General features: G+C 71.7%; 52 protein-coding genes, 2 pseudogenes and 1 riboswitch (2 of these 55 cut by a window edge). Of the genes and pseudogenes, 42 read left to right on the plus strand and 12 right to left on the minus strand.

Annotated elements, in window-relative coordinates; translation table 11 throughout:
• The 6 genes from ACZ5SK_RS23035 to ACZ5SK_RS23060 all read left to right on the plus strand — a co-directional run.
• On the plus strand, positions 1 to 91 hold the 3' portion of the coding sequence (locus ACZ5SK_RS23035; protein WP_468156041.1) for a class II 3-deoxy-7-phosphoheptulonate synthase. It extends 1,271 nt beyond the left edge of the window; only the last 91 of its 1,362 coding nucleotides appear in the window; its start codon lies off the left edge, out of view; it ends in the stop codon at positions 89 to 91.
• Between the two features lies 1 nt (position 92).
• Positions 93 to 473, plus strand: coding sequence for a chorismate mutase (gene aroH, locus ACZ5SK_RS23040; protein ID WP_334575231.1), 381 nt, complete (start codon positions 93 to 95; stop codon positions 471 to 473).
• Positions 473 to 1,666, plus strand: a complete 1,194-nt coding sequence (locus tag ACZ5SK_RS23045) for a prephenate dehydrogenase (protein ID WP_334581080.1) — start codon at positions 473 to 475, stop codon at positions 1,664 to 1,666. The genes aroH and ACZ5SK_RS23045 overlap by 1 nt, the downstream gene beginning before the upstream one ends.
• 94 nt (positions 1,667 to 1,760) lie before the next feature.
• A complete protein-coding gene (gene aroA / locus ACZ5SK_RS23050; protein ID WP_334581079.1) occupies positions 1,761 to 3,014 on the plus strand; it encodes a 3-phosphoshikimate 1-carboxyvinyltransferase in 1,254 nt (417 codons plus the stop codon).
• A 5-nt stretch (positions 3,015 to 3,019) separates the two neighbouring features.
• A complete protein-coding gene (gene aroC / locus ACZ5SK_RS23055; protein ID WP_334575229.1) occupies positions 3,020 to 4,207 on the plus strand; it encodes a chorismate synthase in 1,188 nt (395 codons plus the stop codon).
• Complete coding sequence (locus ACZ5SK_RS23060; RefSeq protein WP_334575228.1) at positions 4,204 to 4,776, plus strand: shikimate kinase; 573 nt, start codon at positions 4,204 to 4,206, stop codon at positions 4,774 to 4,776. Before aroC ends, ACZ5SK_RS23060 begins: the two co-directional genes overlap by 4 nt.
• 24 nt (positions 4,777 to 4,800) lie before the next feature.
• Here the strand turns inward: ACZ5SK_RS23060 and ACZ5SK_RS23065 are convergent, their stop codons facing one another.
• Both ACZ5SK_RS23065 and ACZ5SK_RS23070 read right to left on the minus strand, forming a co-directional pair.
• Positions 4,801 to 7,203 carry a Tex family protein gene (locus ACZ5SK_RS23065; RefSeq protein WP_334575227.1) on the minus strand — a complete coding sequence of 801 codons (2,403 nt, stop codon included), beginning with the start codon at positions 7,201 to 7,203 and terminating at the stop codon, positions 4,801 to 4,803.
• A gap of 201 nt (positions 7,204 to 7,404) precedes the next feature.
• The gene (locus ACZ5SK_RS23070) at positions 7,405 to 8,154 is read right to left on the minus strand and encodes an enoyl-CoA hydratase/isomerase family protein (protein ID WP_334575225.1); all 750 of its coding nucleotides are present in this window, start codon (positions 8,152 to 8,154) and stop codon (positions 7,405 to 7,407) included.
• Between the two features lie 236 nt (positions 8,155 to 8,390).
• On the opposite strand from ACZ5SK_RS23070, the gene ACZ5SK_RS23075 reads away from it, so the two are divergent.
• The gene (locus tag ACZ5SK_RS23075; RefSeq protein WP_334581078.1) at positions 8,391 to 8,909 is read left to right on the plus strand and encodes an ATP-binding protein; all 519 of its coding nucleotides are present in this window, start codon (positions 8,391 to 8,393) and stop codon (positions 8,907 to 8,909) included.
• A gap of 3 nt (positions 8,910 to 8,912) precedes the next feature.
• Here ACZ5SK_RS23075 and idi read toward each other — a convergent pair whose 3' ends face one another.
• The 3 genes and pseudogenes from idi to galE form a co-directional block, all read right to left on the minus strand.
• Complete coding sequence (gene idi / locus ACZ5SK_RS23080) at positions 8,913 to 9,506, minus strand: isopentenyl-diphosphate Delta-isomerase (RefSeq protein ID WP_319332263.1); 594 nt, start codon at positions 9,504 to 9,506, stop codon at positions 8,913 to 8,915.
• Between the two features lie 201 nt (positions 9,507 to 9,707).
• A complete protein-coding gene (locus ACZ5SK_RS23085) occupies positions 9,708 to 10,649 on the minus strand; it encodes a cation diffusion facilitator family transporter (RefSeq protein WP_361702012.1) in 942 nt (313 codons plus the stop codon).
• 160 nt (positions 10,650 to 10,809) lie between these two features.
• Positions 10,810 to 11,779 (minus strand): annotated as a pseudogene (galE, locus tag ACZ5SK_RS23090) (UDP-glucose 4-epimerase GalE).
• A 333-nt stretch (positions 11,780 to 12,112) separates the two neighbouring features.
• On the opposite strand from galE, the gene ACZ5SK_RS23095 reads away from it, so the two are divergent.
• The 20 genes from ACZ5SK_RS23095 (at position 12,113) to ACZ5SK_RS23190 (ending at position 33,212) form a co-directional block, all read left to right on the plus strand.
• Positions 12,113 to 13,915, plus strand: coding sequence for a DUF5941 domain-containing protein (locus tag ACZ5SK_RS23095; RefSeq protein WP_334575221.1), 1,803 nt, complete (start codon positions 12,113 to 12,115; stop codon positions 13,913 to 13,915).
• Positions 13,912 to 14,664, plus strand: coding sequence for a phosphocholine cytidylyltransferase family protein (locus ACZ5SK_RS23100; RefSeq protein ID WP_334575219.1), 753 nt, complete (start codon positions 13,912 to 13,914; stop codon positions 14,662 to 14,664). The genes ACZ5SK_RS23095 and ACZ5SK_RS23100 overlap by 4 nt, the downstream gene beginning before the upstream one ends.
• Positions 14,652 to 15,713 (plus strand): iron-containing alcohol dehydrogenase family protein, encoded by a 1,062-nt coding sequence (locus tag ACZ5SK_RS23105; RefSeq protein ID WP_334575218.1) that lies wholly within the window; start codon positions 14,652 to 14,654, stop codon positions 15,711 to 15,713. Before ACZ5SK_RS23100 ends, ACZ5SK_RS23105 begins: the two co-directional genes overlap by 13 nt.
• Positions 15,691 to 16,470 (plus strand): CDP-alcohol phosphatidyltransferase family protein, encoded by a 780-nt coding sequence (locus tag ACZ5SK_RS23110; RefSeq protein ID WP_079658262.1) that lies wholly within the window; start codon positions 15,691 to 15,693, stop codon positions 16,468 to 16,470. Before ACZ5SK_RS23105 ends, ACZ5SK_RS23110 begins: the two co-directional genes overlap by 23 nt.
• Positions 16,471 to 16,505: 35 nt before the next feature.
• Entirely contained in the window at positions 16,506 to 17,351 is an 846-nt protein-coding gene (locus ACZ5SK_RS23115) for a glycosyltransferase family 2 protein (RefSeq protein ID WP_334581077.1), read from the plus strand.
• Between the two features lie 96 nt (positions 17,352 to 17,447).
• Positions 17,448 to 18,377 carry an ABC transporter permease gene (locus tag ACZ5SK_RS23120; protein ID WP_334575217.1) on the plus strand — a complete coding sequence of 310 codons (930 nt, stop codon included), beginning with the start codon at positions 17,448 to 17,450 and terminating at the stop codon, positions 18,375 to 18,377.
• Positions 18,370 to 19,158, plus strand: coding sequence for an ABC transporter ATP-binding protein (locus ACZ5SK_RS23125; protein WP_334575215.1), 789 nt, complete (start codon positions 18,370 to 18,372; stop codon positions 19,156 to 19,158). Before ACZ5SK_RS23120 ends, ACZ5SK_RS23125 begins: the two co-directional genes overlap by 8 nt.
• Before the next feature lie 358 nt (positions 19,159 to 19,516).
• On the plus strand, positions 19,517 to 20,428 hold the full coding sequence (gene hpnC / locus ACZ5SK_RS23130) for a squalene synthase HpnC (RefSeq protein ID WP_334575214.1): 912 nt from the start codon (positions 19,517 to 19,519) through the stop codon (positions 20,426 to 20,428).
• Positions 20,425 to 21,375, plus strand: coding sequence for a presqualene diphosphate synthase HpnD (gene hpnD / locus ACZ5SK_RS23135; protein ID WP_361702017.1), 951 nt, complete (start codon positions 20,425 to 20,427; stop codon positions 21,373 to 21,375). Before hpnC ends, hpnD begins: the two co-directional genes overlap by 4 nt.
• Positions 21,375 to 21,527, plus strand: coding sequence for a DUF6380 family protein (locus ACZ5SK_RS23140; RefSeq protein WP_361702019.1), 153 nt, complete (start codon positions 21,375 to 21,377; stop codon positions 21,525 to 21,527). The genes hpnD and ACZ5SK_RS23140 overlap by 1 nt, the downstream gene beginning before the upstream one ends.
• On the plus strand, positions 21,524 to 22,945 hold the full coding sequence (gene hpnE, locus ACZ5SK_RS23145; protein ID WP_361702021.1) for a hydroxysqualene dehydroxylase HpnE: 1,422 nt from the start codon (positions 21,524 to 21,526) through the stop codon (positions 22,943 to 22,945). The genes ACZ5SK_RS23140 and hpnE overlap by 4 nt, the downstream gene beginning before the upstream one ends.
• Before the next feature lie 74 nt (positions 22,946 to 23,019).
• Positions 23,020 to 24,084 (plus strand): polyprenyl synthetase family protein, encoded by a 1,065-nt coding sequence (locus ACZ5SK_RS23150; RefSeq protein WP_334581076.1) that lies wholly within the window; start codon positions 23,020 to 23,022, stop codon positions 24,082 to 24,084.
• 119 nt (positions 24,085 to 24,203) lie between these two features.
• Positions 24,204 to 26,225 (plus strand): squalene--hopene cyclase, encoded by a 2,022-nt coding sequence (gene shc / locus ACZ5SK_RS23155; protein WP_361702023.1) that lies wholly within the window; start codon positions 24,204 to 24,206, stop codon positions 26,223 to 26,225.
• Complete coding sequence (locus ACZ5SK_RS23160; protein ID WP_334575209.1) at positions 26,226 to 26,867, plus strand: phosphorylase family protein; 642 nt, start codon at positions 26,226 to 26,228, stop codon at positions 26,865 to 26,867.
• Positions 26,868 to 26,872: 5 nt separating this feature from the next.
• Positions 26,873 to 27,895 carry an adenosyl-hopene transferase HpnH gene (gene hpnH / locus ACZ5SK_RS23165; protein WP_334575207.1) on the plus strand — a complete coding sequence of 341 codons (1,023 nt, stop codon included), beginning with the start codon at positions 26,873 to 26,875 and terminating at the stop codon, positions 27,893 to 27,895.
• 5 nt (positions 27,896 to 27,900) lie between these two features.
• Positions 27,901 to 29,055, plus strand: a complete 1,155-nt coding sequence (gene ispG / locus ACZ5SK_RS23170; protein WP_361702026.1) for a flavodoxin-dependent (E)-4-hydroxy-3-methylbut-2-enyl-diphosphate synthase — start codon at positions 27,901 to 27,903, stop codon at positions 29,053 to 29,055.
• A gap of 26 nt (positions 29,056 to 29,081) precedes the next feature.
• Positions 29,082 to 31,004: a 1-deoxy-D-xylulose-5-phosphate synthase gene (dxs, locus tag ACZ5SK_RS23175; protein WP_334575205.1), complete on the plus strand. Its 1,923-nt coding sequence runs from the start codon at positions 29,082 to 29,084 to the stop codon at positions 31,002 to 31,004.
• Positions 31,001 to 32,386 (plus strand): aspartate aminotransferase family protein, encoded by a 1,386-nt coding sequence (locus ACZ5SK_RS23180; RefSeq protein ID WP_334575203.1) that lies wholly within the window; start codon positions 31,001 to 31,003, stop codon positions 32,384 to 32,386. The genes dxs and ACZ5SK_RS23180 overlap by 4 nt, the downstream gene beginning before the upstream one ends.
• Positions 32,387 to 32,460: 74 nt before the next feature.
• Positions 32,461 to 33,093, plus strand: coding sequence for a helix-turn-helix domain-containing protein (locus ACZ5SK_RS23185; RefSeq protein WP_361702030.1), 633 nt, complete (start codon positions 32,461 to 32,463; stop codon positions 33,091 to 33,093).
• Positions 33,090 to 33,212 carry a DUF6126 family protein gene (locus ACZ5SK_RS23190; protein WP_079658247.1) on the plus strand — a complete coding sequence of 41 codons (123 nt, stop codon included), beginning with the start codon at positions 33,090 to 33,092 and terminating at the stop codon, positions 33,210 to 33,212. Before ACZ5SK_RS23185 ends, ACZ5SK_RS23190 begins: the two co-directional genes overlap by 4 nt.
• A 30-nt stretch (positions 33,213 to 33,242) precedes the next feature.
• On the opposite strand, the gene ACZ5SK_RS23195 is transcribed toward ACZ5SK_RS23190, so the two are convergent.
• Positions 33,243 to 34,040: a tyrosine-protein phosphatase gene (locus tag ACZ5SK_RS23195; protein ID WP_334575201.1), complete on the minus strand. Its 798-nt coding sequence runs from the start codon at positions 34,038 to 34,040 to the stop codon at positions 33,243 to 33,245.
• 234 nt (positions 34,041 to 34,274) lie between these two features.
• On the opposite strand from ACZ5SK_RS23195, the gene ACZ5SK_RS23200 reads away from it, so the two are divergent.
• The 7 genes from ACZ5SK_RS23200 (at position 34,275) to ACZ5SK_RS23230 (ending at position 41,878) form a co-directional block, all read left to right on the plus strand.
• Entirely contained in the window at positions 34,275 to 36,350 is a 2,076-nt protein-coding gene (locus ACZ5SK_RS23200; RefSeq protein ID WP_457494034.1) for an alpha-galactosidase, read from the plus strand.
• 304 nt (positions 36,351 to 36,654) lie between these two features.
• Positions 36,655 to 36,812: riboswitch (cyclic di-AMP (ydaO/yuaA leader) on the plus strand.
• 4 nt (positions 36,813 to 36,816) lie between these two features.
• Positions 36,817 to 37,713, plus strand: a complete 897-nt coding sequence (locus ACZ5SK_RS23205; protein WP_457494035.1) for a M23 family metallopeptidase — start codon at positions 36,817 to 36,819, stop codon at positions 37,711 to 37,713.
• A 267-nt stretch (positions 37,714 to 37,980) separates the two neighbouring features.
• Positions 37,981 to 39,057 carry a GDSL-type esterase/lipase family protein gene (locus tag ACZ5SK_RS23210; RefSeq protein ID WP_334575197.1) on the plus strand — a complete coding sequence of 359 codons (1,077 nt, stop codon included), beginning with the start codon at positions 37,981 to 37,983 and terminating at the stop codon, positions 39,055 to 39,057.
• Positions 39,054 to 39,242 (plus strand): hypothetical protein, encoded by a 189-nt coding sequence (locus tag ACZ5SK_RS23215; protein WP_334575195.1) that lies wholly within the window; start codon positions 39,054 to 39,056, stop codon positions 39,240 to 39,242. Before ACZ5SK_RS23210 ends, ACZ5SK_RS23215 begins: the two co-directional genes overlap by 4 nt.
• Before the next feature lie 14 nt (positions 39,243 to 39,256).
• Entirely contained in the window at positions 39,257 to 39,964 is a 708-nt protein-coding gene (locus ACZ5SK_RS23220; RefSeq protein ID WP_334575194.1) for a DUF6250 domain-containing protein, read from the plus strand.
• 126 nt (positions 39,965 to 40,090) lie between these two features.
• On the plus strand, positions 40,091 to 40,876 hold the full coding sequence (locus ACZ5SK_RS23225; RefSeq protein WP_457494036.1) for an SGNH/GDSL hydrolase family protein: 786 nt from the start codon (positions 40,091 to 40,093) through the stop codon (positions 40,874 to 40,876).
• Positions 40,877 to 41,110: 234 nt separating this feature from the next.
• Positions 41,111 to 41,878 carry an SIMPL domain-containing protein gene (locus tag ACZ5SK_RS23230; protein WP_468576553.1) on the plus strand — a complete coding sequence of 256 codons (768 nt, stop codon included), beginning with the start codon at positions 41,111 to 41,113 and terminating at the stop codon, positions 41,876 to 41,878.
• A gap of 318 nt (positions 41,879 to 42,196) precedes the next feature.
• Here ACZ5SK_RS23230 and ACZ5SK_RS23235 read toward each other — a convergent pair whose 3' ends face one another.
• Entirely contained in the window at positions 42,197 to 42,817 is a 621-nt protein-coding gene (locus ACZ5SK_RS23235; protein ID WP_361702035.1) for a TetR/AcrR family transcriptional regulator, read from the minus strand.
• A gap of 9 nt (positions 42,818 to 42,826) precedes the next feature.
• A complete protein-coding gene (locus ACZ5SK_RS23240; protein WP_361702037.1) occupies positions 42,827 to 44,050 on the minus strand; it encodes a Glu/Leu/Phe/Val dehydrogenase dimerization domain-containing protein in 1,224 nt (407 codons plus the stop codon).
• Between the two features lie 185 nt (positions 44,051 to 44,235).
• Here ACZ5SK_RS23240 and ACZ5SK_RS23245 point away from each other — a divergent pair, with 185 nt between their 5' ends.
• On the plus strand, positions 44,236 to 45,465 hold the full coding sequence (locus ACZ5SK_RS23245) for an MBL fold metallo-hydrolase (RefSeq protein ID WP_334575187.1): 1,230 nt from the start codon (positions 44,236 to 44,238) through the stop codon (positions 45,463 to 45,465).
• Between the two features lie 121 nt (positions 45,466 to 45,586).
• Here the strand turns inward: ACZ5SK_RS23245 and ACZ5SK_RS23250 are convergent, their stop codons facing one another.
• Positions 45,587 to 46,546 (minus strand): alpha/beta hydrolase, encoded by a 960-nt coding sequence (locus ACZ5SK_RS23250; protein WP_334575186.1) that lies wholly within the window; start codon positions 46,544 to 46,546, stop codon positions 45,587 to 45,589.
• Between the two features lie 507 nt (positions 46,547 to 47,053).
• Between ACZ5SK_RS23250 and ACZ5SK_RS23255 the strand changes: the two are divergent.
• A pseudogene (locus ACZ5SK_RS23255) lies at positions 47,054 to 47,462 on the plus strand (ATP-binding cassette domain-containing protein); the annotation flags it as partial.
• Positions 47,463 to 47,698: 236 nt separating this feature from the next.
• Here ACZ5SK_RS23255 and ACZ5SK_RS23260 read toward each other — a convergent pair.
• Positions 47,699 to 48,367: a TetR/AcrR family transcriptional regulator gene (locus ACZ5SK_RS23260; RefSeq protein WP_334575185.1), complete on the minus strand. Its 669-nt coding sequence runs from the start codon at positions 48,365 to 48,367 to the stop codon at positions 47,699 to 47,701.
• Between the two features lie 1,096 nt (positions 48,368 to 49,463).
• Between ACZ5SK_RS23260 and ACZ5SK_RS23265 the strand changes: the two genes are divergently transcribed.
• Positions 49,464 to 51,437 (plus strand): AfsR/SARP family transcriptional regulator, encoded by a 1,974-nt coding sequence (locus ACZ5SK_RS23265; protein WP_457494038.1) that lies wholly within the window; start codon positions 49,464 to 49,466, stop codon positions 51,435 to 51,437.
• Between the two features lie 58 nt (positions 51,438 to 51,495).
• Here ACZ5SK_RS23265 and ACZ5SK_RS23270 read toward each other — a convergent pair whose 3' ends face one another.
• Positions 51,496 to 51,660 (minus strand): hypothetical protein, encoded by a 165-nt coding sequence (locus tag ACZ5SK_RS23270; protein ID WP_334575182.1) that lies wholly within the window; start codon positions 51,658 to 51,660, stop codon positions 51,496 to 51,498.
• A 243-nt stretch (positions 51,661 to 51,903) separates the two neighbouring features.
• Positions 51,904 to 52,101 carry a helix-turn-helix domain-containing protein gene (locus ACZ5SK_RS23275; protein WP_334575181.1) on the minus strand — a complete coding sequence of 66 codons (198 nt, stop codon included), beginning with the start codon at positions 52,099 to 52,101 and terminating at the stop codon, positions 51,904 to 51,906.
• A 695-nt stretch (positions 52,102 to 52,796) separates the two neighbouring features.
• Here ACZ5SK_RS23275 and ACZ5SK_RS23280 point away from each other — a divergent pair.
• The 5 genes from ACZ5SK_RS23280 to ACZ5SK_RS23300 all read left to right on the plus strand — a co-directional run.
• Positions 52,797 to 55,439 carry a sensor histidine kinase gene (locus tag ACZ5SK_RS23280; RefSeq protein ID WP_468576554.1) on the plus strand — a complete coding sequence of 881 codons (2,643 nt, stop codon included), beginning with the start codon at positions 52,797 to 52,799 and terminating at the stop codon, positions 55,437 to 55,439.
• A gap of 95 nt (positions 55,440 to 55,534) precedes the next feature.
• The gene (locus ACZ5SK_RS23285) at positions 55,535 to 55,969 is read left to right on the plus strand and encodes a roadblock/LC7 domain-containing protein (RefSeq protein WP_334575178.1); all 435 of its coding nucleotides are present in this window, start codon (positions 55,535 to 55,537) and stop codon (positions 55,967 to 55,969) included.
• 2 nt (positions 55,970 to 55,971) lie between these two features.
• Entirely contained in the window at positions 55,972 to 56,343 is a 372-nt protein-coding gene (locus ACZ5SK_RS23290) for a DUF742 domain-containing protein (protein ID WP_334575176.1), read from the plus strand.
• The gene (locus tag ACZ5SK_RS23295) at positions 56,321 to 57,040 is read left to right on the plus strand and encodes a GTP-binding protein (RefSeq protein WP_457494040.1); all 720 of its coding nucleotides are present in this window, start codon (positions 56,321 to 56,323) and stop codon (positions 57,038 to 57,040) included. Before ACZ5SK_RS23290 ends, ACZ5SK_RS23295 begins: the two co-directional genes overlap by 23 nt.
• 60 nt (positions 57,041 to 57,100) lie before the next feature.
• Positions 57,101 to 57,259: the start of a GAF domain-containing protein gene (locus tag ACZ5SK_RS23300; protein WP_334575173.1), read on the plus strand. The gene runs 414 nt beyond the window's last position; only the first 159 of its 573 coding nucleotides appear in the window; the start codon lies at positions 57,101 to 57,103; its stop codon lies off the right edge, out of view.

Raw genomic sequence — 57,259 nt, forward strand, 5'->3', positions numbered from 1 at the left:
CGATCCGCGCCTCAACCGCTACCAGTCGCTGGACCTGGCCTTCCAGGTCGCCGAGTTGTACCACCACCGCCGAGCGCCGCAAGGAGAGTGAGATGACAGTGCGCGCAGTACGGGGCGCGGTCCAGCTCGAACGGGATGACAGAGACCACCTGGTGGACAGCACCAAGAGCCTGTTGAAGGAGATGCTCGACGCCAACGGACTGCAACAGCAGGATCTCGTCAGCGTGATCTTCACGGCGACGCCCGATCTGCACAGCGAGTTTCCCGCGGTGGCCGCACGGGAGTCGGGCATCACCGACACCCCACTCCTGTGCGCCCAGGAGATCGACGTCGCCGGAGCACTGCCGCGCGTCGTGCGCGTCCTGCTGCACGCCGAGACCGATCGGCGCAAGCGCGACCTGCGCCATGTCTACCTGGGCGGCGCCGCAGCCCTGCGCAGCGATCTCGCCGGCACTGCCGAGGAGGCCCGGTGATCCGTACGGCAGCGGTCGTGGGCACCGGCCTGATCGGCACCTCTGTGGCCCTCGCGCTCACCCGAAGAGGAGTGCGCGTCCATCTGCTCGACGCGGACGAGTCGGCGGCCCGCACCGCCGCCGCGCTCGGCGCGGGCACCGTCGGGCCGCCCACCGCACCGGCGGACATCGCCGTGCTGGCCGTGCCGCCCGGCAGCGTCGGCGAGGTGCTGGCCAAGCAGCAGTCGAACGGGCTGGCCCGCAGCTACACCGACGTGGCCAGCGTCAAGACCGGGCCGGAGCGGGATGTGTTCGCCCTGGCCGACCCGTCCTGCTACATCGGCGGACACCCCATGGCGGGACGCGAGCTGTCCGGTCCGCTCGCCGCTTCCGCCACGCTCTTCGAGGGACGCTCCTGGGTGCTCACCCCCACCCCGGACACCGCCACGGAAACCCTGAACCGGGCGCTGGAGGTGGCGTCGCTGTGCGCGGCGGTTCCGGTGGTCATGCAGAGCGCCGCCCACGACCGGGCGGTCGCCCTGGTGTCCCACACCCCCCACCTCGTCGCCTCGTTGATGGCGGCGCGTCTCGAGCACATGCCGGAGGACGCCTCGCAACTCGCCGGTCAGGGCGTACGGGACGTCACCCGCATCGCCGGAGGCGACCCGCGCCTGTGGGGCGACATCCTGGACGCGAACGCCACGGCCGTCGCCGATGTGCTGCAGGAACTCGCCGTGGACCTCACCGTGGCGGTGTCGGCGCTGCGGGGCCTGGCCACCGACGACGCCGACGAACGGGCGGAAGGGCTGATGCTCGTCGCCGACCTGCTGGGTCGTGGCAGGAAGGGCCGTGAGCGGGTGCCGGGCAAGCACGGGGAGAAGCCGTCCCACTGCACGCCCGTGCATGTGCTCATCGGTGACCAGGCCGGTGAGCTGGCCCGTCTGTTGGCGACCGTGGCGGAGCTGGGCGTCAACGTCGAGGAGGTGTCGATCGACCACTCGCCCGGCGAGCGCAGCGGGCTGGTCGAACTCCTGGTGGAACCGGCCTCGGCCGTCCGCATGGCCCGCCGCCTCACGGACTACGGATGGACAGTGCAGCGGCCCCCCGGCCACACCGGCACGCCGGCCGTTCCCACAGCCGAACCGGCCCCGCGCACCGGCCCGCTGCCGGCCGGCACGGCCGGTGGCCGTTCCCGGGCACCTGCCCGCGGTTGACGAGCCGACCACCGACGACGAAGGAGAAGCCGTGGGCGCATCGCGCCGGACGACCGCGGGCCGGCCGCACGCCGCCGGGGACACGCACGCCCCGTTGGCCGCGCGGATCCCCGGGTCGAAGAGTCTCACCAACCGGGCGTTGCTGCTGGCCGCCGCCGCGAGCGGCACGAGCGTGCTGCGGGCGCCGCTCGTCAGCGACGACACCCTCGCCTTCAGGGAGGCCCTGCGCACGCTGGGCGTCGAGGTGCGGGCCGCCCCGGCCGACGCGTACTGGGAAGTCACCGGTATCCGCGGACACCTCGCCGGGCGCGCCGACCTGTGGTGCGCCGACGCGGGCACCGCGGTCCGGTTCCTGCCGCCGTTCGTCGCGGCGGCGGGGAAAGGGGAGTTCACGTTCGACGGGACCGGCCAGCTGCGAGCCCGCCCGCTGGCCCCGCTGGCCGAGGCACTCGGCCGCCTCGGCGCACAGGTGCGTACCGGGCCGGGCGGATCCCTGCCGCTGACCGTGCGCGGCGACGGGCTGGACGGCGGGCCGCTGGAGCTGGACTCCGGCCTCAGCAGCCAGTATCTGAGCGGGCTGCTGATGGCCGGACCGCTGATGCGCCGCCCGCTGTCGGTCGAGGTCGCCCGCCTGGTCAGCAGGCCCTACGTCGACATGACGCTGGCGCTGATGCGGACCTTCGGCGCACGGGTCACCGAGCCGGCCCCCGGACGCGTCGAGGTGACTCCCGGCGGATACACCGCGACGCACGTGTCCATCGAACCGGACGCCTCCACCGCGTCGTACTTCTTCGCCGCGGCCGCCGTCACGGGAAGCACCGTGACCGTCCCCGGCCTGGGGCGCGACAGCCTCCAGGGCGATCTGGGCTTCGTGCGGGTCCTGGCGCTGGCGGGGGCCGACGTCCGTATCGGGGACAAGGCGACCACCGTCGCCGGTACGGGGCGGCTGCGCGGCGGATTCGAGGTGGACATGGGCGAGATCTCGGACACCTTCATGACGCTGGCCGCCATCGCCCCGCTCGCCGACGCACCCGTCACCGTCACGGGCATCGGCCACGCGAGGCTGAAGGAGTCGGACCGCATCGGCGTGACGGCGGCGAACCTGCGCGCCTGCGGGATTCGCGTCGACGAGGGCCGGGACCGGATCACCGTCCATCCCGGCACACCGCTGCGGGCGCGGATCGCCTGCCACCGCGATCACCGGATCGCCATGTCCTTCGCCGTGCTCGGGCTCGGCAGCTCGGTCGCTCTCCCGCTCGACGACCCGGCCTGTGTCGGCAAGACCTTCCCCGGGTTCCACACCGAGCTGCGACGGCTCTTTCCCGCCTACGACTTCGAGGAGCAGTGAGACAGATGTCGAGCAGGTTGCGGTGGTTGACCGCGGGCGAGTCGCACGGCCCCGCACTCGTGGCGACGTTGGAGGGCCTCCCGGCCGGGGTGCCGGTCACCACGGACATGGTGGCCGGCCACCTGGCGCGACGGCGGCTCGGCCACGGGCGTGGCGCGCGGATGAAGTTCGAGCGCGACGAGGTCACCTTCCTCGGCGGCGTCCGGCACGGTCTCACCCTGGGTTCGCCGGTGGCGGTCATGGTGGGCAACACCGAGTGGCCGAAGTGGGAGCAGGTGATGGCGGCCGACCCGGTGGATACGGAGGTGCTGGCGGGGCTGGCCCGTAACGCGCCGTTGACGAGGCCGCGGCCTGGGCACGCGGACCTCGCCGGGATGCAGAAGTACGGCTTCACCGAGGCCCGGCCCGTCCTGGAGCGGGCGTCGGCGCGCGAGACGGCCGCCCGGGTCGCGCTCGGCGCGGTGGCCCGGTCGTATCTGAAGGAGACGGCGGGCATCGAGATCGTCTCCCACGTGGTCGAGCTGGCCTCGGCGAAAGCGCCGTACGGGGTGTGTCCGACCCCGGCGGACACGGAACGGTTGGATGCGGATCCGGTGCGGTGTCTGGATCCGGACGCGTCGAAGGCGATGGTCGCGGAGATCGACCAGGCGCACAGGGACGGTGACACGCTCGGTGGTGTGGTCGAGGTGCTGGTGTACGGGGTGCCGGTGGGGCTGGGCTCGCATGTCCACTGGGACAGGCGCCTCGACGCCCGGCTGGCCGCCGCTCTCATGGGCGTCCAGGCGATCAAGGGCGTCGAGGTCGGCGACGGGTTCGGGCTGGCGCGGATGCCGGGTTCGAAGGCACACGACGAGATCGTCGCCGGCGACGCGGGGATCGGACGGGCCTCGGGCCGCTCGGGCGGTACCGAGGGCGGGTTGTCGACGGGTGAGGTGCTGCGGGTGCGGGCGGCGATGAAGCCGATCGCGACCGTGCCGCGGGCGCTGCGGACGGTGGACGTGGTCACGGGCGAGGCGACGCAGGCGCACCACCAGCGCTCCGACGTGTGCGCGGTGCCGGCGGCCGGGATCGTGGCCGAGGCGATGGTCGCCCTCGTCCTGGCGGACGCGGTGGCGGAGAAGTTCGGCGGCGACAGCGTCCCCGAGACCCGCCGCAACGTGCGGTCCTACCTCGACCACCTGCACATCCGATGAGCGGGCCGCTGGTCGTCCTGGTCGGCCCGATGGGCGTCGGCAAGTCCACCGTCGGACAGCTGCTGGCCGAACGCCTCGGCGCCGGCTACCGGGACACCGACGACGACATCGTCGCCGAGCAGGGCCGCAGCATCGCGGAGATCTTCGCCGACGAGGGCGAGCCGGTCTTCCGGTCGATCGAGAAGCAGGCGGTGCGCAGGGCCCTGGCCGAGCACGACGGCGTGCTGGCGTTGGGCGGCGGCGCGATCCTGGACGCGGACACGCGCGCGCATCTGGCCGGGCGCCGGGTCGTCCACCTGTCGGTGGACGTCGAGGAAGCGCTCAGGCGCACCGGCCGGGACACGCCCCGGCCCCTGCTGGCGGCCGACCCGCGCAGGCAGTGGCAGGACCTGATGAAGACCCGCCGCCACCTGTACGAAACGGTCGCCGCCACGGTCGTGGCCACGGACGGCCGCACCCCTGAAGAGGTCACCCGAGCCGTCCTGGACGCACTGGGGCCGAACCTGGTCCGGGCCGGCCGCCGGCAAGGGCCCGGCCCGGCCGGCCCGCTCGCCGCGTACGGCGAATGAGCCGGCCCGTGAGCCGGGCCGTGCTCAGCGCTTGCCCTTCTTCGGGTCGACCAGGCCCGCTCGCCGCAGTGCGTCGGCCATGGCGCTGTTGGCCGGCGGGGGAGCCGCCTGGCGGGAACCGCCGCCGCTGCCGCCGCGCTGGCCGCCCTGCTGGCGCTGCTGGGGCGGACGCCCGCCGCGCTGGGGCCGGCCGCCGCCGGCGGCGGACTGGCCCTCGCCGCCCTGCGGGGCCGCCTCGTCGTCCAGCCGGAGCGTCAGCGAGATCCGCTTGCGCGGGATGTCCACGTCGAGGACCTTCACCTTGACGATGTCGCCGGGCTTGACGACGTCCCGCGGGTCCTTGACGAACGTCTTCGACAGGGCCGAGACATGTGCCAGGCCGTCCTGGTGGACGCCGATGTCGATGAACGCCCCGAACGCCGCCACGTTCGTCACGACCCCCTCCAGGACCATCCCGGTGGACAGGTCGGAGATCTTCTCCACCCCCTCCTTGAAGGTGGCCGTCTTGAACGCGGGCCGCGGGTCACGCCCGGGCTTCTCCAGCTCCTTGAGGATGTCGCTGACGGTCGGCAGACCGAACGTCTCGTCCACGAAGTCGGTCGGCCGCAGCGAGCGCAGGACGCCCGTGTTGCCGATCAGGGACGCGACTTCCTGCCCGGAGGTCTTCACCATGCGCCGCACCACCGGGTACGCCTCGGGGTGCACGCTGGAGGCGTCCAGCGGGTCGCTGCCGCCGCGGATGCGCAGGAAGCCCGCGCACTGCTCGTAAGCCTTCGGACCGAGGCGCGCCACCTTCTTCAGCGCGGAGCGGGAGGTGAAGGGCCCGTTGGCGTCACGGTGCGCCACGATGTTCTCGGCGAGGCCCGAGGAGATGCCGGACACGCGCGACAACAGCGGCGCCGACGCCGTGTTGACGTCCACGCCCACGCCGTTCACGCAGTCCTCCACCACCGCGTCCAGCGAACGCGACAGCTTCACCTCGGACAGGTCGTGCTGGTACTGGCCGACGCCGATCGACTTCGGGTCGATCTTCACCAGCTCGGCGAGCGGGTCCTGGAGCCGGCGCGCGATGGACACCGCGCCGCGCAACGACACGTCCATGTCGGGCAGCTCCTGCGAGGCGAACGCGGAGGCCGAGTACACGGAGGCGCCGGCCTCGGACACCATCACCTTGGTGAGCTCGAGCTCCGGGTGCTTGGCGATGAGTTCACCGGCGAGCTTGTCGGTCTCGCGGGACGCCGTGCCGTTGCCGATGGCGACCAGCTCGACCGCGTGGCTCTTCGCCAGCCGCGCGAGCTTGGCGATCGCCTCGTCCCACTTGTTCGCCGGGACGTGCGGGTAGATCACGTCGGTCGCCACGACCTTGCCCGTCGCGTCGACGACGGCGACCTTCACGCCCGTACGGAAACCGGGGTCCAGGCCCAGCGTCGCGCGCGTGCCGGCCGGCGCGGCGAGCAGCAGGTCGCGCAGGTTCGCCGCGAACACGTTCACCGCCTCGTCCTCGGCGGCCGTCCGCAGCCGCAGCCGCAGGTCGATGCCCAGATGGACGAGGATGCGGGTGCGCCACGCCCAACGGACCGTGTCCGTGAGCCACTTGTCGCCGGGTCGGCCACGGTCGGCGATCCCGAACCTCGACGCGACGATCCCCTCGTACGACGACGGGCCGGGCAGCTCCGAGGGCTCCTCGGGCTCCAGGACGAGGTCGAGGACCTCTTCCTTCTCGCCGCGCAGCATCGCCAGGATGCGGTGCGAGGGCAGCGCGGTGAACGGCTCGGCGAAGTCGAAGTAGTCGGCGAACTTCGCGCCCGCCTCCTCCTTGCCGTCGCGCACCTTGGCGGCGAGCCGGCCGCGCCCCCACATGCGCTCGCGCAGCTCGCCGATCAGGTCGGCGTCCTCCGAGAACCGCTCGGTGAGGATCGCCCGCGCGCCGTCCAGCGCGGCCTGCGGATCGGCGACGCCCTTGTCGGCGTCGACGAAGGCGGCGGCCGCCGCGAGCGGGTCGACCGTGGCGTCGCCGAGCAGGCCCTCGGCAAGCGGTTCGAGGCCTGCCTCCCGCGCGATCTGGGCCTTCGTGCGCCGCTTGGGCTTGTACGGCAGGTAGATGTCCTCGAGCCGCGCCTTGGTCTCGGCGCCGCGGATCTGCGCCTCCAGCGCGTCGGTGAGCTTGCCCTGCTCACGCACCGACTCCAGGATCGCCGTCCGCCGCTCCTCCAGCTCCCGCAGGTAGCGCAGCCGCTCCTCGAGCGTGCGCAGCTGCGCGTCGTCGAGCATCTCGGTCGCTTCCTTGCGGTAGCGGGCGATGAAGGGAACCGTGGAGCCGCCGTCGAGCAGCTCCACGGCGGCCTTGACCTGCCGCTCCCGTACGCCGAGCTCCTCGGCGATCCTGCCTTCGATGGACCCTACTTCGATGGACCCGGGTGTCGTCACGATCCCGTACCGCCTTCTCCACTGAGGTTGCGCCGCAATTGTGGCAGGTGGCACCGACAGTCGGGGATCAGGGCGCACTCGTGGCGGGGCTCAGGCCCGGCGGCCGTGCGCGGAGTCGTCAGGCTCCGCCGTACAGCCGGGCCAGGGCCCGGACGGGCTGGGCGCCCCGGGTACCGCGCGCCCGGCCGTCCACCCTTCGCCTCAGCCCGACGCGGTCCAGGTGAAGCGCGGCTCCCTGCGCTCCAGGAACGCGGCGACGCCCTCCGCGGTCTCGCCGCTGCCGCGCGCCTGCGCGCTCCAGTGGGCGTCCCGGTCCGTGCGTCCGGTCGCGAACTCCTTCGCGGCGGCCTGCGTCAGCTGCGAGCGGGACACCAGGACCCGCGTGAACTCCTCGACCCGCTTCTCGAGTGCGTCCGCGGGCAGCACCTCGTCGACCATGCCCGTGCGCAGTGCCCGCTGCGTGTCGATCAACTCGCCGGAGAACAACAGGTACTTGGCGGCGGACGGCCCCACGAGGGACACCAACCGTCGGGTGGAGGAGGCCGGGTAGACGATCCCGAGCTTCGCCGGCGTCACCCCGAACAGCGCGCCCTCCTCGGCGAACCGCAGGTCGCACGCCGCCGCGAGCTGTGTGCCGCCGCCCACGCAGTGCCCCCGGACCGCCGCCAGCGTCGGCTTGGGGAACGCCGCGAGGGCGTTCTCGGCGCGAACCGCCAGCGCCGGCGCCTCGTCCGGGGCGTCCTGGAGCGTGGAGATGTCGGCGCCCGCGCAGAACGTCCCGCCCGCGCCGGTCAGCACCAGCGCCCGCACCCCGGGATCGGCGGCCAGGGTGTCCAGCAACGGGGGCAGCGCCGCCCACATCGCGGCCGTCATGGCGTTGCGTTTCGCGGGATGGTGCAGGACGACGGTGGCCACGGCATCGGTGACGCCGTACAGCAGTTCGGGCTCCATGCCCAGGATGCTAACCACCCCGCGCGGGGAGGAGCGGCGTCGTACCCGTACAACCCGAAGAGTGCGCGAAGGCGGCGCGGATACGACAGAAACGGTCCTGCGGCCGACCGGGTCATCCGCGGGCGGTCGAAAACGCTCGATAACTGCTGACTTCTGTTCAGTCATCCGGAGGAGGCCGTCCCGTTACCAACACTCGACGTGTGGTGACAATCGAGCGCGAGGGCGGCGACCGGACGATGGACGATCACGGGCGCGGGCCCGACCCACGCCCAGAGGGCGGCCCAGGCGGACCTCCCGACTCCCCGCGGGAAGCCGTGCCGCGACCGCTGCCCTACGAAGGCGTCTGGCGGTTCACCGCGGCAGCCGTGGACGCCTCTGTACCGCAGGCGCGACACGCCGTGCGGGACCTGCTGTACCGCCAGGGGGTGCCCGTCTCGGACGACCTGGCCCAGGGGCTGCTGCTGATCGTCTCCGAGCTGGTGACCAACGCCGTCCGGCACGCGGCACTGCTGTCGCCCGTGGTCGCGGTGGAGATCGCCGTCGGAGCCGACTGGGTGCGGGTGGCCGTGGAGGACAACCACCCCTACCGCCCGACCGCCCTGGAGGCCGACCACGGCCGCACCGGCGGCCGGGGACTGCTTCTGGTGCGGGAGATCACCAGGGAGGCGGGCGGGGCGTGCGACGTCGAGCACACGGCGAGCGGCGGCAAGGTGATCTGGGCCGCCCTGCCGCTCAAACCCGTGCGGGGCCTGTGAGGGTCACCAGCCGGCCGAAGGACCCGTCAGCTCCCTGACCGCGGGCCGCGCCGCGTCCAGCACGGTCATGAACCAGGACGAGAACGTGTCCTTCGCATGCCGCTCCGCCAGCTCGGCGGGCGTCACGAAGGCCGTGTCGCCGACCTCCTCCGGATCCGGCCGCAGCGGGGACTGCACCAGCCCGACGAACAGGTGGTTGTACTCCTGCTCCACCAGACCCGAGTCGGGGTCCGGGTGGTGGTAACGGACCGTGCCCGCCTCGGCGAGCAGCGACGGGGAGACGCCCAGCTCCTCGAAGGTGCGCCGGGCGGCCGCCGCGAACGGCGCCTCACCGGGGTAGGGGTGACCGCAGCAGGTGTTGGACCACACGCCGGGGGAGTGGTACTTGCCGAGCGCCCGCTGCTGGAGCAGCAGCCGGCCCCGCTCGTCGAAGAGGAACACGGAGAACGCGCGGTGCAGCTGCCCCGGTGGCTGATGGGCGGCGAGCTTCTCCGCGGTGCCGATCGTGACGCCGTTCTCGTCGACCAGCTCCAGCAAGATCGCTTCCGCGGTGCCGTTCGACGAGTTGTGTGTCGCGGTGGCAGGTGTGATCGGCATACCCATCCTTAGCATCGGTCCTCGCGTCCCCCAGTCTGCCGTACGCGCCCGGCGCTCCCGGCGCTGCGCGCGAAAGCGCGCATGTCCCGCGCACGGCAGGGGTCCCCGTAGGCGATCTTGCCCGGCGCCGACCGCGGGGAACCGTACGGAACGCCTGTGCGGGTCGCTACGGATCACCCGACGCCCATGACGCGTACACACTCAGTGACAGAGCCGTGCCTCGTGCTGGGCGTGCCCGCTCGGCTCCAGCTGGAAGGTGCAGTGCTCCACGTCGAAGTGGTGGCCCAGGCAGCCCTGGAGTTCGTGCAGCAGCTTCTCGTGGCCGATCGCGTTCAGCACCTCCGAGCGCACCACCACGTGCGCCGACAGCACCGGCATCCCGGAGGTGATCGTCCAGGCGTGCAGATCGTGGACGTCCTCCACTCCGTCCAGGGCGAGGATGTGGGTCCGCACCTCCGCCATGTCGACGTCCTTGGGGGCCGACTCCAGCAGCACGTCGAGGGTCTCGCGCAGCAGTTTCACCGTCCTCGGCACGATCATCAGACCGATGACGAGCGAGGCGATCGGGTCGGCGGTCTGCCAGCCGGTGGCCAGGATCACCCCCGCCGAGATGATCACCGCGACGGAACCCAGCGCGTCCGCGGCCACCTCCAGGAACGCCCCGCGCACGTTCAGGCTCTCCGCCTGGCCGCGCATCAGCAGCGTGAGCGAGACCATGTTCGCCACCAGACCGATCACGCCGAACCAGATCATCAGGCCGCCCTCGGTGGCGGCCGGCGTGAAGAACCGCTGGACCGCCTCGTACAGGACGTAGCCGCCCACCCCGAGCAGCAGCAGACAGTTGGCGAGGGCCGCCAGGATCTCGGCGCGGGCCAGCCCGAAGGTGCGGTTCGCGCTCGGCGGCCGATTGGCGAAGTGGATGGCGAGCAGCGCCATGCCCAGGCCCAGCGCGTCCGTCGCCATGTGGGCCGCGTCCGCGATCAGCGCCAGGGAGTCGGCGAGCAGCCCGCCGACGATCTCGACCACCATGACGCCGAGCGTGATCGACAGCGCCACCCGCAGCCTGCCGCGGTACGCCGCAGCGGCCGTGCCGGTGGTCGGCGGGTGCGTGTGCGTGTGACCGTGGTCGTGCCCAGCCCCCATGGAAGCAGCCCTTCTGTGGTCCGTCGCGGCCCGTCGTGTTCTGCCCGGGCTCACAGTGAACTACGGGTGGGGGGTATCCGGCAACGCGGCATTGAACACCGTTGTCATGTGCCCTGACCTGCGGAAACGAATCGCAGGTCAGGGCACCCTCACCTGCGGCTCAGGCATGGTGCAGCCGCTGGCCCCGCCAGGCCGAACCGACCGTCTCGCGCAGGTCCCGCCGGGCCGTCCAGCCCAGCTCCCGGGCCGCGGCACCGGCCGAGGCCACCGCGCGCGGCGCGTCCCCGGGCCGACGCCCCTCGACCACCGCCGGCCGGGTGTCGCCGGTGACCTCTCCGATCAGGGTGACCAGCTCGCGCACCGAGACGCCCTCGCCCCGCCCGATGTTCACCGTCAGATCGCCCGCCGCGTCCGGCGCGGTCAGCCGCCGGGCCGCCGCCAGGTGCGCCTCGGCCAGGTCGGCGACGTGGATGTAGTCACGGACGCAGGTGCCGTCCGGTGTCGGGTAGTCGTCGCCGAAGATCCGCGGGGCCTCGCCACGGGTGAGCCGGTCGAAGACCATCGGGACGATGTTGAAGACGCCGGTGTCGGCCAGTTCCGGCGCCGCCGCCCCGGCCACGTTGAAGTAGCGCAGGCAGGTCGTCGCGATGCCGTGCGCCCGCCCCGCCGCCCGCACCAGCCACTCCCCGGCGAGTTTGGTCTCGCCGTACGGGTTGACCGGGGCGCACGGGGTGTCCTCGGTGATGAGGTCCACGTCCGGGTTTGCCGTAGACGGCCGCGGAGGAGGAGAACAGGAACCGTCGGATCCCGGCCTCGGCGACCGCGTCGAGGAGGACGGCCAGACCGCCCACGTTCTCCCGGTGGTAGCGGGTGGGCCGCGCCACGGACTCGGCGACCTGCTTGTGCGCCGCCAGGTGCACCACCCCGGTCACCTCGTGGTCGGCGAAGACCCGCCCGAGCAGGTCGCCGTCGAGCGCCGAGCCCCGCACGAGCGGCACGTCCGCCCCGAGCCGCGCGGCGGCGCCCGTGGAGAGATCGTCCAGGACGACGACGCGCTCCCCGGCGCCGGTCATGGCCCGCGCCACATGTGCCCCTATGTATCCGGCTCCGCCGGTGATCAGCCACGTCATGCCTGTAGACCCTATGCGGATCGGTATCGGCACCCCTGCGCGGTGAGCAATGTCCCGGATGTCGGCTCTGTGGGGCCGCGGTTTGTCGGCCGGGCCGCCGATCACCGATGATGATCTCGGCAAAGGCCGGTTCAAGCCGGGCTCAAGCCGGGCTCCCGGACCTCGTTGATCATCCTTGAACGGGCGGTGAACCCGGCCTTCCCGGCATCCGATAGCCTCTGCCGACATGCCGCCCGCCTGGCGCGGCCACCGGTGCACTCGCCGGTGCGGCCAAGGGCGCCCCCATCGTGTACATGACCGGCGTGAACGCGTCGGACCAGGGAGTGAGTTCGGTTGCCGACCGCCATCCTCACCGGCTCGCCGGTCCCCGGATCGTCGATCGAGGGCGACCTGCGGTCCCTCGGCTACGACGTGCGGACCGCCTCCGACGCCGGTGACGCCGAGACCCTCCTCGCGGCCGTCCCCGGCGACCAGCGCGTCGCCGTCGTGGACGCCCGCTTCGTGGGCCACGAACACGCGCTGCGCCTCGGCCTCACCGACCCCCGCTTCCCGCTCGCCGCGATCCCGGGCGCCGTCACCGCGCAGCCCGACGGCCGCCAGGCCCTGACCCGCGCGATGGCCCGGGAGAACTCCGCGAGCGGCGGCGCGGTCCTGGCCGTCGACAGCCTCGCCGACCGTGTCGTCACCGCCCTCGACGCCGACGGCGTCGACGTGTACCGCCCCGAGCTGGGCAGCCTGGTCGCCGAGGTCCCCGCCGACCCGCAGGCCCGCAACGAGGCACGGCAGGCCGTCGCCGCCGTCGACGACGAGGCCGTCCGCCTGAAGTCGGCCGTGAAGGCCCGCGACGGTTTCTTCACCACCTTCTGCATCAGCCCGTACTCCCGCTACCTCGCCCGCTGGTGCGCGCGCCGCGGCCTCACCCCGAACCAGGTCACCACCGCCTCGCTGATCACCGCCCTCATCGCGGCGGCCTGCGCGGCCACCGGCACCCGCGGCGGGTTCATCGCGGCCGGCGTGCTGCTCATCGCGTCCTTCGTCCTGGACTGCACCGACGGCCAGCTCGCCCGCTACTCCCTGCAGTACTCCACGCTCGGCGCCTGGCTCGACGCCACCTTCGACCGCGCCAAGGAGTACGCCTACTACGCGGGCCTCGCGCTCGGCGCGGCCCGCGGCGGCGACGACGTATGGGCCCTCGCGCTCGGCGCGATGGTGCTGCAGACCTGCCGGCACGTCGTCGACTTCTCGTTCAACGAGGCCAACCACGACGCCACGGCCAACACCAGCCCCACCGCAGCCCTCTCCGACAAGCTCGACAGCGTCGGCTGGACCGTCTGGGTGCGGCGGATGATAGTCCTGCCCATCGGCGAACGATGGGCGATGATCGCCGTCCTGACCGCGGCCGCCACTCCCCGCATCACCTTCTACGCGCTGCTCATCGGCTGCGCCTTCGCGGCGACGTACACCACGGCGGGCCGTGTCCTGCGCTCCCTGACCCGCAAGGCCAGGCGCACGGACCGGGCGGCGCAGGCCCTCGCGGACCTCGCGGACAGCGGGCCCCTGACCGAACTGCTCGCCCGTACCCTGCCCGCGGGCATCCGCATTCCGGCCCCCCTCGCCGCGGCCGTCGGCTCCGGCCTGCTGGTCCTCGCGGCCGGGTTCGACGGGACGGGCTTCTCGCTCCTCGTGGCCGTCGTGCTGTACGTCCTGCTGTCCGCCGACGCCGTCGCCCGCCCCCTCAAGGGCGCCCTCGACTGGCTTGTCCCGCCGCTCTTCAGGGCCGCCGAGTACGGCACGGTGCTGATCCTCGCGGCCCAGGCGGACGTGCAGGGGGCGCTTCCCGCGGCTTTCGGTCTCGTCGGCGCCGTCGCCTACCATCACTACGACACGGTGTACCGCATCCGCGGCAACGCCGGAGCGCCGCCGGCCTGGCTGGTGCGCGCCGTCGGGGGGCAGGAGGGGCGGACGCTGGTCGTGGTCGTGCTGGCCATGGCGCTCACCGCCTCGCAGTTCAAGGTCGCGCTCACGGTCCTCGCCGTGGCCGTCGCCGTGGTGGTGCTCGTCGAGAGCATCCGCTTCTGGGTGGCTGCCCACAAGGGCGGCGCTCCCGCCGTACACGATGAAGGAGAACCCGCATGATCGGCCTCGTGCTGGCGGCCGGCGCCGGCCGGCGTCTGCGCCCCTACACCGACACCCTGCCGAAGGCGCTGGTGCCGGTGGGGCCCGCGGGCATAGAGGGCGAGCCCACGGTGCTCGACCTGACGCTCGGCAACTTCGCCGAGATCGGTCTCACCGAGGTCGCGGTCATCGTCGGCTACCGCAAGGAGGCCGTGTACGAGCGCAGGGCGGCGCTGGAGGCGAAGTACGGCCTCAAGCTCACCCTGATCGACAACGACAAGGCCGAGGAGTGGAACAACGCCTACTCCCTGTGGTGCGGCCGGGACGCCCTCAAGGACGGCGTGATCCTCGCCAACGGCGACACCGTGCACCCGGTCTCCGTCGAGAAGACGCTGCTCGCCGCCCGCGGCCAGGGCAGGCGGATCATTCTCGCCCTCGACACCGTGAAGTCCCTGGCGGACGAGGAGATGAAGGTCGTCGTCGACCCCGAGAAGGGCATGACGAAGATCACCAAGCTGATGGACCCGGCCGAGGCCACCGGCGAGTACATCGGCGTCACCCTCATCGAGGGCGACGCGGCCCCCGAACTGGCCGACGCGCTCAGGACCGTGTGGGAGACCGACCCCCAGCAGTTCTACGAGCACGGCTACCAGGAGCTCGTCAACCGCGGCTTCCGCATCGACGTGGCGCCGATCGGCGACGTCAAGTGGGTCGAGATCGACAACCACGACGATCTCGCCCGTGGACGGGAGATCGCGTGCCAGTACTGACCCGGCTGATCCCCTCGCCGGTCGTCGTCGACATCCGCCCCGGCGCCCTCGACGACCTCGTCGGGGTCCTCGCCGACGAGCGCATCTCGCACTCCGGCAAGCTCGCGATCGCCGTCAGCGGCGGCTCCGGCGCCCGGCTGCGCGAGCGCCTCACCCCGGCCCTGCCCGGCGCCACCTGGTACGAGGTGGGCGGCGGCACCCTCGACGACGCCGTGCGGCTCGCCGGTGACATAAAGGCCGGTCGCTACGACGCGGTCGTCGGCCTCGGCGGCGGCAAGATCATCGACTGCGCCAAGTTCGCCGCGGCCCGGGTGGGCCTCCCGCTGGTCGCCGTCCCCACCAACCTCGCGCACGACGGCCTGTGCTCGCCGGTCGCCACCCTCGACAACGACGCGGGCCGCGGCTCCTACGGAGTGCCGAACCCGATCGCGGTCGTCATCGACCTCGACGTCATCCGCGAGGCCCCGGTCCGCTTCGTGCGGGCAGGCATCGGCGACGCGGTGTCGAACATCTCGGCCATCGCCGACTGGGAGCTCGCGAGCCGGGTCAACGGCGAGAAGATCGACGGCCTCGCCGCCGCGATCGCCCGCCAGGCCGGCGAGGCGGTCCTCAGACACCCCGGCGGCATCGGGGACACCGACTTCCTCCAGGTGCTGGCCGAGGCGCTGGTGCTCAGCGGCATCGCCATGTCGGTGTCGGGCGACTCCCGCCCGTCCTCCGGCGCCTGCCACGAGATCAACCACGCCTTCGACCTGCTCTTCCCCCAGCGCGCCGCCGCCCACGGCGAGCAGTGCGGACTCGGCGCGGCCTTCGCGATGTACCTGCGCGGAGCCCACGAGGAGTCCGCCTACATGGCCCAGGTGCTGCGCCGGCACGGGCTGCCGGTCCTGCCCGAGGAGATCGGCTTCACGGTGGACGAGTTCGTCCGCGTCGTGGAGTTCGCCCCCGAGACCCGGCCCGGCCGCTACACGATCCTCGAACACCTCGACCTCAAGACCGAACAGATCAAGGACATCTACGCCGACTATGTCAAGGCCATCGGTAGCTGAACTCAGACCGGTCGTCCACCCTCCGGGGGTGAAGGACCGGCGCAGCGGTGAGCACTGGATGGGGCGCCTCTACATGCGTGAGGTGTCCCTGCGGGTGGACCGCTATCTGGTGAACACCAGGGTCACGCCCAACCAGCTCACGTACCTGATGACCGTCTTCGGCGTCCTCGCGGCCCCGGCGCTGCTGGTGCCGGGGATCACGGGCGCCGTGCTCGGCGTGGTGTGCGTCCAGATGTACCTGCTGCTGGACTGCGTGGACGGCGAGATCGCCCGCTGGAAGAAGCAGTACTCCCTCGGCGGGGTCTACCTGGACCGGGTCGGGGCGTATCTCACCGACGCCGCCGTCCTCGTCGGCTTCGGGCTGCGCGCCGCCGACCTGTGGGGCAGCGGCCGGATCGACTGGCTGTGGGCCTTCCTCGGCACGCTGGCCGCGCTCGGCGCGATCCTGATCAAGGCCGAGACCGACCTCGTCGGCGTCGCCCGCCACCAGGGCGGGCTGCCGCCCGTCAAGGAGTCGGCGTCCGAACCGCGCTCCTCCGGCATGGCGCTGGCCCGGCGGGCCGCCTCGGCGCTCAAGTTCCACCGGCTGATCCTCGGCATCGAGGCGTCCCTGCTGATCCTGGTCCTGGCCGTCGTCGACCAGGTCCGCGGCGACCTGTTCTTCTCCCGGCTCGGCGTCGCCGTACTGGCGGGCATCGCGCTGTTGCAGACGCTGCTGCACCTGGTGTCCATCCTCGTGTCGAGCAGGCTGAAGTGAGCGCGCCCACAACGGTCGGCGCGGTCGTCATCACCATGGGCAACCGCCCCGACGAACTGCGCGCGCTGCTCGACTCGGTCGCCAAGCAGGACGGCGACCGGGTCCAGGTCGTCGTCGTCGGCAACGGCGCGCCCGTCCCGGACGTCCCCGAGGGCGTCCGCACGGTCGAACTGCCCGAGAACCTCGGCATCCCCGGCGGCCGCAACGTCGGCATCGAGGCCTTCGGCCCCAGCGGCCGGGACGTCGACGTCCTGCTGTTCCTGGACGACGACGGCCTCCTCGCCCACCACGACACCGCCGAGCTGTGCCGGCAGGCCTTCGACGCCGATCCGAAGCTGGGCATCATCAGCTTCCGGATCGCCGACCCGGAGACCGGGGTCACCCAGCGCCGCCACGTACCCCGGCTGCGCGCCTCCGACCCGATGCGCTCCTCCCGGGTCACCACCTTCCTCGGCGGCGCCAACGCCGTCCGCACGAAGGTCTTCGCGGAAGTCGGCGGACTCCCGGACGAGTTCTTCTACGCCCACGAGGAGACCGACCTGGCCTGGCGGGCCCTCGACGCGGGCTGGATGATCGACTACCGGTCCGACATGGTGCTGTACCACCCGACGACCGCGCCCTCGCGGCACGCGGTGTACCACCGCATGGTCGCCCGCAACCGCGTCTGGCTGGCCCGCCGCAACCTTCCCGTCCCGCTGGTCCCGGTCTACCTCGGGGTCTGGCTGCTGCTGACGCTTGCGCGCCGCCCCTCGGGTTCCGCGCTGAAGGCCTGGTTCGGCGGTTTCCGGGAAGGCTGGAGCACTCCGTGCGGACCGCGCAGGCCCATGAAGTGGCGCACGGTATGGCGGCTGACCCGACTGGGCCGGCCCCCGGTGATCTGACAAGCTCGTCCCTGAGGAACCCGGGCCGTACCACGGGCCCGCCGGCTCATGCCAGCCGTCGAGGCTGTGCATCCCGAAGAGGAAAGTTTCCTACTTGTGAGTGAGACAACGCATGACGTCGGAGTCGTGGTGAGCGCACTTCCGTCGCCCGACGAAGGCCTCACGGCGGCGCAGTTGGCCGCCAAGTACGGGCTGGCCGTGAGCGGGGCGCGCCCCTCCCTGCCGGAGTACGTCCGCCAGCTCTGGGGCCGACGCCACTTCATCCTGGCCTTCTCCTCGGCGAAACTGGCCGCGCAGTACAGCCAGGCCAGGCTCGGCCAGCTGTGGCAGGTGGCCACTCCGCTGCTGAACGCCGCCGTGTACTTCATGATCTTCGGCCTGCTGCTCGACGCCGGCCGTGGCATGTCGAAGGAGGTGTACATCCCCTTCCTGGTCACGGGCGTCTTCGTGTTCACCTTCACGCAGAGCTCGGTGATGAGCGGCGTCCGCGCGATCTCCGGCAACCTCGGCCTGGTCCGCGCCCTGCACTTCCCGCGCGCCTCGCTGCCGATCTCCTTCGCCCTGCAGCAGCTCCAGCAACTGCTGTACTCGATGGTCGTGCTGTTCCTGGTGGTCATCGGCTTCGGCAGCTATCCGGACGCCTCCTGGGCGTTGATCGTGCCGGTGCTGATACTTCAGTTCTGCTTCAACTCCGGCCTGGCGATGGTGTTCGCCCGGGCCGGCGCCAAGACCCCCGACCTGGCGCAGTTGATGCCGTTCGTGATGCGGACCTGGATGTACGCCTCCGGCGTGATGTTCTCCATCCCCGTCTTCCTCGCCGACAAGCCGCAGTGGGTGGCGAACATCCTGCAGTGGAACCCGGCCGCCATCTACATGGACCTGATGCGCTTCGCGCTCATCGAGGAGTACGAGGCCGAGAACCTGCCCGCCCACGTGTGGGGGGTCGCGGGCGGCTGGGCGCTGCTGCTGGCGGTCGGCGGCTTCGTGTTCTTCTGGCGGGCCGAGGAGAGGTACGGCCGTGGCTGAGCGGCTCCCCGGACCGCGCGTCCCCACCGTCATCGCCGAGGACGTCCACATCGTCTACCGCGTCAACGGCGCGGGCGGCGGCAAGGGCAGCGCCACGTCCGCGCTCAGCCGCATGGTCAAGCGGGGCTCCGGCGAGGCGACCCGGGGTGTGCGCAAGGTGCATGCGGTGCGCGGGGTGTCCTTCACCGTCCACCGGGGCGAGGCCGTCGGCCTGATCGGCTCCAACGGCTCCGGGAAGTCGACCCTGCTGCGTGCCATCGCCGGCCTGCTGCCGCCCGAGAGCGGCAAGGTCTACACCGACGGCCAGCCCTCGCTGCTGGGCGTCAACGCGGCGCTGATGAACGACCTCACCGGCGAACGCAACGTCATGCTCGGCGGCCTGGCCATGGGCATGTCCCGTGAGCAGATCAAGGAGCGCTACCAGGAGATCGTCGACTTCTCCGGCATCAACGACAAGGGAGACTTCATCTCCCTGCCGATGCGCACCTACTCCTCCGGAATGCAGGCCCGGCTGCGCTTCTCCATCGCCGCCGCCAAGGACCACGACGTCCTGATGATCGACGAGGCGCTGGCCACCGGCGACGCGAAGTTCCGGGGCCGCTCCGAGGAACGCATCCGGGAGTTGCGGGGGCAGGCCGGCACGGTGTTCCTGGTCAGTCACAGCAACAAGTCGATCAGGGACACCTGCGACCGCGTGCTGTGGCTGGAGCGCGGCGAACTCCGCCTGGACGGCCCGACCGAAGAGGTCCTCAAGGAGTACGAGAAGTTCTCGGCCAAGTAGAGCGATGCGCCCAGGGCCCCGCCGGAACTTCCCGGCGGGGCCCTGCGTCTGCAAAGGAAACGTCAACTCCGTGTCGCCTTAGGAATCTTGACACCAATCGGTGTGTTGTTGTGATGTGCAGGACACCCCCGCGAACCGTGCTGCGTTGTACAACGTAAGCTGGACCGGTCCCGAAACGCGTCAAGTGGGGCGATATTGCGCAGCGCCCATGGTCGGGCCGGTGCACGGGCGGCCGGGCGGCGTGTCCGAAATAGTGTGTATTGGGTCCGCAGTGTAGAACGGGAGATGTGACGGCGATGGCTACGGAAACTCCCCAGCTCAGCGCAGGCCGTGCCGTCCCCGCGCCGGGCGGTCGACGATGACGGCGACGGTCGCGCCACGCACCGGCGACCCGGAACGCGGCACGCTCGACAAGGCCGCGCACGAGAACTTCCCCGTGGCCCCGTTCTTCCTGCCCAGGGACTGGCGCGAGGACCTGATGGCCGTCTACGGCTTCGCCCGCCTCGTCGACGACATCGGCGACGGCGACCTCGCCCCGGGCGGCGACGACGCCCGACTGCTCGGCGTGTCGGCCACCGAGGCCGAGAACCGGCTGCTTCTGCTGGACGCCTTCGAAGCCGATCTGCATCGTGTTTTCGCCGGATCCGACGATCCGCCCCGCCACCCCCTGCTGCGCCGCCTCCAGCCGACGGTCCGCCGCCGCTCGCTCACCCCCGAGCCCTTCCTCGGCCTGATCGCCGCCAACCGGCAGGACCAGCTCGTCACCCGCTACGAGACCTACGACGACCTCCTCGCCTACTGCGAACTGTCCGCCAACCCCGTGGGCCGTCTCGTCCTCGCCGTCACCGGCACCTCGACCCCCGAGCGAGTCCGCCGCTCCGACGCGATCTGCACCGCACTGCAGATCGTCGAACATCTGCAGGACGTGTCCGAGGACCTCGGCCGCGACCGCGTCTACCTGCCCGCCACGGACATGAAGCGCTTTCACGTGCGGGAAGCGGATCTCGCCGCGAAAACCGCGGGCGCATCGGTGCGCGCTCTGGTTGCATACGAGGCGCAACGCGCCCGCGATCTCCTGAATGAAGGCGCCCCCCTGGTGGGTAGCGTCCACGGCAGGCTGAGACTGCTGCTCGCAGGGTTCGTGGCGGGGGGAAGGGCGGCGATCCGCGCGATCGCCGCCGCCGATTACGACGTACTTCCCGGCCCGCCCAAGCCCGGCAAGCTGCAGTTGCTGCGCGAGGTGGGCGTGACCCTGCGAGGAGAGGGGTGATCCGGACCGTGGAGTCGTCACCGCACGTGTCCGCGCCGGTACTCGCCGCCTACGGCTACTGCGAGACCGTCACGGGGCAACAGGCCCGTAACTTCGCGTACGGCATCAGGCTGCTGCCCACGCCCAAGCGCCGCGCGATGTCGGCGCTGTACGCCTTCTCGCGCCGCGTCGACGACATCGGCGACGGCGCGCTGGACGGGGACGTCAAGACCGCCCGGCTCGAGGACACCCGGGCGCTCCTCACCCGGGTTCGCGAGGGCGAGGTCGAGGAGGACGACACCGACCCCGTCGCGGTCGCCCTGGCGCACACGGCCCGGGCCTTCCCCGTCCCGCTGGGCGGCCTGGACGAGCTGATCGACGGCGTCCTGATGGACGTGCGCGGCGAGACCTACGAGACCTGGGACGACCTGAAGGCGTACTGCCGCTGTGTGGCGGGCGCCATCGGACGGCTCTCGCTCGGCGTGTTCGGCACCGAAGCCGGGGCGCGCGGCGCCGAGCGCGCACCCGAGTACGCCGACACGCTCGGGCTCGCGCTCCAGCTCACGAACATCCTCCGGGACGTCCGCGAGGACGCGGAGGGCGGCCGGGTCTACCTGCCCGCCGACGACCTCGCCAAGTTCGGCTGCTCGGCCGGGTTCGACGGACCCAAGCCGCCGGAGGGCTCCGACTTCGCGGGTCTCGTGCACTTCGAGGTGCGCCGGGCCCGCGCCCTGTTCGCCGAGGGCTACCGGCTGCTCCCCCTGCTCGACCGGCGCAGCGGCGCCTGTGTCGCCGCCATGGCCGGCATCTACCGCCGGCTCCTCGACCGCATCGAGCGCGACCCCGAGGCGGTGCTGCGCGGCCGGGTCTCGCTGCCCGGACGGGAGAAGGCCTACGTCGCCGTACGCGGCCTGTCGGGCCTGGACGCCCGGCATGTGTCGCGGCGGACCGTCAGGAGGCACACCTGATGGACGCGGCGGGCGACACAGTGGGACGCGGTGATGCCGCCGGAGAAAACCGGCGCGCAACCCTCCGGCCCGGCGCGGCGTCCCTGACTGCGACGGCCTGCGGTGCAGAGTTCACACACCATGGCCGGCCCGCACGGGAGGGTGCACGATGAACGACGAGCAGCTCGCCGACGCCTCGGAGGCTTCCGGTACTTCGGGCCGCACAGCCGTCGTCGTCGGGGGCGGCCTCGCGGGTGTCACCGCCGCGCTCGCACTCGCCGACGCGGGTGTACGGGTCACCCTGCTCGAGAGCCGGCCCAGGCTCGGCGGCCTCGCCTTCTCCTTCCGGCGCGGCGACCTCACCGTCGACAACGGACAGCACGTGTATCTGCGCTGCTGCACCGCCTACCGCTGGTTCCTCGACCGCATCGGGGGCAGCGCACTGGCGCCGCTGCAGGACCGGCTCGACGTGCCCGTCGTCGACCTCGCCAAACCCGAGGGGCGGCGGCTGGGCAGGCTGCGACGCGACGCGCTGCCGGTGCCCCTGCATCTGGGGCGCAGCCTCGCCACCTATCCGCACCTCTCGCTCGCCGAACGCGCCAAAGTGGGCCGGGCCGCGCTCGCGCTCAAGGGACTCGACCTCGCCGATCCGGCCCTGGACGCGCAGGACTTCGGCAGCTGGCTGACCGCGCACGGTCAGTCGGCACGCGCCGTCGAGGCCCTGTGGGACCTGGTCGGGGTCGCCACCCTCAACGCGGTCGCGGGGGACTCCTCGCTGGGGCTCGCCGCGATGGTGTTCAAGACCGGTCTGCTGTCCGAGCCGGGCGCGGCCGACATCGGCTGGGCGCACGTCCCGCTGGGCGAACTGCACGACCGGCTGGCCCGCAAGGCGCTCGAGTCCTCGGGCGTACGGATCGAGGTCCGTTCACGCGTCACCTCCCTCTCTACTGACGAAAACGGGGCGTGGAGCGTTCAGGTTCCCGGCGAGACGCTTCGCGCGGACACCGTCGTGCTCGCCGTGCCGCAGCGCGAGACGCACGACCTGCTCCCCGACGGAGCGCTCGACGACGCGCGGCGACTGCTGGAGATCGACACCGCGCCCATCCTCAACGTGCATGTCGTCTACGACCGCAAGGTGCTCGACAAGCCCTTCTTCGCGGCGCTCGGCACACCCGTGCAGTGGGTCTTCGACCGCACCCACGCCTCCGGCCTGCGCGAGGGCCAGTACCTCGCGCTGTCCCAGTCCGCCGCCAAGGACGAGATCGACGAACCCGTCGCCGTGCTGCGCGAGCGCTATCTGCCCGAGCTGGAGCGGCTGTTGCCGGGTGCGCGCGGCGCCGAGGTGCGGGACTTCTTCGTGACCCGGGAGCGCACGGCGACGTTCGCCCCCACCCCCGGCGTCGGGCGGCTGCGTCCCGGCGCCCGCACCAAAGCCCCCGGCCTGTACCTGGCCGGAGCGTGGACCGCCACAGGGTGGCCCGCGACCATGGAGAGTGCGGTCCGCAGCGGCGTGAGCGCGGCGGACGCCGCGCTGAGCGCCCTGGGCCGGCCCCGCCCCCGCCGCCTCTTCGCGTTCGAGGAGGCGGCCTGATGCTCGATCAGCACGGCTCGGCACACCCCCGCACCCCCTCCGGTACCGCAACAAGAGGAGAAACAGTGCCCCCTGTGCCCCCGGCCACGCCGGACGCTCGTAGGACCGCGGTGGACGTGACCGCGCTCCTGGAGCGCGGCCGCACCCTGGCCACGCCGGTGCTGAGGGCGGCCGTCGACCGGCTTGCTCCGCCCATGGACACGGTCGCCGCCTACCACTTCGGCTGGATCGACGCCCAGGGCAACCCGACCGACGGCGACGGCGGCAAGGCCGTGCGCCCCGCTCTCGCCGTGCTCTCCGCCGAGGTCACCGGCGCCGCGCCCGAGGTCGGCATTCCCGGCGCGGTCGCCGTCGAACTGGTCCACAACTTCTCGCTGCTGCACGACGACCTGATGGACGGTGACGAACAGCGCAGGCACCGCGACACCGTCTGGAAGGTGCACGGCCCCGCCCAGGCCATCCTGGTCGGCGACGCCCTGTTCGCCCTCGCCAACGAGATCCTCCTCGAACTCGGCACCGCCGAGGCAGGCCGCGCGACCCGCCGTCTGACCACCGCCACCCGCGCACTCATCGACGGCCAGGCCCAGGACATCTCCTACGAGCACCGCGACCGCGTCAGCGTCGAGGAGTGCCTGGAGATGGAGGGCAACAAGACCGGCGCCCTGCTGGCCTGCGCCAGCTCCGTCGGCGCCGTGCTCGGCGGCGCGGACGAGCGCACCGCCGACACGCTGGAGAAGTACGGCTACCACCTCGGCCTGGCCTTCCAGGCCGTCGACGACCTCCTCGGCATCTGGGGCGACCCGGTGGCCACCGGCAAGCAGACCTGGAGTGATCTGCGCCAGCGCAAGAAGTCCCTGCCGGTGGTGGCCGCGCTCGCGGCGGGCGGCCCCGCCTCCGAGCGGCTCGGCGAGATCCTCGCCGCCGACGCCAAGAGCAGCGACTTCGAGAACTTCTCCGAGGAGGAGTTCGCGGCCCGCGCCGTGCTCATCGAGGAGGCCGGCGGCCGCGAGTGGACCGCCGAGGAGGCACGCCGTCAGCACACCGTCGCCCTGGAGGCCCTGAACGCCGTCGACATGCCCGAACAGGTGCGGGCCCGGTTCACGGCGCTCGCCGACTTTGTCGTCGTACGAAAGAGATGATCGCTATCGGTCGAATAGCCCTCGCGTAGTCGCCGGCCGGTGTGCGAGGAGTCAGAGCACCGGCCGACGGCGGACCCACAGCAGACGCAACGGCATGCACACTGCACGAAGGGGAAGCCATGACAGCGACGACCGACGGAAGCACCGGGGCTCTCCCGCCCCGCGCTGCCGCGGCCAGCGAAACCGACATCACCATCCCCGTGGCGGCCGGGGTACAAGAAGCCGCCGCACGCGCGATGCAGCGCGCCACCGACTTCCTGCTCGCCCGGCAGGACGCCGAGGGCTGGTGGAAGGGCGACCTCGAGACGAACGTCACCATGGACGCCGAGGATCTGCTGCTCCGTCAGTTTCTGGGCATCCGCGACGAGGCCACCACGCAGGCCGCCGCCCTCTTCGTGCGCGGCGAGCAGCGCGCGGACGGCACCTGGGCCACCTTCTACGGCGGCCCGCCCGACCTCTCCGCCACCGTCGAGGCCTACGTCGCGCTGCGCCTGGCCGGGGACGCCCCCGAGGCGCCCCACATGGCGCAGGCCTCCGCGTGGATCCGCGACCAGGGCGGCATCGCCGCCGCCCGCGTCTTCACCCGGATCTGGCTGGCCCTGTTCGGCTGGTGGAAGTGGGAGGACCTGCCCGAACTCCCGCCGGAGCTCCTGTACTTCCCCAAGTGGTTCCCGCTCAGCATCTACAACTTCGGCTGCTGGGCCCGGCAGACGATCGTGCCGCTCACCGTCGTGTCGGCGAAGCGGCCGGTGCGCCCGGCGCCGTTCCCGCTCGACGAGCTGCACACCGATCCGGCGAACCCCAACCCGCCCAAACCCCTTGCTCCGGTGAACAGTTGGGACGGGCTCTTCCAGCGGCTCGACAAGGTGGTGCGCGGCTACCGGTCGGTCGCGGTGCGCAGGCTGCGCAAGTCCGCCCTGAACTCCGCGGCCCGCTGGATCATCGAACGTCAGGAGAACGACGGCTGCTGGGGCGGGATCCAGCCGCCCGCCGTCTACTCGATCATCGCCCTGCACCTGCTCGGCTACGACCTCGAACACCCGGTGATGCGGGCCGGGTTGGCGTCGCTCGACCGGTACACCGTGTGGCGCGAGGACGGCGCCCGGATGATCGAGGCCTGTCAGTCGCCGGTGTGGGACACCTGTCTGGCGACCATCGCGCTCGCCGACGCAGGGCTGCCCGCCGACCATCCGCAACTGGTCAAGGCCGCCGACTGGATGCTCGGCGAGCAGGTGGTGCGCCCCGGCGACTGGTCGGTACGCCGACCCCAACTGCCGCCGGGTGGTTGGGCGTTCGAGTTCCACAACGACAACTACCCCGACATCGACGACACCGCCGAGGTCGTCCTCGCGCTGCGCCGGGTCAAGCACCACGACCCGCAGCGGATGGACCGGGCCATCGCGCGCGGGGTGCGCTGGAACCTCGGCATGCAGTCACGGAACGGCGCCTGGGGCGCCTTCGACGTCGACAACACCAGCCCGTTCCCCAACCGGCTGCCGTTCTGCGACTTCGGCGAGGTCATCGACCCGCCGTCCGCGGACGTCACCGCGCACGTCGTCGAGATGCTGGCGGTGGAGGGGCTCTCGCACGATCCGCGCACCCGGCGCGGCATCGAGTGGCTGCTGGCCGAACAGGAGCCGGACGGTTCGTGGTTCGGGCGCTGGGGCGTCAACTACATCTACGGGACGGGGTCCGTGGTGCCCGCCCTCACCGCGGCGGGCCTGCCTACCAGGCACCTCGCGATCCGGCGGGCGGTGGCCTGGCTGGAGCGGGTGCAGAACGACGACGGCGGCTGGGGCGAGGACCTGCGCTCCTACCAGGACCCCACCCGCTTCAGCGCCCGGGGCGCCTCGACGGCCTCCCAGACGGCGTGGGCGCTGATGGCGCTGCTGGCCGCGGGCGAGAAGGACTCCAAGAGCGTCGAGCGGGGCATCGCCTGGCTGGCGCAGACCCAGCGGGAGGACGGCTCCTGGGACGAGCCGTACTTCACCGGGACCGGCTTCCCGTGGGACTTCTCCATCAACTACCACCTCTACCGTCAGGTCTTCCCGCTGACCGCACTCGGCCGGTACGTGCACGGCGAGCCGTTCAGCAAGGAGCCCGGCCTCCGGTCGGCCGTTGCCGAGGCCGAGGGGAGCTGAATGAGCGCACAGCCCGTCCCCGCCCCGCTGCTGATCGCCTGCGCGCTCGGCATCGAGCACCTCGCGCTGCGCATGGGCGACCGCAGCGGGGCCGACGGGCCGGTCACCGTCCTGCGGACGGGCATGGGGCCGAAGGCGGCGGAGCGTTCCGTCACCCGGGTCCTGGCCGACCCGGTGCTCGAGGGGGCGGCGGTGCTCGCCACGGGCTTCTGCGCCGGGCTCGCCCCCGGGATGCACCCCGGTGACCTGGTCGTCGCGGAGGAGACCCGTGACCCGCGCGGCAGCGTCCCCTGCGTCGGCACCGAACTGCTCGTCAAGGAGCTCGTGCGCACCCTGCCCGGGCGCACCGTCCACACCGGCGCCGTCATCGGCTCCGACCACGTCGTGCGCGGTCACGAACGGGGCGACCTGCTCGCCACCGGCGCAATCGCGGTCGACATGGAGTCGGCCGCGACGCTCCTGAGCGCCGTGCGTACTCAGCCGCGCCCGGTTGCGGCCGTCCGGGTGGTCGTGGACGCTCCAGAACATGAACTCGTCCGGATCGGCACGGTGCGCGGTGGAATATCGGCTTTCCGTGTTCTTCGCTCAGTCCTGCCTGCTTTTTTCGAATGGCACCGTAATGTTCTGCTCCCCCGGAGGTGAGCCACATGGCCATGCCGCTGCGCCAGTCCATCAAGGTCGCTACATACCTGGCCGAACAGAAGCTCCGTAAGCGGGAGAAGTTCCCGCTCATCGTCGAACTGGAGCCCCTCTTCGCCTGCAACCTCAAGTGCGAGGGCTGCGGCAAGATCCAGCATCCGGCGGGAGTGCTCAAGCAGCGCATGCCGGTCGCCCAGGCCGTGGGCGCGGTGCTGGAGTCCGGTGCGCCGATGGTGTCCATCGCGGGCGGCGAGCCCCTGATGCACCCTCAGATCGACGAGATCGTCCGGCAGTTGGTGGCCAAGAGGAAGTATGTCTTCCTCTGCACCAACGCCATGCTGCTGCGCAAGAAGATGGACAAGTTCACGCCCTCCCCGTACTTCGCCTTCGCCGTGCACATCGACGGGCTGCGCGAGCGGCACGACGAGTCCGTGGCGAAGGAGGGCGTCTTCGACGAGGCCGTGGCGGCCATCAAGGAGGCCAAGCGGCGCGGCTTCCGGGTCACCACCAACTCGACCTTCTTCAACACCGACACCCCGCAGACCATCATCGAGGTGCTCAACTTCCTCAACGACGACCTCAAGGTCGACGAGATGATGATCTCGCCCGCCTACGCCTACGAGAAGGCGCCCGACCAGGAGCACTTCCTGGGCGTGGAGCAGACCCGCGAGCTGTTCAAGAAGGCCTTCTCGGGCGGCAACCGGCGTCGCTGGCGGCTCAACCACTCCCCGCTCTTCCTGGACTTCCTGGAGGGCAAGGTCGACTTCCCGTGCACCGCGTGGGCGATCCCGAACTACTCGCTCTTCGGCTGGCAGCGCCCCTGCTACCTGATGAGCGACGGGTACGTGCCGACGTACCGCGAACTCATCGAGGACACCGACTGGGACAAGTACGGCCGGGGCAAGGACCCGCGCTGCGCCAACTGCATGGCGCACTGCGGCTACGAGCCCACCGCCGTCCTCGCCACCATGGGCTCCCTCAAGGAGTCCCTGCGTGCCATGCGCGAGACCGTCAACGGAAACCGGGACTGACGGCCGTGACCGCCGTTTCCCTGGGCGTCCCCGAGATGCCGGTCCGGCCCCTGGCGGCGCGACGCGAGTCGCGGCGGATCCAGGTCGGACCGGTGGCGGTCGGGGGCGGGGCCCCGGTGTCGGTGCAGTCGATGACGACGACGCGTACGTCCGACATCGGCGCCACCCTCCAGCAGATCGCCGAGCTCACCGCGTCCGGCTGTCAGATCGTCCGCGTCGCCTGCCCCACGCAGGACGACGCGGACGCGCTCGCGACCATCGCCCGCAAGTCGCAGATCCCGGTGATCGCCGACATCCACTTCCAGCCGAAGTACGTGTTCGCGGCGATCGAGGCGGGCTGCGCGGCCGTACGTGTCAATCCCGGCAACATCAAGCAGTTCGACGACAAGGTGAGGGAGATCGCGCGGGCCGCGAGGGACCACGGCACGCCGATCCGGATCGGGGTCAACGCCGGGTCGCTGGACCGACGGCTGCTGCAGAAGTACGGCAAGGCCACCCCGGAGGCGCTCGTCGAGTCGGCGCTGTGGGAGGCGTCCCTCTTCGAGGAGCACGACTTCCGGGACATCAAGATCTCGGTCAAGCACAACGACCCGGTCGTGATGATCGAGGCCTACCGGCAGCTCGCCGCCCAGTGCGACTACCCCCTCCACCTCGGCGTCACCGAGGCCGGCCCCGCCTTTCAGGGCACGATCAAGTCGGCGGTGGCCTTCGGCGCGCTGCTGTCGCAGGGCATCGGCGACACGATCCGGGTGTCGCTGAGCGCGCCGCCGGCCGAGGAGGTCAAGGTCGGCATCCAGATCCTGGAGTCCCTGAACCTCAGGCAGCGGCGGCTGGAGATCGTCTCCTGCCCGTCCTGCGGCCGCGCCCAGGTCGACGTGTACAAGCTGGCCGAGGAGGTCACGGCGGGGCTCACGGGCATGGAGGTCCCCTTGCGCGTCGCCGTCATGGGCTGTGTGGTCAACGGCCCCGGCGAGGCCCGCGAGGCCGACCTCGGCGTCGCCTCCGGCAACGGCAAGGGGCAGATCTTCGTGAAGGGGCGGGTCATCAAGACCGTGCCCGAGTCGAAGATCGTTCAGACCCTCATCGAGGAGGCGATGAAGATCGCCGAGCAGATGGAACAGGACGGCGTGTCGGGGGAGCCGGCCGTCACCGTGAGTTGAACAGCACGGACCGAAGGGGGCCCGACGTGACGATCCTGGAGAACATCCGGCAACCACGCGACCTGAAGGCGCTGTCCGAGGCGGAACTCGGTGAACTATCCGAAGAGATAAGGGAGTTCCTGGTGCACGCGGTCGCCAGGACCGGCGGACACCTCGGGCCCAACCTGGGCGTGGTGGAGCTGAGCATCGCCCTGCACCGGGTCTTCGAGTCGCCGGTCGACCGCATCCTGTGGGACACCGGCCACCAGAGCTACGTCCACAAGCTTCTGACAGGGCGTCAGGACTTCTCCAAGCTGCGCGGCAAGGGCGGCCTGTCCGGCTATCCCTCCCGTGAGGAGTCCGAGCACGACGTCATCGAGAACTCTCACGCCTCGACCGCGCTCGGCTGGGCCGACGGGCTGGCCAAGGCCCGTCAGGTGCAGGGCGAGAAGGGGCATGTCGTCGCGGTCATCGGCGACGGCGCGCTCACCGGCGGCATGGCCTGGGAGGCGCTGAACAACATCGCCGCCGCCAAGGACCGGCCGCTGATCATCGTCGTCAACGACAACGAACGCTCCTACGCGCCGACCATCGGCGGGCTCGCCAACCATCTGGCGACCCTGCGCACGACCGACGGCTACGAGAAGATGCTGGCCTGGGGGAAGGACGTCCTGCTGCGCACCCCGGTGGTCGGTCACACGGTCTACGAGTCGCTGCACGGCGCGAAGAAGGGCTTCAAGGACGCCTTCGCGCCCCAGGGCATGTTCGAGGACCTCGGTCTGAAGTACGTCGGCCCGATCGACGGGCACGACATCAAGGCCGTCGAGTCCGCGCTGCGCCGGGCCAAGCGCTTCCACGGGCCGGTGCTGGTGCACTGCCTCACCGAGAAGGGGCGGGGCTACGAGCCCGCGCTGGCGCACGAGGAGGACCACTTCCACACCGTAGGCGTGATGGACCCGCTGACCTGCGCACCGCTCAGCCCCTCCAGCGGGCCGTCCTGGACATCCGTGTTCGGCGACGAGATCGTCGCGATCGGCGAGGAACGGGACGACGTCGTGGCGATCACGGCGGCCATGCTGCACCCGGTGGGGCTCGGCCGGTTCGCCGAGCGCTTCCCGGAGCGGGTGTGGGACGTCGGCATAGCCGAGCAGCACGCGGCCGTGAGCGCGGCCGGCCTGGCGACCGGGGGCCTGCACCCGGTCGTCGCCGTCTACGCCACGTTCCTCAACCGGGCCTTCGACCAGCTGCTGATGGACGTGGCACTGCACCGCTGCGGGGTGACGTTCGTGCTGGACCGGGCCGGGGTCACCGGCGTCGACGGCGCCTCCCACAACGGCATGTGGGACATGTCCGTGCTCCAGGTCGTCCCGGGACTGCGCATCGCGGCCCCGCGCGACGCCGAGCAACTGCGCGCGCAGTTGCGGGAGGCGGTCGCCGTGGACGACGCGCCGACACTGGTCCGCTTCCCGAAGGAGTCGGTCGGCCCCGAGATCCCCGCGGTCGGCCGGGTGGGCGGCATGGACGTGCTGCACCGGGGCGAACGCCCCGAGGTGCTCCTCGTGGCCGTCGGCGTCATGGCGCCGGTGTGTCTGCAGGCCGCCGAGCTGTTGGCGGCCCGGGGCGTCAACAGCACCGTCGTCGACCCGCGTTGGGTCAAACCCGTCGACCCGGCGCTGCCCGGCCTCGCCGCCGAACACCGCCTGGTGGCCGTCGTCGAGGACAACAGCCGTGCCGCCGGCGTCGGTTCGGCGGTGGCGCTGGCCCTCGGCGACGCCGAAGTCGACGTGCCCGTACGGCGGTTCGGGATCCCGGAGCAGTTCCTCGCGCACGCCAAGCGCGGTGAGGTGCTCGCCGACATCGGCCTCACCCCCGTCGAGGTCGCCGGACGGATCGGCGCGAGCCTGGCCGTCCGGGACGTCAGGTCCGCCGACGGTCCGCTCGCCGGCGCAGTCAAGGAGAAAGCTGAATGACCACCGAGTTCGACCTCGGCGCCCTCCTGGCCGAGCGCGGAGCCGAGCGCTACGAGCTGCACGGCAGGTACCTCAACCACCAACTGCCGCGCATGCTGCACACCATCGGCTTCGACAAGGTCTACGAGCGCGGCGAGGGCGCGTACTTCTGGGACGCGGACGGGAACGACTACCTGGACATGCTCGCCGGGTTCGGCGTGATGGGCCTGGGCCGTCACCACCCCGTCGTCCGCAAGGCGCTGCACGACGTCCTGGACGCCCAGCTCGCCGACCTCACCCGCTTCGACTGCCAGCCGCTGCCCGGACTGCTGGCCGAGAAGCTGCTCGCGCACAGCCCGCACCTGGACCGGGTGTTCTTCGGCAACAGCGGCACCGAGGCGGTGGAGACCGCGCTGAAGTTCGCCCGGTACGCGACCGGCAGACCGCGGGTCCTGTACTGCGACCACGCCTTCCACGGACTCACCACGGGCTCGCTGTCGGTGAACGGCGAGGACGGCTTCCGGGACGGGTTCGCGCCCCTGCTGCCCGACACGGCCGTCCCGTTCGGCGATCTCGACGCGCTGGCACGGGAGTTGAACAAGGGCGACGTCGCCGCCCTGATCGTCGAGCCGATCCAGGGCAAGGGGGTGCACGAGACGCCGCCCGGCTATCTCCGGGCCGCCCAGGAGCTGCTGCACCAGCACAAGGCGCTGCTCATCGCCGACGAGGTGCAGACGGGCCTCGGCCGGACCGGCGACTTCTACGCCCACCAGCACGAGGAGGGCGTGGAGCCGGACCTGGTGTGCGTGGCCAAGGCGCTGTCCGGCGGGTATGTCCCGGTGGGCGCCACCCTCGGCAAGGACTGGATCTTCAAGAAGGTCTACTCGTCGATGGACCGGGTGTTGGTGCACTCGGCGAGCTTCGGCTCCAACGCACAGGCCATGGCGGCCGGGCTCGCGGTGCTGTCCGTCATGGAGAACGACCAGATCGTCGCGAACGCCCGCGCGACGGGCGATTCGCTGAGGTCCCGGCTCGCCGCCCTGGTCGACAAGTACGAGCTGCTGGCCGACGTCCGCGGCCGGGGCCTGATGATCGGCATCGAGTTCGGCAAGCCCAGGTCGCTGAAGCTGCGCAGCCGCTGGACCATGCTCCAGGCGGCCCGCAAGGGACTGTTCGCGCAGATGGTGGTCGTCCCGCTGTTGCAGCGGCACCGGATCCTCACCCAGGTCTCCGGGGACCACCTGGAGGTGATCAAGCTGATCCCGCCGTTGATCATCGGCGAGCGGGAGGTGGACCGGTTCGTCGACGCCTTCACCGCCGTGATGGACGACGCGCACAGCGGCGGCGGTCTGATGTGGGACTTCAGCAAGACCCTGGTGAAGCAGGCGGTGGCCAACCGCTGAACCGTTCCACGCGGGAATTTTGCCTCTGGGGCAAGAAATTTGCCCCAGAGGCAAGCCGGGCGTGAAATGGAGGCATGAGCTCGCCCGAGTCCGAGCCCTCGGCGGAACACGCCGAGGCTCTTCCCGCCGTCGCCCCCCAGCTGCGCGCCCTGCGCCGCCGGACCGCCCTCACCCTGGAGGCCGCGGCCCGGGCCGCCGGACTGTCGCCGGGGCACCTCTCCCGTCTGGAGACCGGCCTGCGCCAGCCCTCGCTGCCGATGCTGCTCGCGCTCGCCCGCATCTACGGTACGACGGTCTCGGAACTGCTCGGCGAGACGGTCGCCGACCGGGACGCCGTCGTGCGCGCCACCGGCATGGAGCCCACCCGCGCGGGCGGCTGGACGTACTGGCAGGCCGGCGCCTCCGGGCGCGGGATGCAGGCCCTGCGCGTCCACGTCCCGTACGGCTCCCAGGGCGACATCGTGCGGGTGCACCCCGGGGAGGAGTGGCTGCACGTCCTGCGGGGCCGGCTGCGGCTGCGCCTCGGGGACACCACGGACCTGCTCGGGCCCGGTGACAGCGCGCACTTCGACTCGCTGACCCCGCACCGCATCGCCGCGCAGGACGCCGACGGGGTCGAGCTCCTCTTCGTCCACACCCTGCTGCAGAGCCCCACGGCCACGCTGTGCCTGGGCCCGACCCCTTCAGAGACCGGAGAGACGCCATGAGCGACTTCGAGGAGAAGTTCCCCCGCACCCTGTGGATCCGGCTGATCATCTACATCGCCGTGGGGCACCTCTTCGCGGGCTTCCTCTGGCTGCTGTTCGAGGTGGGGGCCAGCCAGTAGGGCCCCGCGGGGTCGGTGCCGGAGCGGCTGTCAGTCGAGGAGCCGCTCGCGCAGCCGCTCGCGGGTCTCGGGGGAGAGGCCGAGGCCCTGCTCCAGATAGGCGTCGACGCTGCCCCAGGTCTCCTCGATGGTCTCGAACGCCGCCGTGAGGTACTCCGCGCGGGCGTCGAACAGGGGGCTGAGCAGCTCCATGACCTCGGGGGAGTAGGCCTCGGCGGAGGTGGCGCTGCGGCGCACCTTGTAGCGGCGGTGCTTGGCGTTGGACTCCAGGTAGTCGGCGAGGATCGCCTCGCGCTCCACGCCCAGGGCGAGCAGCGTCACCGCGATGGACAGACCCGCGCGGTCCTTGCCCGCCGCGCAGTGCATCAGGGCCGGGACGCTGTCCTCGGCGAGCGAGTGCAGCACCCGTGAGTGCTCCGCCGTCCGCTCCTTGACGATCGTGCGGTAGGAAGCGATCATCCGGCCCGCGGCCTTGCCGTCGCCGAGTATCTCGCGCAGCTGGTCGATCTGGCCGTCGCGCACCATCTTCCAGAACTCGGAGCCGTCCGCCGGGTCCGACAGCGGCAGGTTCACATTGAGCACGCCCGGCAGGTCGACGTCCGGGCCCTCCAGCTTCTGGTCCGCCGCGTTGCGGAAGTCGAAGATCGTGTGCAGGCCCAGGCCGGACAGGAACGCGGCGTCCTCGTCGGTGGCGTGAGCGAGGTGGCCGCTGCGGAACAGCACGCCGTGGCGCACCCGTCGGCCGTCGACGGTCGGCAGGCCGCCCACGTCCCGGAAGTTGCGCACGCCGGCCAGCTCGGGCTCGGTCGACGGGATCTGCTGCGTCACTGGGGCTCCCTCCCTGTCGGTCACCGTCGGCGCGGCTCCGGTGGCCGACGGGACACCTTCCCGACCATACGACATGGGTTCCCGGGGCAACGGGTTGTCCACAGGCCGGCGAACCGGACGTCCGCCCAGGTGAGGAGTTGTCCACAGGATTGCCCGGGCGAAGTTGCCGGGTGGGCCGACCGCATTCGATGATGTTGGTGCTTGATCGCACCTGTTCGAATTAGTGGGGGTTTGATGCCCGAGATCGCCGACAACGGCCGTACCTGGCTCCTTTCGGGGCCCACGAGCAGCTACGCCCTCCACCTCACCGAGGCCGACGAGCTGATCCACCTGCACTGGGGCCCGGGCATCGCGCTCGCGGACGCCGAGGCACTCGCCGCGCTGCCGCCGTCGGAGCGCGGGGCGTCCTTCGAGGCCCCGCTCGACGGCCGCGAGGAGTACCCGGTCGAGGGCGGCCCCCGCTTCGTCCGGCCCGCCCTGTCCGTGCGCACCGACGAGCGGCGCGGCACCGAGTGGACCTTCGAGGCGTACGAGGCCGACGACGACGGCCTGCGGCTGCACTTCCGGGACGGCGGGCTCGCCGTCACCCTGCACTACCGGATGCGAGGGGACGTCGTCGAACGCTGGACGACCCTGCGCAACGAGGGCGAACGGCCGCTGGAACTGCTGCGCGCCGACTCCGCCGCCTGGACCCTGCCCGAGCGCGAGGGCTGGCGGCTGTCGCAGCTGCACGGCCGCTGGGCCGCGGAGTCCCGGCTCACCGTCTCCCCCCTCACCTACGGTGAGAAGGTCATTGGCAGCCGCCGCGGCCACACGGGGCACCAGCATCTGCCCTGGGTCGCCCTGGACACCGACGCGACCGAGGAACGCGGCGAGGTCTACGGCTGTGCCCTCGGCTGGTCCGGCTCCTGGCGGATCGCCGTCGCCCAACTCCCCGACGCGCGCGTGCAGATCACCGGCGGCGCCGGCTACGACGACTCGGGCCTGCTGCGCCTTGCGACGGGGGAGTCCTTCACCACGCCCGTCTTCGCCGGTCTGTGGAGCGACGCCGGGTTCGGCGGCGCGAGCCGCACCTGGCACGCCTACCAGCGGGCGCACGTGATCCCGGACGCCGAAGGGGACCGGCCCGTGCTGTTCAACTCATGGGAGGCCACCTACTTCGACATCTCCGAGGAACAGCAGGCGACCCTCGCCCGGCGCGCCGCGGCGATCGGCGTCGAGCTGTTCGTCGTCGACGACGGCTGGTTCGGGGCGCGCACCGGCGACCACGCCGGGCTCGGCGACTGGCGGCCCAACCCCGACCGCTTCCCGAACGGGCTCAAGCCGCTCGCCGACTATGTGCACGCCCTCGGTATGCAGTTCGGCATCTGGGTCGAGCCCGAGATGGTCAACCCCGACAGCGAGCTGTACCGGGCGCACCCCGACTGGGTGCAGTTCCAAACGGGGCGAAAGCGGACGGAGTTCCGTAATCAGCTCGTACTGAACCTCGCGCGCGAGGACGTCCAGGAGTACCTCTGGGGGCAGCTCGACGCCCTCCTGTCCAGTGCCCCCGTCGACTATGTGAAGTGGGACTTCAACCGCTGCTTCACCGACGCCGGCTGGCCGGACGATCCCTACCCGCAGCGCCTCTGGGTGGACCATGTGCGGGCCCTCTACGCCCTGCTGGACCGGCTGCGGGCCGCCCACCCGGGCGTCGCCTTCGAGTCCTGCTCGGGCGGCGGCGGACGCATCGACCTCGGGATCATGAGCCGCACCGACCAGGTGTGGACCTCCGACAACACCGACCCCCTCGACCGGCTCGACATCCAGCACGGTTTCAGTCAGATCCACCCCGCCAGGGTCATGGCCGCCTGGGTCACGGACAGCCCGAACGCCCAGCTCAACGGCCGGGTCAGCTCGCTGCGCTTCCGGTTCGTCAGCGCCATGGCCGGGGTGCTCGGGGTCGGCGGGGACCTCTCCGAATGGGGCGAGGAGGAGCTGGCCGAGGCGCGGGAGTGGGTGAGCCTCTACAAGGAGATCCGGCCTCTCGTGCAGCACGGGGACCTCTACCGGCTGCGGCCCCCGGCCGGCGGCCTGAGTGCCGTCCAGTACGTGCGCGGCGACGAGGCGGTCGTCCTCGCCTGGCTTCAGGCGCAGCGGTTCGGCGAGCCCGTTCCGGCGCTGCGGCTGCGCGGGCTCGACCCGACGGCGTCGTACGAATGCCGTGAAACGGGTGAAGTGCACCGAGGGGCCGTGCTGCTGCACCACGGGCTGCGGACCGGACTGCGGGGCGACCTTGATGCGACGGTTATCCGACTGCGTCACATCTGAGTGTTCTGTCCGAATTGGAGCCTTAATTCCAACTCGCTGTGGAATAAGGAAACCTGGGGAAGTCCCACGTGAGCAGCGTCATATTCGTGACCGTATGTCGCGCGTCATGCTCACGTAATTTGCATGCCTTTCTAGGGGGTTTGACGAAAAGCGGGCCTATTGATTGACGGAGCGTGACCGGGAATTCCCACAGCGGATCAAGAGAAATGCGTTGTCCGTGCAACCTCTGCTTGTCCCTGTGTGTCCTGGTCGCTTACGTTCCACACCAATCCGGACGGACGCCTAATCCTGCCGCCGCCCGGTGTCCGCACACTCACCCGTACCCGGCAGGAGCGGGGGACCCACAGGTAGAACCGCCTGTTCCGGTCCCGGAACAGGCTTGGGGTAAAGCCGCGCCTCGGCGCGGCCGGACATCTCCAGTCCGCACCCGACAGCTCACCTCGCAGGCGCCGGAGAGGAATTCGTCATGCCCGCGAAGGGTAAACACCGCCGTCCCAAGTCCCAGCGCTTCACCCGTTCCCTCGCCGTCGCCGGAACCGGCGGCGCCGCGCTCGCCCTTCCGCTCATAGGCGCCACCGGCGCCCACGCCGCCCCCGTGCAGTCGGCTTCCCAGTCCTCCGCCTCGCAGTCTGTTTCGGAAAAGGCCGTGCAGTCCGTTCCGGTGGCGCAGAAGAAGGCCGCCGCCACGGGCGCCCGGACCTACATCGTGCGGTCCGGCGACTACCTCTCGAAGATCGCCGACGAGCAGAACGTCGGCGGCGGCTGGCAGAAGCTGTACCAGGACAACCGTGCGGCCATCGGCGGCGACCCGTCGCTGATCCACCCCGGCCTGAAGCTGTCGATCGGCAAGAAGGCCACGACCGGCAGCACCAAGTCGTCGTCGGCTTCGTCCTCTTCGGCCGCCTCGACGAAGGCGGCCACCCAGGCCGTCGAGAAGACCACCAGCACTTCCAGCGGTTACACCCTGCCCGTGGCCGGCGCGACCATCGGAACCGGTTACCACGTGGCCGGCAGCATGTGGTCCAGCGGCTACCACACCGGCGTCGACTTCGTCGTCCCGACCGGCACCTCCCTCAAGGCCGTGGGCGCCGGCACCGTCGTCTCCGCGGGCTGGGGCGGCGCGTACGGCAACCAGGTCGTCATCAAGCTCGCCGACGGCTACTACGCCCAGTACGGTCACCTCTCGCAGCTCTCCGTCTCGGCCGGCCAGACCGTGACCGAGGGCCAGCAGATCGGCCTGTCCGGTGCGACCGGCAACGTGACCGGCCCGCACCTGCACTTCGAGATCCGTACCACGCCGGACTATGGCTCGGACGTGGACCCGGTCGCCTACCTCCGCTCGCACGGTGTCGCCGTCGGCTGACCCCGCCGACGACCGCACGCCTGACCACGCCTGGCGCGCCACCCGCCTGACACGCCTGACACGCAGCCGAAGGCCGGACCCCGATCCCCGGGTCCGGCCTTCGGTGTGTGCGCGTGCCGGGCCCGCCGACCGTGCCTTGCGTGTTCATGATCGTTTCGTTGCGGTCGTGTGGCAGCCCTTTTCGTCCCCCTCGACAGACGGGCCAGGGTGGGGCCACAGTGATCTCCGTCAGGGAGCAAGCGCTTTCTATCGTTCTTCGGAGGTCCCGTGTCCGGCGCCGACCGACGCATCGTCCTCAACCGGTTCCTGAGCACTGCGGCGGCCGTGGCGCTCCTGGCCGGCGTCGCACCGTCCGCCTCGGCCGCGTCCGGCGGCACGGACCGCGTCCGTCCCGATGACCGGCGACTCGTCTACGAGGGGCACTGGGGCCGTACCGGCGAGGCCGCGATCACCGTCAACTCCGGTTCCCGGCTGCGGTTCCGGTTCGCGGGCGGCGCTGTCCACGCCCTGTTCGACGTCTCGTCGGTCACCGTGCCCGCACAGGTGTACGTGTCGGTCGACGGAGGCCCGAAGAAGCTGTACGCCGTCGACCGCGCCGATCTCGCGATCACGGCGACCGGGCGGGGCCCGCACACGGTCGAGCTGTCCGTGAAGGACGTCTACTCGCGGGCCGGCCGGTGGACGCCCCCGCTGGAGACCGGGGTCGTCCTGACCGGGCTCAAGGGCCGCCTCCTCGGCCAACATTTCGTCAGAGCCGGTGAGTTGGCGTTCTACGGCGACTCCATCACTCAGGGTGTGATGGCGCTCTGCGAGGTCAACACCTCCGACTGCGCCGACGGGACGGCCGCGTACCCGACCCTCGTCGCCGATGCCCTGCACGCCTCGCTCACCCAGGTCGGGTTCGGTCGGCAGGGTGTGCTCCAGACCGGCAACGGGGGAGTGCCGACCGCCGGTGACGCGTACGGCTGGAACTTCGCGGGCTCCCCGGCGCGCCCGGACCGCGACGCCGACGTGATCGTCGTCAACCAGGGCACCAACGACGCCGCCTACGGCTCCACCGAGTTCCGTGCCGCCTACCGCGCCTACCTGGAGCGCCTGCGGTCGGCCGCCCCGCACGCCCGCATCCTCGCCCTGCGTCCCTTCGACGGGTCGCACGCCGCCGACATCGCCGCGGTGGCCGCCGAACTCGCCGATGCCCGCACGGAGTTCGTCGACACGACCGGCTGGCTCTCGGCGGCGGACGGCGACTTCCACGGTGCCGTCCACCCGAGCGCCCAAGGTCACCGCAAGGCGGCCGACCGCCTCGTCGCCCTCATCAAAAACCTCGCGCAAGGTCGCCGGTGAACGCCACCCGCGCTCGAAGAGCCGCCGCCGTCACCGTCGCCCGCCACTGCACGCTCGCCCAGTACCCCGCGCACCGCCCGGGCTGGACCGGGTGCGGCCACCCGCAGTCCACGTACACCGACCACCACCCCGGCCCCGAGACCCGCCGGGTGCCGAGGCCGTCCCTCACCCACCCCGCCCACTGAAGGAGCCGCTTCCCGTGTCGACCACGCGCAGAGCATTCGGAGCCCTCGCCGCCGGCGCCGCCCTGGCCGCCCTCGCCCCCGCGGGCGCCGCGAGCGCCACACCCCGTCACCGCCGGCTGATCGCCCACGACGACTTCCGCCACGGTCTGCGCAAGTGGGCGGTGGAACTGGAGAAGGGCGGGACCGTCACCGCCTCCCACGGCGCCCTGGAGGTCGATGTGCCCGCCGGGGCCACGATCTGGTTCAGGCGGCCGCTCGAAGGAGCGTACGTCCTCGAATACGTCGCCACGCCCGTCTCCGCGGGTGGGGTCAACGACCGCGTGTCCGACCTCAACAACTTCTGGAACGCCGTTGACGTCCGTTCCCCGCACGACCTCTTTGCCACCCCGCGCGGCGGCGCCCTGGCCGAGTACGACTACCTCAAGACGTACTACGCCGGTTACGGCGCCAACACCAACACCACCACCCGGCTGCGCCGTTACGTCGGCGAGGCCGGGGTGCGCCCGCTGATCTACGACTACACCGAGCCGCTGCTCGTTGCGAACGAGCCGAACCATGTGCGCATCGTCTCCGACGGCTCGGCCGTGCGCTGGTGGAACAACGGGCGGCTCGTCTTCGACTACACCGACCCGGAGCCGTACACCGCGGGGCACTTCGCGTTCCGGACCACCTGGAGCCACTTCCGCATCAACGACTTCCGGGTGTGGTCCCTTATTCCCTGATTGGCCAACTCTTTAGCAGTGGCTTATCTCACCGTCCGTCAACCCCTTCCTACGGTCGCGTAAGTCACATTCGAAGGTGAATCATGAACTGCTGTGGCAGACGATTCGAAGAATGACAACAGATCAGTGATCGGGTCGTACGTGGCGGTGGGGGACAGCTTCACCGAGGGCGTCGGCGACCCCGGCCCCGACGGGGCGTTCGTCGGCTGGGCGGACCGGTTCGCGGTGCTTCTCGCGGACCGGCGGCCCGAAGGCGATTTCAACTACACCAACCTCGCGGTCCGCGGAAAGCTGCTCGACCAGATCGTGGAGGACCAACTCCCCAGGGCGGTGCGGCTCGCCCCGGACCTGGTCTCCTTCTGTGCGGGCGGCAACGACATCCTTCGTCCCGGCACCGACCCGGACGAGGTCGCAGAGTGCTTCGAGCGCGCGATCGCGTCCCTGACCGCCGCAGCCGGCACGGTCATGGTGACCACCGGCTTCGACACCCGTGGCGTTCCTGTGCTCAAGCACCTGCGCGGCAAGATCGCCACCTACAACGGGCATGTCCGTGCCATCGCCGACCGGTACGGCTGCCCGGTGCTCGACCTGTGGTCCCTGAAGTCCGTGCAGGACCGCAGGGCCTGGGACGGCGACCGGCTCCACCTCTCCCCGGAGGGGCACACGCGCGTGGCGCTGCGCGCGGGGCAGGCTCTCGGCCTCCAGGTACCGGCCGACCCGGAGCAGGCCTGGCCGCCGCTCCCGCCGCGCGGCACCCTCGACGTGCGGCGCGACGACGTCCACTGGGCGCGCGAGTATCTGGTGCCATGGATCGGGCGCCGGCTGCGCGGGGAGTCCTCCGGCGACCACGTGACCGCCAAGGGCACGCTGTCGCCGGACGACATCAGGATGCGGATCGCGGCCGTGGCCTGAGTGGGCCTGAGTGGGCCTGAGTGGGCCCGAGGGGGCCTGATGGGGCCTGATGGGGCCTGAGCGGGTGCCCGCCGGGGGCCGGCTCCACCAGTGAGGTGAGCGCACGGGAGTGGTGCGCGGGCGGGGGGGGGGGGGGGGGGGGGGGGGGGGGGGGAGGGGGGGGGGGGGGGGGGCCCCCGCCCCCCCCCCCCCCCCCCCCCCCCCCCGCCCGACACCTCGAAGGACCGGTCCCGCATGCCCCTTCCCCGTACGCCCCTCGCCGCGGCTCTCGTCTCCCTGCTCGCCCTGGGCATCCCGGCACTAGCCGCGCCCACGGCCGCCGCGTCCGTCCAGCTCGCACCGGCCGTCCAGCGCCCACCGGTAGTCCGGCTCGTACCGGCCAGCCCCGCCACCGTCACGGTGAGCGGGGAGGGCAGCGCGAGCGCGGCGCCCGACCTCGCGGTCGTCGGCGCCGGCGTCGAGGCCTCCGCCAAGACCTCGCGGGCGGCGCTGGACACACAGAACAGGGCGGCCGCCGCGCTGCTGGCCGCCGTCCGCGCCCAGGGCGTCGCCGACCGGGACATCCGCACGCAGAGCGTCTCCCTCAACCCCGTCTACGACTACACGGGCAGCACCGCGCGCCTGAAGGGCTACCAGGCCGCGCAGTCCTTCTCGGTGAAGGTGCGCCAGGTGGCGAGGACCGGCGCGGTCCTCCAGGCCATCACCGACGCCGCCGGTGACGCGGCCCGCATCAGCTCCGTGACCTTCGACCTCTCCGACCCCGCCCCGCTGCGGGCCCGCGCCCGCGAGGCCGCGCACGACGACGCCCACGCCAAGGCCGAGCAGTACGCCCGCCTCAGCGGCCGCCGGCTCGGCCGCCTCGTCTCATTCAGCGAGGACGCCTCCACCTCCCCGCACCCCGTCCCTTCGGCCGCCGACACCCCCGGCATCAGCGCCGTGCCGGTAGCCCCCGGCGAGATCCGTGCGACGGCGACGGTGACGGCGGTGTACGAACTGGACTGAGCCGGGCCGGTCCCGCTCGCCATGCCTCGTGCCGTCGGCATCGGCGCCCTGCCCGGCGCGCCCGGTGACATCCGGGTGACAATGACTGCGGTGAACGAGCCGGGCCGAGCGGGTCGGCGCGGTGGGTCAGGCCGTCGGCCGGCGTTGAGCCGTGCCGCTCGCGGACTGTGCCGGAGGTCTGTCGTGCCGGGTGGGAGCGCGCGTCGTGGTGGGCTGATGTGGTTGCGTCAGGGACTGGGTGGCCGGTCGCCGCGGCACGGCCGCCAGGTCGGGGGCGTTCTGTGGGGGAGCCGAAGGGCCGGTACTGGGGGCGGTTTCTCAGTGGTTCTGGGTGCTCAACGTTTCTGGGGGCAGGCCGAGTTCCCGGGTCAGGGCCTCGTCGACCCATTCCTGTGCGCGGGTCCGGGACACCGCGCCCGCGTAGGACGTCAGCTGTACGGCCAGCCCGTCCAGCAGGGCCGTCAGTCGCAGCGCCGTGCCCGCCGGGTCCGGGCAGCGGAACTCGCCCGCGGCCACGCCCTCCGCGATCACCTCGGCGAGCGCGGCCTTCCACTCCTTGTCCAGGCCCCGGGCGACCTCCCGCAGCGCGGGCTCGCGCAGCGACACCGCCCAGCCCTCGATCCACAGCCGCCAGCCCTTGGCCTGCCCCGTGGGCGCGTACCAGCGCACGGCCGACCGCAGCCGGCGCAGCGCCGTGGTGCGGCGGCCCACCAGCTTGCGCAGCCGCGCCAGATCGTCCTCGGCCGCGTAGGCGAACGCTTCGGCGACCAGCTTCTCCTTCGTCGAGAAGTGGTAGAGCACCAGCGCGTTGCTCACCCCGAGGGCCGCGGCGACGTCGGCGATCCTGACCGCCGCCACGCCCCGCGCCTCGATCTGCTCGATGGCGGCCCGCAGCAGTTCCTCCCGCCGCTCGGCCACACTCAACCGGACCCTCGCCACGCCGTCACCCTAATCCGTCGGCGCGCACCTCGCCGGTGCGGGCGCGCTCGGCGCCGGCCGGTGGTGGCCGAACCGTTCCGCGATCACCGGCAGGCGCTGGGCGGCGATCGTGTGCGCGGCGGCCCGGGGCGTCGTCCCGTCGGCCTCCGCGCGGGCCAGCACCAGCTCCACCAGGGCGCGCATCGAACGGCGCGTGTACGCGAAGGCCTCCTCGGCGTTCGCGCCGATGTCGCCGAACAGCGTCCACCACCACCAGGCGTTCGTCCCGGAGTTGACGACGACGTCGGGCAGCACGCTCACCCCGCGCGCGTGCAGCAGTTTCTCCGCCTCGGGGAGGACGGGCATGTTGGCCGCCTCGGCGATCCACCGCGCGCCGATGAGCTTCTGCTCCTCGACCCCGATCGCGTACGACACGGCGGCCGGCACGAGCACCTCCGCGTCCACCGACAGCCAGGCGTCGCCCGGCAGCTCACGGTCCCCGGGGCGCAGTACGGCACGGTCCACGGCGCCATGCGCGTCCCGCGCGGCCAGCAGCGCCTCCACGTCCAGACCGGCCGGGTTGGCCATCGTGCCCTTGACGTCGGCGACGGCCACGACCGTCAGCCCCGCGCGCGTGAGGAAGCGCGCCGTGGCCCCGCCCATCGTGCCCAGACCTTGCAGGGCGACCCGCGTTCCGGCGTACGCCTCCCCGGCTCGGTCCAGGGCGGTCAGCACGGACTCGGCGACCCCCAGGCCGCCGACCAGTTCGTCCAGGCCGATGCCGTCCACCTCGACGGCGAAGGAGGCCGCGAGCCGCGCGCGGGCGGCCGCCTCGTCGTCGAGGAGCGGGTAGACCGCCTGCACGGACGAGACCAGACCCGCTTCGGCCGCGGCCCGGTCCACCAGGTCCTGGGTCAGGCCCAGATCCTCGCCGGTGGTCCAGCAACTCTCCACGTACGGCCGCACCGCGCGCAGGTACCGCACCAGCAGCCCGTACGCCTCGGGATCCCGGGGATCGCAGTCGATGCCTCCCTTGGCGCCGCCCAGCGGGACGTAGCGGGCCTCGGGGTCGTAGTGCAGGGCCTCTTTGAGGCTCATGCCGTGGGCGAGCCCGGCCACCTCCTGGAGGGTGCAGCCCGGCCGCATCCGCAGCCCGCCGCTGCACACGCCGCGCACGAGCCGGTCGACGACCAGGAAGCCCTGGCGGCCGGTGACGTGGTCGGTCCAGGTGAGCGACAGGAAGGGGGTGGTCATACGGGCTCCTCGACCGGCGGAAGCGGTGTTCGGGACACGGTTGGTACTGAACAGTGGGTCAGTATTGAAAGGCGGTCCGCGCCGTGTCAAAGCGGGCTCGCGGGCCGAGGGTGACCAGGGCGAATCCGTGTTGTCTGAGGGGGCGCCCATAATGGAACGCCTCAGCGACTCCACCTGGAGGTACCGTGTCCGGTTTCCGTTCCATGAGCTTCGGGCTCCGTGCTCCGCAGCCCGAGGCCTTCGGCGCGGACCCAAGCGGTGAGCGCATGGCGCGCATCCGCAGATCGCCCCACTTCAAGGACGGGGTGTTCCAGAACCCCGGCGGCCCGGCGCGGATCCGCCCCTCGGGCGGCGGGATGATCGACTTCGCCAAGAACTTCCTGGACAAGGAGAAGCGTTCCCGCCGTGCGCCCACGGGGAGGATCCCGGTGCACGCCACCACGCTCGCCGACCTCGCCGCGCCGCCCGCCACGGGCCTGCGCCTGACGTGGGTGGGGCATGCCGGGGTGCTCGCGGAGATCGACGGGCAGCGCGTCCTGTTCGACCCGGTCTGGGGCATGCGCTGCTCCCCGTTCCCCTTCGCGGGACCCAAGCGGCTGCACCCGGTGCCGCTCCCGCTGGCCGCACTGGGCTCGGTGGACGTCGTCGTCATCTCGCACGACCACTACGACCACCTGGACATGCCCACGATCAAGGCGCTGGCCGACACGGACACCCTGTTCGCCGTGCCGCTCGGGGTGGGCGCCCACCTCGAACGCTGGGGCGTCTCCGCCGACCGGCTGCGCGAGCTGGACTGGCACGACGCGACGAAGGTCGGCGGCCTCACCCTGACCGCCACCCCCGCCCGTCACTTCTGCGGCCGCGGCCTGCGCAACACCCAGCACACCCTGTGGGCCTCCTGGGTCGTCGCCGGCGAGGAGCACCGGATCTACCACAGCGGCGACACCGGCTACTTCGAGGGCTTCAAGGACATCGGCGCGGACCACGGCCCGTTCGACGCGACGATGATCCAGATCGGCGCGTACTCGGACTTCTGGCCCGACGACAACCCGGACACCGAGCCGCTGCCGGGCAGCTGGCCGGACATTCACATGAATCCCGCTCAGGGTGTCCAGACCCACCTCGACCTGCAGGGAGGCGAGGCGGGCGGGGTCCTGCTCCCGATCCACTGGGGTTCGTTCAACCTGTCGCTCCACCCGTGGGCGGAGCCCGGTGAGTGGACGCTGGCCGCCGCGAAGGCCGTCGGTCAGACGGTCGCCCTGCCCGTCCCGGGCCTGCCGTTCGAGCCCGCGGGCGACGTTCCCACGCATCCGTGGTGGCGGGATGTCTCGCCGCCCCTCAACCGTCGCTGGCCCGTCCCGGTGCTCGCGCCGAAGGCGACCCGCGAAGACCTCGATCTGGTGGGCGAGGGCTGACGCGGATCGGCGCGGGAACGAATCGAACGACGGCACCCCCGCGGCCGACCCTCCGTGGGCACGGAGTCGCGCCGTGGGCCGTGTCGTGGGCCTTGCCGTCGGCCATGACGTATGCCGTGCCTCAGTGAGCGGAGCCGGACAGGTCCTCGTGCGCCATCGGCGCCGAGGTCAGCGTCCGCTCCACTGCCGCGAGCACCTCGGACGTCGCCTCCGCGGCCGCCGGCACGACATCGGCCATGAGGAGATATCCGTGCACCAGGCCCGGCGCCGGAACGTGACGCACCGAAACGCCGGCGGCGGTCAAACGGGCCGCCAGTTCGACGCCCTCGTCATACAGCGCGTCGAATTCGGCGGTGCCGATCACCGTCGGCGCCAGCCCGCGATGGTCGGCGTTGAGCAGATCGATCGCCGGGTCGGCGAGGTGCCTTGGATCCGGCACGTACTGCTCGTAGTACCAGCGCAGATCATCGGCTTCCGCCAGGTAGCCCGTTCCGTAGGCGCGCATGGAATCCGACTTCATGTCCGGATCGGCCGGCGGATAGACCATCAACTGCGCGGCGAACCTGATTCCGTCGTGGTCGCGGTGGTGCATCGCGATGGCCAGCGCCAGCGCTCCCCCCGCGCTGTCGCCGCCGATGACGTGGTCGCGCCCGGGATGGGCGGCGGCCGCCCATTCGGATGCGGCGATCCCGTCCTGGAGCGGGCCGGGATACGGGTGTTCGGGCGCGCGGCGATAGTCGACGGAGACGACGACCGCTCCGAGAGCGGCGGCGATGCGACGGCACACCGCATCGTGGGTGTCGACATCGCCGGTCATCCAGCCCCCGCCGTGCAGATACGTCACGAGCCGGCCCCGGTCGATGACCGGCAGATACGTCCGGACGCCGAACCTGCCGCCGTGGCCGTCGATCAGCTGATCCGTCACTGCGGCGACCGGCTGCGGCGCGGTGCCGCCCCGCGAGCGGGCGGCGCCGTCGGCATAGCGGCGACGTACCGCCTCCACGGTGAGCGTGCGCGCCGGTGCGGGCCGATCGGCGGCCTGCCATTTGATCAGGGCACGGATGAAACGGTCCAAGGGCACGAGACTCTCCTGGGGTTACACCTGCGGAGGATTCAGCGGTGTGACCCCGCGCGGCCGGTCTTCTCCAGCGCCGACCGGACGACGCTCGGCAGCGCGTCCTTGCACCGCTTCCGTACCGAATTCACCCACCACTTCCGTGAACATTTCATCGGAATATAGCCCACGCCGTCAGCGTCCGTCCCGGGCATTCGTATGTGAATTTCGCACGACTTGACGTTGATACTGCACGGTCCTCAAAAGCTTCGGACGGTCCATGCCGCGGCCGGCTTCTTGAGGCGATTCCCGGACCTGCGCCCTCCCGTTCCGGCCGGATCCGCCCCGCCGGCCGGTGCGCTCGGCAACCCGGGCTACGGTCGTATCGGAACGCGTTTCGGTCTGTATCTCGTCGAAGCCGTGGTCGAGGGCCGCCACCGGAGCCGTCAGGCCGAGGCCGAGCAGCACGAAGGGCAGCAGGTCCGCCGGGGCGAGCTCACCCGGCCGCACCGCAGGGCCACCGGGTGGAACTGCGGGAAGTCCACGCTGGTCCAGCTGCTACCACGGTTCTTCGACCCGACCGGCGGCTCGGTGGTCCTGGGCGGTGTGGATCTGCGGGAGTTGGGCTGTCAGCAGCTCTGTCGGGTGGAGTCCTTCGTCTTCCAGGACGTCCGCCTGCTGCGTGCGTGGGTCGCGGACAACATCGCACTCGCGGCCGCAGGCCGGCCTCGACAATGTGGTGCGCGCCGCGAAGCCGCCGAACATGCACGACCGGATCCTTGAACTGCCGCGCGGATACGAGTCGGTGATCGGTGAGGACGCCGGCCTGTCGGGCGGTGAGGCACAGCGGATCCCGATCGCCCGCGCCCTGCTCGCCGACCCTCCGGTCCTGGTACTCGACGAGGCGACCGCCTTCGCCGACCCGCAGACCGAACAGGGCATCGAAACCCACGGTGGCGTACGGCAGGGAGAACGCGGGCGTGGTGCCCCCCTGTGGTTCCGCGGCTCGTGTCGTGGCTGGTCCCGCGGCGGGTGCCGATCCGCGCGGGCGCAGCCGAGTGGACCGAACACGACCTGGGCTCCCTGCAACTCCGGCGGGTCGGCGGCGCCCGCCTGGACCCCGCCGCCGCGCGCGAGGCGCCCGAGGGCCGGCCGCACCCTGCAGCAGGTGTACCGAGGTCAGTCGGCGCTGCGGGCGAGGAGTCCGTCGACGACGGCTTCGAGCCCCCGGCGGTGCTGGTCCACCGTGGCCAACTCCGCCCATCGGCCGCCCAGTCGGGCGAGCTGCGGGAACGCCCCCGCCTCCGGCGCGGCCATGGCCCGCTCGCGCCGGGGCGGGTTCTTGGCCTCGCTCTGCGCGCGCTCGCGGTTGTAGCGCACGATCAACTCACCGATCGTGTAACACCAGATGACGTGGTAGGCGTACACGGCCTCTTCCTGGGTCAGCCCGCAGCCGACCGCGGCATCGATCACGCTTTCCACGATCCACAGCGCGGAGATGCTCACGAAGGTGTCCGAGGCGAGCACTTCGATGATCCAGGGGCAGTCCGCGAGGATGTCATGAAGCACCTGGGCGCTCTGGAGGAGACGCAGCCGCGGATCCTCGGGCAGTTCGGGCCGCGGGAAGCTCTCGGCGTGCGCGTCGAGCAGGAGCATCAGCAGCTCGTCCTTGTCCCGCACATGGTGGTAGAGGGCCATGGCCGTGCTGGACATCTCCTTGGCCAGGCGGCGCATGGTGAGGTGCTGGGCCCCCTCCTCGCGGACGATCTGCTGCGCGGCGACGAGGATCGACTCCCGTGACAGACGGGCCCGTTCAGGTCTGCTGCATTGGTGGTCCCGGGACTGCATGGATCCAGCCTTCTCTGTTCTTGGCCGACCGAGGCACGTGGCCCGACCGAGGGCGCACCAGTGCCGGAAAGCGGTGTCTGCCGGGCTGCGCGGCGAGACCGTAGTCTCGCAGAGCCCTCCGATGTACTGCCGATGCCGTAACGGCTCTGCTGACGACCGGTCGAGGGGTGCGTCGGGCTCTCGACGGGTGGTGGCCCCGAGAGAGGCCTTTCACGAGCCACGGCATCGTGCGGCACAGGCCGGAGGCACAGGAGCGCCGAAACGGATCGGGGGTGACAATCAACCAGGCCCCCGCTACTGTGACCTTACGCGTACACCTAAGAGTAAAATATGCGGGGGAAACGTGGTCGGCCAATCTCTGACGGATGGTTTACTCGGCACCTTCGATGTGCTGACGGCGATGCGTGAACATCCGGTCAAATCGGCGGCATGTGAGAGCGCGCCCGGCCGCCGCTGTCCCCGCGAACGGTGTTGATCCGGCCAAACTCCCCGGCTGATCCGACGTCGACTCCGACGAATGAGCCGGCCGCCTCCGTCGCATAGTAAGTGTCGCATTCATGCGCATTCGTGAGGCTTCGATTCCGGCCGCGCAGGTTCACGGTGCCGGGGGCCACAGTGTGGGTTACCGCAGGTGGTGGCGGTTTCAGGACACTCTGGCCTGAATCTTTCGACGCGTCCTCTTCTTGATTTGCCTGCTCATTTACTTGTTCCTTACCTGTGCCGTGTCGCATCCTCGCGACACAACGGCGCGTCCTCTTTCCTGTGTTCGCGGATCATGAAATAAGGTCCGCTCATAAGGGACGCCTTGTTCTGAATACGTCCCACGGGTGAAGGTCCTCGGCGCGACTGGCCTGTACTCAAAGGAGAGACATGGAAAGCCGTTACCGCACGGCCGTCGCGGAGACGCGACGAAAGCCTCTCGCTACCGCAACCGGAATCATTACCTCCGACATTTTTATCGCGCATGCGGCATACGACGAACCCGGTGGCCGGTCCATATCCGGCGGAATGGCCGCCCTGTCCGTCCCCCCGCGCTGACGGCGCGGGAGCCGGCACGGACCACGGACGGAACACCACTTCAGGAGGCGAATGATCCATGGCCACCACGGCAGCACAGCTGCGCATACAGCTCTTGGGGCCGGTGCGTGCCTGGCGGCACGGGGTGGAGGTGGCGCTGGGCCCGCCCAAGCAGCGGGCCGTCCTGGGCCTGCTCGCGAGCCGCGCCAACGACGTCGTGGGCGTCGAGAACATCGTGGACGCCCTGTGGGGCGGCGACGTGCCGCAGACGGCCGCCAACGGCGTCCACACCTATGTGGGCGGCCTGCGCCGGGCGCTGGAGCCCGGGCGCGGCAGGAGAGCGGCCGGGGCGGTGCTCACCTCCGAATCCGGCGGCTACTGCCTGCGGTTGGACCCCTCGGACGTGGACGCCACTCTCTTCGTTCGCAGTCATAGTGACGCGCGTAGGTCACGGGGCGAGGGCAACGCCGACGCGACCCTGCGCCTGTACGAACAGGCCCTGTCGCTCTGGCACGGCGAGGCGTACTCCGCAGTCCCCGGGCCCTTCGCCTCCATGGAGCGCACCCGGCTGCGGGACCTGCGGCTGACGGCCGTGGAGGAGTGGGCCGCCGACATGCTGGCGGCCGGACGGCACGCCGAGATGGTCACCGACCTGACGGGCGCGGTGTCCGAGGAGCCACTGCGGGAGAAGCTGCGCTGGCTGCTGATCCTGGCGCTGTACCGCAGCGGACGACAGGCCCACGCCCTGCGGGTGTACGAGGAGACCCGGCAGCTGCTGAGCAGCGAGTTGGGCATCGAGCCCGGCGCCGACCTGCGCAACCTCCACCAGCAGATCCTGTCCGGGCATCCGGAACTGCGTTCCCCCGGCCCCGACGCCCAACCCGTGCTGCCCGCCGGTCGCGAACCCGCCTTCCGCGGCACCCCCAAGCCGGTACAACTCCCGCCCCTGGCACGCGGATTCGTCGGCCGTACCAGGGAACTGGCGCAGCTGGCGGCGGTGTTGGACGACGAAAGCTCACGGCACGGCGCGACGACTCCGGTGGCGGTGGTCGACGGCCCGGCCGGCGTGGGCAAGTCGGCGTTCGTGCTGGAGCTGACGCATCGCCTCATCGACCGTTTCCCCGACGGCCAGTTGTACGTCGACCTGCACGGCACCGGACTGCAGGGCCGGCCGGTGAGCGCGGCGGACGCGCTGGGCCAGCTCCTGGGCAGCCTGGGAGTCGACGCCTCGCGGATCCCTCCGGGACTGGCCGCCCGCGCCACTCTCTACCGGAGCCTGTTGCACGGCCAGCGGATGCTGGTCGTGCTCGACGACGCGCTCAGCGCCGACCAGCTGCGGCCGCTCATCCCCCGGGGCTCGTCCTGCGTTCTGGCGACCAGCCGGCAGCGCTTCGGCGGCCTCGCGGCCCGGGACGGTGCTCACCTGTTCACCATCGCCCCGCTGGCCGACGAGGAGTCGGCGCGTCTGCTCGCCGGTCTCAGCGCAGGACGGCTCGAAGGACAGGAAGCGGCCACCGCACGCCTGGTGGCGCTGTGCGGGGGACTGCCGCTCGCGCTGCGCATCGTCGCCGACGGGCTGGCTGCCAACCCCGGCGTGCCACTGACCGCGCTCGTCGAGCAGTACGCCGCCGAACACGGCCGGCTCGACCGACTCGCCGTGAAGGACGACGCGGCGGCCAGTATGCGCAGCGTCTTCGAGGCGTCGTACCAGGCGTTACCCGCGGACGCGGCGCGGATGTTCCGTCATCTGGGCCTGTACAACGGCCCGTTCACAGTGCAGATCGCCGCGACGCTCACCGAGACGGACCGTGACACCGCCCGCCGACTGCTGTCGCTGCTTACCGCCAACCACCTGCTGAAGGAGGAACCGGGCCACCAGTACCGCTTCCACAGCCTCATCGCCGTCTACGCCGCCGAGTGCGCGGAGCGCGAGCCGCTGGCCCGCCGCCAGGCGGCCCTGAGCCGGCTTGTCCAACTGGGCTCACCCGTTGCGCAGCCACGGTCCTCGGCCCGGGCCGGCGACTGGCAGGGCGCCCGCGCCGTCTCGTTCTGAGCACACCGACCGGGCCCGATCAGGTCTTCGTGTCTCCCCGACGCCCGAAGCCCGGCGATCAGCGACCTCGGGACGATGGCGTCGACGCCGTGGCCTGTGCCGGCAGTCCGTCGACGAAGGCCCGCAGCCCCTGCGGACAGTCGTCCCACGAGGCCGGCGTCGACCACTGGTCGCCGAGTGCGGCCAGGCGCGGCACCTGCGAGGCGTTGAGGATGCCGGACAAAGCGTCGCGGTCGGCGGGACGTTCGCTGCGTGCATCCGTGATCGATGGCCCCGGCCACGATCGTCTCGACCCACCACAGGGCCGAGTCGCCGAGTCGGACCAGGAACCCGTCGGCCGTGAGGACCTCCGCGGCCCACGGCCAGTCCGCGAGGGCGTCGTGGACCGCGGTGAGGGCCGCGACGATCCGGTCCCGCGGATCGTCGGGCAGCCCGGGGTGCGGACTCTGGTCCGCGTACTCCTGGATCAGGAGGAACGCAGGTCCTCCTTGACCTGTACGTGGTGGTACAGGATGGTGGCCCCGATCCCGGCGGCCGGCCGACGGATGGTCAGTTTCTCCCAGCCGTCCCGGTCGATGAGCCGACGGGCCGCGCTCAGGGTCTGAGTAGGGGAGGTCACGGGCGGCCGGCCGACGCGGCCGCTCGGCGCATTGCTCGGGGACACCGCCCCATCGTGCCCTTCTCGCTCACCGGCGGCGCCTGGCCCGGAATTCTGCCAATCGGCGGCTGCTCGCGCCGGCGCCCTTCGCGAACGTGGTCTTCGTCGTGGCGGCCGTGCCCGGGGCCGTCGCCGCGGTCCTCGCCTTCGCCAGGGTCCGCGTCCCGACGGGCGCGGGCGAGCAACCGGGTCCCAGCCCGGCGGGGACGCCCCGGAGCCCCGGCCCCCGGGCGGACGCTACGCGGCAGCAGCAGCGGCAGCGGCCGCAGCGGCGGCGGCAGCCGGTACGAGAACGGTTCGGAAGCCAAGGCCACGACCGATACGGTGCGTAACATTCCGTGGGGTTCGGTCTGAGGCGAAGGGTCCGCCCGGGGTCGTTCCGGCGGGCCGGTCGGGGCGACAGAAGGTTCGGCGGCGCGGGTCGGCGGAGGAGGACTCCCCGGCCCGCGCCGCTCCGTTGAGATCACCTCTGACCAGCTCTGATCGACTTCTTTCCTGATCGCGTCCCGGATCTCGTGGATTTATCGGTCTCCCGTACGAAGCCTCATACCAGAGCAGGACGCTCCCCGTGAGACTTTGTCAACTGCCCACCGCACATGATGTGTTGCCGACTACTGTGAGTGGCCGTCGGGCGACACCGGGCCGAATTCTTGGCTCTCCCGACCGACAGCCAGGCTCGACGGACCAGCACGAGGACACCGATGTCTCACCTCCGCGCACCCGCCGCCCGCGCAGACCGCCGCGAGGGCGGGCGGCACGGGCGGCCGGTCGCCCGCACCGCACCAGCGCCGGCCGAGACACACATACGGCCCCAGTTGCTGCGGCTCGCCGTACTCCCCCCGACCGCGGTCGCCCTCAGCGCCTGCGCGGTCGTCCTGTTCACCGTGCGCTCCACCGGCGTCAGGCCCGGCGCGACGCTGTGGGCGGTGCTGGCCGGCGCGGTCGCGGTGACCGGCGTCGGCATCGTGATCGCCGCCGTGGCCGCCGACCGTGCCGCCCGCTCCGTCAGCGACCGCATCGTGGCCCTGCGCCGGGGCAGCGCGCGCGGCGAGGCCGAGCTGCGCGCCGTCATGGAGGCGCTGCGCCGCGGCGAGGTCCCGCCGCAGCGCACCTCGCGCGGCGGCCCGCCCGGCCCCGACGCCGACGACTTCGAACTGCTCGCCGCAGATCTTTCCCGCGCCCACGACGGCGCTGTCACCGCCGTCGTGCAGGCCTCCCAGCTGTCCAGCCAGGCCGGGAGCGAACAGAAACTGGAGGTCTTCGTCAACCTCGCGCGGCGCCTTCAGTCCCTGGTGCACCGCGAGATCTCGATCCTCGACGAGCTGGAGAACGAGATCGAGGACCCCGACCTGCTCAAGGGCCTCTTCCACGTCGACCACCTCGCCACCCGCATCCGCCGCCACGCCGAGAACCTCGCCGTCCTCGGCGGGGCCGTCTCCCGGCGGCAGTGGAGCAACCCCGTCTCCATGACCGAGGTGCTGCGCTCCGCCATCGCCGAGGTCGAGCAGTACTCGCGGGTCAAACTCGTCCCGCCCATCGACGGCGAACTGCGCGGCCACGCCGTCGCCGACGTCATCCACCTCCTGGCCGAGCTCGTCGAGAACGCCACGGTGTTCTCCGCCCCGCACACCCAGGTGCTGCTGCGTGCCAACCTCGTCACCTCCGGGCTCGCCGTCGAGGTCGAGGACCGCGGCCTCGGCATGCCCGTCGAGGAGCAGGCCCGGATGAACGCCCTGCTCGCCGACCCCGACCAGGTCAACGTCGGCCGTCTGCTGGCCGACGGCCGCATCGGCCTCTTCGTCGTCTCCCAACTCGCCCGACGGCACGGCATCAGGGTCCGCCTGCAGAACAACATCTACGGCGGCGTCCAAGCCGTCCTCGTCGTCCCCCAGGCCCTACTGGGCCCGGCCTCCGTCGCCCCCGGGACCGCAGCCGAGGCCCCGGACACCGACGGCGCAGGCCTCCCCCTCGCCCCGTCCGCAGCCCCCCGGCCCCCGCTGCCACCCGCCCCCCACCCCCGCCCACAGGACTCAACTCGGCTCCAAAACCCCGGCAATACGGGTGCGGCGCGCGGCCTGGCCCGGGTTCCGGCCGCCGGCGACGCGAGTCGGCCTCCGCGTCCGGTTCAGCCCCCTGGCCCTGGCGATGCGGGCCGTTCCTTGGGCTCGCCCGCGGTCCCGGGTACTGCTGACGTGGGCCAGTTGGCGGGTCCGGGTCAGCCCCAGGGCGCTGGTGACGCAGGCCGGTTGGCGGATGCAGGTCGGCCCCCGGGCGCCGGTGTCGGTGACGTGAGCCGACCGCAGGCTTCGGCTCAGGGGCGAAATGCGCGCGACGTGAGCCGACCGCAGGACTCGGCCCGAGGTCGGGGTGCTCGCGAAGCGGGCCGGTCCTCGGGCTTGGCTGAGGTGCCGGGCGCCCTCGACGCGGCGCGCCCCTCAGGCTCTGACCAGGCGCAGGGTGCTGTCGACCAGGCAGAGGCCCGGGCCTCGGCTCAGGTGCAGGGTGCCGTCGATCGGAGTGGGGCCTCGGGCTCGGCTCGGGTGGAGGGTGCTGTTGGCAGGAGTGAGGCGTCGGGCTCGGCGCGGGGGGCCGGTGTCGGCGGCGGGTCGTTGGCCGGGGCGGTGTGGGGCGAGGGTTCCGCGGTGACCGGCGACTCGGGCGGGGGGCGGACGTCGGGTTCGGGGCGGGCGCAGATGACGTACGCCGCGCCGGACGGCGCCTCGGGCACCGGTCGTGCGGCCGTGGTCCCGCAGGGGCGGTCCGTTTCCGCCGGGGGTCCTGCGGAGGCGCCCACCGACTCGGGCCGGCCGGACACGCCGCGCGGGAGCGGAAGCCGACCCGCGCCCCTGCCCGTCCGCGGCGCCCGCCAGACGCGGGCCAACCCCGCCGAGGCCGTGCCCGGCATCCGGCAGGCCGACCGGCCCGTCGTCGAGGAGCACGCGGGCATCGCGCCCACCCCTCGCGTCGGCGCCGTGCGCGGCACCATGGGCAAGCCCCAACTGCCCCGCCGTCGCGCCCAGGAGCACATCGTGCCCCAACTGCGCGGCGGCCCGGCCCCACGCCAGGACGCCGAGCAGCCCGTCGGCCACGACCCCGGTCTGATGGCGGCCTTCCAGCGGGGCATCGGCCTGGCCGAGGCCCAGCAGAGCCTGGAGGCGGACGTCCCGGGACAGCCGCCGTACCCGCGGTCGCACCCGTCGGACGCCCTGCCCCCGACCCCGCACCCGGCCTCGGACCACGCCCCGCCCCGCATAGCCGAGGCGTACGGCGCGCATGACGGGCTCGACCTGCCCGGTACCGAACAATCCACCGCCCGGCACGACGGGAGCACACCAGCCGGATGAGCACTCTCAGCACAGCCACCCCCACAGTCACCCCCACCCCCACAGTCACCCCCCGCGCTTCCGCAGACCTTCGTACCCCAAGGAGTCGATCCGCCATGGCGAGCGATGCGCCGACCGGCCATGTATCCGATCTCGACTGGCTGATGAGCGGCCTCGTGCAGCGCGTACCGCACACCACGAGCGCGGTGCTGCTCTCCTGCGACGGGCTCGTGAAGTCGGTGCACGGCCTCGACCCCGACAGCGCCGATCACATGGCCGCCCTGGCCTCCGGCCTGTACTCCCTCGGCCGCAGCGCCGGCGTCCGCTTCGGCGACGGCGGGGACGTACGGCAGGTCGTCGTCGAACTCGACGCGACCCTGCTGTTCGTCACCACCGCCGGCTCGGGCACGTGCCTCGCCGTGCTCGCCGGCCGGGAGGCCGACGCGGCCGTGCTCGGCTACGAGATGGCGATGCTCGTCAAGAGCGTCCGGCCGTATCTGACGACCGCACCCCGGCAGCACGCCGTCGAACCGTCGGTGATGGGGCCTTGAGCGTGGCTGCGGCCGGCGACGGGCCCTGGCTCGACGACGCGGCCGGACGGCTGGTGCGCCCGTTCACGGTCAGCAACGGCCGGACCAGGCCCAGCGTCGCCCTCGATCTCATGTCGCAGGTGATGGCCACCGGGGCGACCCCCCTCGGCTATCTCGGCCCGGAACACGCGACCGCGCTCCATCTGACCCGGGCCCCCGTGTCGGTCGCCGAGATCGCGGCCCATCTGAAGCTGCCGGCGGCGGTCACCAAGGTGCTGCTGTCGGACCTCCTCGACTGCGGGGCGCTGACCACCAAACCCCCCGAGTTCCACCACACCCCCACCGACCGGGCCCTACTGGAGGCAGTGCTCGATGGACTACGACGACAGCTCTGAGCGCGACGAGCACCGCACCTACGGCGAGCACCGCAACCACGGCGAGCACCGCAAGCACGGCGCATACGGCTCGGACCACGCCCACGACGACCACGGAGCGCGCGAAAGCAGCCCCGACCCCTTTCCCACCGCCCTGAAGATCCTGATCGCGGGCGGGTTCGGGGTCGGCAAGACGACCTTCGTCGGCGCCGTCAGCGAGATCGCGCCGCTCAGCACGGAGGAACTGCTCACCACGGTGGGTGCCGCGACCGACAACCTCGACGGCATCGAGAACAAGGTCGAGACGACCGTCGCCATGGACTTCGGCCGTATCACGCTCGACCCGCAGCACGTCCTCTATCTGTTCGGCACACCCGGCCAGGAGCGGTTCTGGTTCATGTGGGACGAGCTGTGCGAGGGCGCACTCGGCGCGGTCATCCTCGCCGACACCCGCCGCCTGGAGGAGTGCTTCGCGGCCGTCGACTTCTTCGAGGAACGCGGGCTCGCCTTCATCGTCGCCATCAACGAGTTCGACGGCTCCCACCGCTACGCCCCCGACGAGGTGCGCGCCGCCATCGACCTGGACCCCGGCATCCCCGTCGTGCGCTGCGACGCCCGTATCTCCGCCTCCGGCGTCCAGACCCTGCTCACCCTCGTCAAACACCTCATCGCCCACGCACCGGCCGCACCCCAGCCGAGCCGCGGCGCCCACATGTGACGCCCGCACCCAACGCCCCGGAGCCCATATGACCTACGTCCCCAGCGACGGAGCCCGGCCATGAGCTACGACCCGCCGCGCCCGGCCGGTCGTCTGCTGCTCACCCCGCAGGACAAGGAAGCCCCCGCCCGCGCCCGGAGGCTGCGCCGACTCGGCCTCGGGAGACGGCCGGAGCCCGCCCTGGACGCGTTCGCGGACCGCCTCGCCGAGGTGACCGGA

The organism is Streptomyces sp. NPDC031474, assembly GCF_055581185.1.

Coding starts and splice junctions, on each gene's coding strand:
- ACZ5SK_RS23160 (WP_334575209.1), top strand. CDS start 26,226: ATGAGCGCACAGCCCGTCCCCGCCCCGCTGCTGATCGCCTGCGCGCTC.
- aroH (WP_334575231.1), top strand. CDS start 93: ATGACAGTGCGCGCAGTACGGGGCGCGGTCCAGCTCGAACGGGATGAC.
- ACZ5SK_RS23115 (WP_334581077.1), top strand. CDS start 16,506: ATGGGCAACCGCCCCGACGAACTGCGCGCGCTGCTCGACTCGGTCGCC.
- ACZ5SK_RS23265 (WP_457494038.1), top strand. CDS start 49,464: ATGGCCACCACGGCAGCACAGCTGCGCATACAGCTCTTGGGGCCGGTG.
- hpnE (WP_361702021.1), top strand. CDS start 21,524: ATGAACGACGAGCAGCTCGCCGACGCCTCGGAGGCTTCCGGTACTTCG.
- ACZ5SK_RS23070 (WP_334575225.1), bottom strand. CDS start 8,154: ATGGAGCCCGAACTGCTGTACGGCGTCACCGATGCCGTGGCCACCGTC.
- ACZ5SK_RS23295 (WP_457494040.1), top strand. CDS start 56,321: ATGGACTACGACGACAGCTCTGAGCGCGACGAGCACCGCACCTACGGC.
- ACZ5SK_RS23100 (WP_334575219.1), top strand. CDS start 13,912: ATGATCGGCCTCGTGCTGGCGGCCGGCGCCGGCCGGCGTCTGCGCCCC.
- aroC (WP_334575229.1), top strand. CDS start 3,020: ATGTCGAGCAGGTTGCGGTGGTTGACCGCGGGCGAGTCGCACGGCCCC.
- ACZ5SK_RS23085 (WP_361702012.1), bottom strand. CDS start 10,649: ATGGGGGCTGGGCACGACCACGGTCACACGCACACGCACCCGCCGACC.
- ACZ5SK_RS23110 (WP_079658262.1), top strand. CDS start 15,691: ATGTCAAGGCCATCGGTAGCTGAACTCAGACCGGTCGTCCACCCTCCG.
- ACZ5SK_RS23180 (WP_334575203.1), top strand. CDS start 31,001: ATGACCACCGAGTTCGACCTCGGCGCCCTCCTGGCCGAGCGCGGAGCC.
- ACZ5SK_RS23200 (WP_457494034.1), top strand. CDS start 34,275: ATGCCCGAGATCGCCGACAACGGCCGTACCTGGCTCCTTTCGGGGCCC.
- ACZ5SK_RS23075 (WP_334581078.1), top strand. CDS start 8,391: ATGGACGATCACGGGCGCGGGCCCGACCCACGCCCAGAGGGCGGCCCA.
- idi (WP_319332263.1), bottom strand. CDS start 9,506: ATGCCGATCACACCTGCCACCGCGACACACAACTCGTCGAACGGCACC.
- ACZ5SK_RS23230 (WP_468576553.1), top strand. CDS start 41,111: ATGCCCCTTCCCCGTACGCCCCTCGCCGCGGCTCTCGTCTCCCTGCTC.
- ACZ5SK_RS23260 (WP_334575185.1), bottom strand. CDS start 48,367: ATGCAGTCCCGGGACCACCAATGCAGCAGACCTGAACGGGCCCGTCTG.
- ACZ5SK_RS23240 (WP_361702037.1), bottom strand. CDS start 44,050: ATGACCACCCCCTTCCTGTCGCTCACCTGGACCGACCACGTCACCGGC.
- ACZ5SK_RS23140 (WP_361702019.1), top strand. CDS start 21,375: ATGGACGCGGCGGGCGACACAGTGGGACGCGGTGATGCCGCCGGAGAA.
- hpnC (WP_334575214.1), top strand. CDS start 19,517: ATGACGGCGACGGTCGCGCCACGCACCGGCGACCCGGAACGCGGCACG.
- ACZ5SK_RS23205 (WP_457494035.1), top strand. CDS start 36,817: ATGCCCGCGAAGGGTAAACACCGCCGTCCCAAGTCCCAGCGCTTCACC.
- ACZ5SK_RS23280 (WP_468576554.1), top strand. CDS start 52,797: ATGTCTCACCTCCGCGCACCCGCCGCCCGCGCAGACCGCCGCGAGGGC.
- ACZ5SK_RS23285 (WP_334575178.1), top strand. CDS start 55,535: ATGGCGAGCGATGCGCCGACCGGCCATGTATCCGATCTCGACTGGCTG.
- ACZ5SK_RS23185 (WP_361702030.1), top strand. CDS start 32,461: ATGAGCTCGCCCGAGTCCGAGCCCTCGGCGGAACACGCCGAGGCTCTT.
- shc (WP_361702023.1), top strand. CDS start 24,204: ATGACAGCGACGACCGACGGAAGCACCGGGGCTCTCCCGCCCCGCGCT.
- ACZ5SK_RS23190 (WP_079658247.1), top strand. CDS start 33,090: ATGAGCGACTTCGAGGAGAAGTTCCCCCGCACCCTGTGGATCCGGCTG.
- ACZ5SK_RS23060 (WP_334575228.1), top strand. CDS start 4,204: ATGAGCGGGCCGCTGGTCGTCCTGGTCGGCCCGATGGGCGTCGGCAAG.
- hpnH (WP_334575207.1), top strand. CDS start 26,873: ATGGCCATGCCGCTGCGCCAGTCCATCAAGGTCGCTACATACCTGGCC.